This is a genomic window from Streptomyces sp. NPDC059897, assembly GCF_042730865.1.
Lineage (GTDB): Bacteria > Actinomycetota > Actinomycetes > Streptomycetales > Streptomycetaceae > Streptomyces.
This window is the reverse complement of record NZ_JBHWKQ010000047.1, coordinates 1-53,251: the sequence shown is the minus strand read 5'-3', so window position 1 is coordinate 53,251 and position 53,251 is coordinate 1. Positions and strand designations below refer to the sequence as shown.

The 53,251-nt window shown below is 72.2% G+C and carries 52 protein-coding genes and 1 pseudogene; 35 read left to right on the top strand and 18 right to left on the bottom strand.

The features are described from left to right. Positions 1-545 (bottom strand): annotated as a pseudogene (locus ACFV9W_RS33680) (hypothetical protein); the annotation flags it as partial. Positions 546-603: 58 nt separating this feature from the next. On the opposite strand from ACFV9W_RS33680, the gene ACFV9W_RS33675 reads away from it, so the two are divergent. The 6 genes from ACFV9W_RS33675 to ACFV9W_RS33650 all read left to right on the top strand — a co-directional run bounded on the left by ACFV9W_RS33675 (position 604) and on the right by ACFV9W_RS33650 (position 6,127). Continuing rightward, complete coding sequence (locus ACFV9W_RS33675) at positions 604-1,395, top strand: TraR/DksA family transcriptional regulator (RefSeq protein WP_385768840.1); 792 nt, start codon at positions 604-606, stop codon at positions 1,393-1,395. 97 nt (positions 1,396-1,492) lie between these two features. Next, positions 1,493-2,101: a signal peptidase II gene (gene lspA, locus ACFV9W_RS33670; protein ID WP_385768838.1), complete on the top strand. Its 609-nt coding sequence runs from the start codon at positions 1,493-1,495 to the stop codon at positions 2,099-2,101. Between the two features lie 85 nt (positions 2,102-2,186). Further along, positions 2,187-3,128 carry an RluA family pseudouridine synthase gene (locus ACFV9W_RS33665; protein ID WP_385768836.1) on the top strand — a complete coding sequence of 314 codons (942 nt, stop codon included), beginning with the start codon at positions 2,187-2,189 and terminating at the stop codon, positions 3,126-3,128. Beyond that, entirely contained in the window at positions 3,125-3,607 is a 483-nt protein-coding gene (locus ACFV9W_RS33660) for a GNAT family N-acetyltransferase (RefSeq protein ID WP_385768834.1), read from the top strand. Before ACFV9W_RS33665 ends, ACFV9W_RS33660 begins: the two co-directional genes overlap by 4 nt. A 130-nt stretch (positions 3,608-3,737) precedes the next feature. Then, positions 3,738-5,324, top strand: coding sequence for a Na+/H+ antiporter (locus ACFV9W_RS33655; protein ID WP_385768832.1), 1,587 nt, complete (start codon positions 3,738-3,740; stop codon positions 5,322-5,324). A 56-nt stretch (positions 5,325-5,380) separates the two neighbouring features. After that, on the top strand, positions 5,381-6,127 hold the full coding sequence (locus ACFV9W_RS33650) for an SDR family NAD(P)-dependent oxidoreductase (protein ID WP_385768830.1): 747 nt from the start codon (positions 5,381-5,383) through the stop codon (positions 6,125-6,127). Here ACFV9W_RS33650 and ACFV9W_RS33645 read toward each other — a convergent pair. Beyond that, the gene (locus tag ACFV9W_RS33645; RefSeq protein WP_385768828.1) at positions 6,124-7,230 is read right to left on the bottom strand and encodes a mechanosensitive ion channel family protein; all 1,107 of its coding nucleotides are present in this window, start codon (positions 7,228-7,230) and stop codon (positions 6,124-6,126) included. The two genes, ACFV9W_RS33650 and ACFV9W_RS33645, sit on opposite strands and share 4 nt — an antisense overlap. 62 nt (positions 7,231-7,292) lie before the next feature. Between ACFV9W_RS33645 and ACFV9W_RS33640 the strand changes: the two genes are divergently transcribed. After that, positions 7,293-7,862 carry a dienelactone hydrolase family protein gene (locus ACFV9W_RS33640; RefSeq protein ID WP_385768826.1) on the top strand — a complete coding sequence of 190 codons (570 nt, stop codon included), beginning with the start codon at positions 7,293-7,295 and terminating at the stop codon, positions 7,860-7,862. A gap of 10 nt (positions 7,863-7,872) precedes the next feature. On the opposite strand, the gene ACFV9W_RS33635 is transcribed toward ACFV9W_RS33640, so the two are convergent. The 4 genes from ACFV9W_RS33635 to ACFV9W_RS33620 all read right to left on the bottom strand — a co-directional run bounded on the left by ACFV9W_RS33635 (position 7,873) and on the right by ACFV9W_RS33620 (position 12,607). Continuing rightward, positions 7,873-9,516: an alkaline phosphatase D family protein gene (locus ACFV9W_RS33635; RefSeq protein ID WP_385768824.1), complete on the bottom strand. Its 1,644-nt coding sequence runs from the start codon at positions 9,514-9,516 to the stop codon at positions 7,873-7,875. Positions 9,517-9,615: 99 nt separating this feature from the next. Next, entirely contained in the window at positions 9,616-10,467 is an 852-nt protein-coding gene (locus ACFV9W_RS33630) for a thioredoxin domain-containing protein (RefSeq protein WP_385768823.1), read from the bottom strand. 69 nt (positions 10,468-10,536) lie between these two features. Further along, entirely contained in the window at positions 10,537-11,217 is a 681-nt protein-coding gene (locus tag ACFV9W_RS33625) for a hypothetical protein (protein WP_385768821.1), read from the bottom strand. Between the two features lie 64 nt (positions 11,218-11,281). Next, entirely contained in the window at positions 11,282-12,607 is a 1,326-nt protein-coding gene (locus tag ACFV9W_RS33620) for a DUF2252 domain-containing protein (protein ID WP_385768819.1), read from the bottom strand. A gap of 180 nt (positions 12,608-12,787) precedes the next feature. On the opposite strand from ACFV9W_RS33620, the gene dnaE reads away from it, so the two are divergent. Further along, positions 12,788-16,327 carry a DNA polymerase III subunit alpha gene (gene dnaE, locus ACFV9W_RS33615; RefSeq protein WP_385768818.1) on the top strand — a complete coding sequence of 1,180 codons (3,540 nt, stop codon included), beginning with the start codon at positions 12,788-12,790 and terminating at the stop codon, positions 16,325-16,327. A gap of 81 nt (positions 16,328-16,408) precedes the next feature. Here the strand turns inward: dnaE and ACFV9W_RS33610 are convergent, their stop codons facing one another. Continuing rightward, complete coding sequence (locus ACFV9W_RS33610) at positions 16,409-16,579, bottom strand: hypothetical protein (RefSeq protein WP_385768816.1); 171 nt, start codon at positions 16,577-16,579, stop codon at positions 16,409-16,411. A gap of 279 nt (positions 16,580-16,858) precedes the next feature. On the opposite strand from ACFV9W_RS33610, the gene ACFV9W_RS33605 reads away from it, so the two are divergent. From ACFV9W_RS33605 to ACFV9W_RS33590, 4 genes are all read left to right on the top strand, one after another. Further along, a complete protein-coding gene (locus ACFV9W_RS33605) occupies positions 16,859-18,121 on the top strand; it encodes an NYN domain-containing protein (RefSeq protein WP_385768814.1) in 1,263 nt (420 codons plus the stop codon). Positions 18,122-18,736: 615 nt separating this feature from the next. After that, complete coding sequence (locus tag ACFV9W_RS33600; RefSeq protein ID WP_385768852.1) at positions 18,737-19,762, top strand: ABC transporter ATP-binding protein; 1,026 nt, start codon at positions 18,737-18,739, stop codon at positions 19,760-19,762. Continuing rightward, on the top strand, positions 19,759-20,577 hold the full coding sequence (locus ACFV9W_RS33595; RefSeq protein ID WP_385768812.1) for an ABC transporter permease: 819 nt from the start codon (positions 19,759-19,761) through the stop codon (positions 20,575-20,577). The genes ACFV9W_RS33600 and ACFV9W_RS33595 overlap by 4 nt, the downstream gene beginning before the upstream one ends. Before the next feature lie 34 nt (positions 20,578-20,611). Beyond that, positions 20,612-21,304 (top strand): DUF2567 domain-containing protein, encoded by a 693-nt coding sequence (locus tag ACFV9W_RS33590; RefSeq protein WP_385768810.1) that lies wholly within the window; start codon positions 20,612-20,614, stop codon positions 21,302-21,304. A 10-nt stretch (positions 21,305-21,314) separates the two neighbouring features. Here ACFV9W_RS33590 and ACFV9W_RS33585 read toward each other — a convergent pair whose 3' ends face one another. After that, positions 21,315-22,784: a sialate:H+ symport family MFS transporter gene (locus ACFV9W_RS33585; protein WP_385768808.1), complete on the bottom strand. Its 1,470-nt coding sequence runs from the start codon at positions 22,782-22,784 to the stop codon at positions 21,315-21,317. Further along, positions 22,781-23,722 carry a dihydrodipicolinate synthase family protein gene (locus ACFV9W_RS33580; protein ID WP_385768806.1) on the bottom strand — a complete coding sequence of 314 codons (942 nt, stop codon included), beginning with the start codon at positions 23,720-23,722 and terminating at the stop codon, positions 22,781-22,783. Before ACFV9W_RS33580 ends, ACFV9W_RS33585 begins: the two co-directional genes overlap by 4 nt. Positions 23,723-23,884: 162 nt before the next feature. Between ACFV9W_RS33580 and ACFV9W_RS33575 the strand changes: the two genes are divergently transcribed. After that, complete coding sequence (locus ACFV9W_RS33575; protein ID WP_385768804.1) at positions 23,885-24,580, top strand: FadR/GntR family transcriptional regulator; 696 nt, start codon at positions 23,885-23,887, stop codon at positions 24,578-24,580. Between the two features lie 142 nt (positions 24,581-24,722). Here the strand turns inward: ACFV9W_RS33575 and ybaK are convergent, their stop codons facing one another. The 4 genes from ybaK to ACFV9W_RS33555 all read right to left on the bottom strand — a co-directional run bounded on the left by ybaK (position 24,723) and on the right by ACFV9W_RS33555 (position 29,473). Continuing rightward, on the bottom strand, positions 24,723-25,229 hold the full coding sequence (ybaK, locus tag ACFV9W_RS33570; protein WP_385768802.1) for a Cys-tRNA(Pro) deacylase: 507 nt from the start codon (positions 25,227-25,229) through the stop codon (positions 24,723-24,725). A 31-nt stretch (positions 25,230-25,260) separates the two neighbouring features. After that, positions 25,261-26,046, bottom strand: coding sequence for an LON peptidase substrate-binding domain-containing protein (locus ACFV9W_RS33565; RefSeq protein ID WP_385768800.1), 786 nt, complete (start codon positions 26,044-26,046; stop codon positions 25,261-25,263). 5 nt (positions 26,047-26,051) lie between these two features. After that, positions 26,052-27,029, bottom strand: coding sequence for a hypothetical protein (locus ACFV9W_RS33560; RefSeq protein ID WP_385768850.1), 978 nt, complete (start codon positions 27,027-27,029; stop codon positions 26,052-26,054). A gap of 860 nt (positions 27,030-27,889) precedes the next feature. Next, complete coding sequence (locus ACFV9W_RS33555) at positions 27,890-29,473, bottom strand: oxidoreductase (RefSeq protein ID WP_385768798.1); 1,584 nt, start codon at positions 29,471-29,473, stop codon at positions 27,890-27,892. A 153-nt stretch (positions 29,474-29,626) separates the two neighbouring features. On the opposite strand from ACFV9W_RS33555, the gene hisD reads away from it, so the two are divergent. From hisD to ACFV9W_RS33500, 11 genes are all read left to right on the top strand, one after another. After that, positions 29,627-30,961, top strand: a complete 1,335-nt coding sequence (gene hisD, locus ACFV9W_RS33550) for a histidinol dehydrogenase (RefSeq protein WP_385768796.1) — start codon at positions 29,627-29,629, stop codon at positions 30,959-30,961. After that, on the top strand, positions 30,958-32,076 hold the full coding sequence (locus tag ACFV9W_RS33545) for a histidinol-phosphate transaminase (protein WP_385768794.1): 1,119 nt from the start codon (positions 30,958-30,960) through the stop codon (positions 32,074-32,076). Before hisD ends, ACFV9W_RS33545 begins: the two co-directional genes overlap by 4 nt. Continuing rightward, positions 32,073-32,672 carry an imidazoleglycerol-phosphate dehydratase HisB gene (hisB, locus tag ACFV9W_RS33540; RefSeq protein ID WP_385768792.1) on the top strand — a complete coding sequence of 200 codons (600 nt, stop codon included), beginning with the start codon at positions 32,073-32,075 and terminating at the stop codon, positions 32,670-32,672. Before ACFV9W_RS33545 ends, hisB begins: the two co-directional genes overlap by 4 nt. Then, positions 32,669-32,833 carry a hypothetical protein gene (locus ACFV9W_RS33535; RefSeq protein WP_385768790.1) on the top strand — a complete coding sequence of 55 codons (165 nt, stop codon included), beginning with the start codon at positions 32,669-32,671 and terminating at the stop codon, positions 32,831-32,833. The genes hisB and ACFV9W_RS33535 overlap by 4 nt, the downstream gene beginning before the upstream one ends. Then, on the top strand, positions 32,833-33,480 hold the full coding sequence (gene hisH, locus ACFV9W_RS33530) for an imidazole glycerol phosphate synthase subunit HisH (protein WP_385768788.1): 648 nt from the start codon (positions 32,833-32,835) through the stop codon (positions 33,478-33,480). The genes ACFV9W_RS33535 and hisH overlap by 1 nt, the downstream gene beginning before the upstream one ends. After that, on the top strand, positions 33,477-34,226 hold the full coding sequence (gene priA, locus ACFV9W_RS33525; protein WP_385768786.1) for a bifunctional 1-(5-phosphoribosyl)-5-((5-phosphoribosylamino)methylideneamino)imidazole-4-carboxamide isomerase/phosphoribosylanthranilate isomerase PriA: 750 nt from the start codon (positions 33,477-33,479) through the stop codon (positions 34,224-34,226). Before hisH ends, priA begins: the two co-directional genes overlap by 4 nt. After that, positions 34,223-34,630, top strand: a complete 408-nt coding sequence (locus ACFV9W_RS33520; RefSeq protein WP_385768784.1) for a Rid family hydrolase — start codon at positions 34,223-34,225, stop codon at positions 34,628-34,630. The genes priA and ACFV9W_RS33520 overlap by 4 nt, the downstream gene beginning before the upstream one ends. Next, positions 34,627-35,382 carry an imidazole glycerol phosphate synthase subunit HisF gene (gene hisF, locus ACFV9W_RS33515; protein ID WP_385768782.1) on the top strand — a complete coding sequence of 252 codons (756 nt, stop codon included), beginning with the start codon at positions 34,627-34,629 and terminating at the stop codon, positions 35,380-35,382. The genes ACFV9W_RS33520 and hisF overlap by 4 nt, the downstream gene beginning before the upstream one ends. A 253-nt stretch (positions 35,383-35,635) precedes the next feature. Beyond that, on the top strand, positions 35,636-36,439 hold the full coding sequence (locus tag ACFV9W_RS33510; protein ID WP_385768848.1) for an alpha/beta hydrolase family protein: 804 nt from the start codon (positions 35,636-35,638) through the stop codon (positions 36,437-36,439). Between the two features lie 110 nt (positions 36,440-36,549). Beyond that, a complete protein-coding gene (locus ACFV9W_RS33505; protein ID WP_385768780.1) occupies positions 36,550-38,502 on the top strand; it encodes a LuxR C-terminal-related transcriptional regulator in 1,953 nt (650 codons plus the stop codon). A gap of 102 nt (positions 38,503-38,604) precedes the next feature. After that, the gene (locus ACFV9W_RS33500; RefSeq protein WP_385768778.1) at positions 38,605-39,861 is read left to right on the top strand and encodes a PucR family transcriptional regulator; all 1,257 of its coding nucleotides are present in this window, start codon (positions 38,605-38,607) and stop codon (positions 39,859-39,861) included. Here ACFV9W_RS33500 and ACFV9W_RS33495 read toward each other — a convergent pair. Beyond that, positions 39,833-40,468, bottom strand: coding sequence for a TIGR03085 family metal-binding protein (locus tag ACFV9W_RS33495; protein WP_385768776.1), 636 nt, complete (start codon positions 40,466-40,468; stop codon positions 39,833-39,835). The two genes, ACFV9W_RS33500 and ACFV9W_RS33495, sit on opposite strands and share 29 nt — an antisense overlap. A gap of 71 nt (positions 40,469-40,539) precedes the next feature. Between ACFV9W_RS33495 and hisI the strand changes: the two genes are divergently transcribed. After that, on the top strand, positions 40,540-40,917 hold the full coding sequence (gene hisI, locus ACFV9W_RS33490; RefSeq protein WP_385768774.1) for a phosphoribosyl-AMP cyclohydrolase: 378 nt from the start codon (positions 40,540-40,542) through the stop codon (positions 40,915-40,917). Here the strand turns inward: hisI and ACFV9W_RS33485 are convergent. Beyond that, positions 40,898-41,398: a hypothetical protein gene (locus ACFV9W_RS33485; protein WP_385768772.1), complete on the bottom strand. Its 501-nt coding sequence runs from the start codon at positions 41,396-41,398 to the stop codon at positions 40,898-40,900. The two genes, hisI and ACFV9W_RS33485, sit on opposite strands and share 20 nt — an antisense overlap. A 78-nt stretch (positions 41,399-41,476) precedes the next feature. Here ACFV9W_RS33485 and ACFV9W_RS33480 point away from each other — a divergent pair, with 78 nt between their 5' ends. The 10 genes from ACFV9W_RS33480 (at position 41,477) to lgt (ending at position 49,814) form a co-directional block, all read left to right on the top strand. Further along, positions 41,477-42,961, top strand: coding sequence for an anthranilate synthase component I (locus tag ACFV9W_RS33480; RefSeq protein WP_385768770.1), 1,485 nt, complete (start codon positions 41,477-41,479; stop codon positions 42,959-42,961). 71 nt (positions 42,962-43,032) lie between these two features. After that, positions 43,033-43,686 (top strand): TIGR02234 family membrane protein, encoded by a 654-nt coding sequence (locus ACFV9W_RS33475; protein WP_385768768.1) that lies wholly within the window; start codon positions 43,033-43,035, stop codon positions 43,684-43,686. 103 nt (positions 43,687-43,789) lie between these two features. Beyond that, positions 43,790-44,041: an HGxxPAAW family protein gene (locus tag ACFV9W_RS33470; RefSeq protein WP_385768766.1), complete on the top strand. Its 252-nt coding sequence runs from the start codon at positions 43,790-43,792 to the stop codon at positions 44,039-44,041. A 98-nt stretch (positions 44,042-44,139) separates the two neighbouring features. Next, on the top strand, positions 44,140-44,613 hold the full coding sequence (locus ACFV9W_RS33465) for a DUF2752 domain-containing protein (RefSeq protein ID WP_385768765.1): 474 nt from the start codon (positions 44,140-44,142) through the stop codon (positions 44,611-44,613). A gap of 125 nt (positions 44,614-44,738) precedes the next feature. Further along, positions 44,739-45,545 carry an indole-3-glycerol phosphate synthase TrpC gene (gene trpC, locus ACFV9W_RS33460; RefSeq protein WP_385768763.1) on the top strand — a complete coding sequence of 269 codons (807 nt, stop codon included), beginning with the start codon at positions 44,739-44,741 and terminating at the stop codon, positions 45,543-45,545. 10 nt (positions 45,546-45,555) lie between these two features. Beyond that, positions 45,556-45,753 (top strand): tryptophan biosynthesis modulator TrpM, encoded by a 198-nt coding sequence (trpM, locus tag ACFV9W_RS33455; RefSeq protein WP_385768761.1) that lies wholly within the window; start codon positions 45,556-45,558, stop codon positions 45,751-45,753. Between the two features lie 56 nt (positions 45,754-45,809). Continuing rightward, the gene (gene trpB, locus ACFV9W_RS33450) at positions 45,810-47,096 is read left to right on the top strand and encodes a tryptophan synthase subunit beta (RefSeq protein WP_385768759.1); all 1,287 of its coding nucleotides are present in this window, start codon (positions 45,810-45,812) and stop codon (positions 47,094-47,096) included. Further along, the gene (gene trpA, locus ACFV9W_RS33445; protein WP_385768757.1) at positions 47,093-47,908 is read left to right on the top strand and encodes a tryptophan synthase subunit alpha; all 816 of its coding nucleotides are present in this window, start codon (positions 47,093-47,095) and stop codon (positions 47,906-47,908) included. Before trpB ends, trpA begins: the two co-directional genes overlap by 4 nt. 105 nt (positions 47,909-48,013) lie before the next feature. After that, the gene (locus ACFV9W_RS33440; protein ID WP_385768755.1) at positions 48,014-48,790 is read left to right on the top strand and encodes a thioredoxin domain-containing protein; all 777 of its coding nucleotides are present in this window, start codon (positions 48,014-48,016) and stop codon (positions 48,788-48,790) included. Between the two features lie 73 nt (positions 48,791-48,863). Beyond that, positions 48,864-49,814 carry a prolipoprotein diacylglyceryl transferase gene (lgt, locus tag ACFV9W_RS33435; RefSeq protein ID WP_385768754.1) on the top strand — a complete coding sequence of 317 codons (951 nt, stop codon included), beginning with the start codon at positions 48,864-48,866 and terminating at the stop codon, positions 49,812-49,814. Positions 49,815-49,869: 55 nt separating this feature from the next. Here the strand turns inward: lgt and ACFV9W_RS33430 are convergent, their stop codons facing one another. From ACFV9W_RS33430 to ACFV9W_RS33420, 3 genes are all read right to left on the bottom strand, one after another. Continuing rightward, positions 49,870-50,691 (bottom strand): HpcH/HpaI aldolase/citrate lyase family protein, encoded by an 822-nt coding sequence (locus ACFV9W_RS33430; RefSeq protein ID WP_385768752.1) that lies wholly within the window; start codon positions 50,689-50,691, stop codon positions 49,870-49,872. Then, complete coding sequence (locus ACFV9W_RS33425) at positions 50,688-51,905, bottom strand: CaiB/BaiF CoA transferase family protein (RefSeq protein WP_385768750.1); 1,218 nt, start codon at positions 51,903-51,905, stop codon at positions 50,688-50,690. Before ACFV9W_RS33425 ends, ACFV9W_RS33430 begins: the two co-directional genes overlap by 4 nt. Beyond that, positions 51,902-53,251, bottom strand: a 1,350-nt coding sequence (locus tag ACFV9W_RS33420) for an ADP-ribosylglycohydrolase family protein (protein WP_385768748.1), incomplete at its 5' end; no start/stop codon positions are given. The genes ACFV9W_RS33420 and ACFV9W_RS33425, both read right to left, overlap by 4 nt.

Here is a 53,251-nt window from a genome sequence, read left to right as displayed (position 1 = left end):
CATGCGGAGGGCACCTCTGCGGAGGAGGCGTCTGCGAAGGGCGCCTCTACGAAGGCGGCGCATACGAAGGGCGCTTCCGCAAAGGGTGCCTCCGCGACGGCGACGGATGCGGAGGGCGTCTCCGCGAAGGAGCCGTCCGCGAAGGAGCCGTCCGCGAAGGAGCCGTCCGCGAAGGAGCCGTCCGTGAAGGAGGAGTCCGCGAAGGGCGCTTCAACGAAGACGGCCCATACGAAGGCGGCCCACACCAAGGACGCCTCCGCGAAGGCGGCGCATGCGGAGGGCACCTCTGCGGAGGAGGCGTCTGCGAAGGGCGCCTCTACGAAGGCGGCGCATACGAAGGGCGCTTCCGCAAAGGGTGCCTCCGCGAAGGCGACGGAAGCGGAGGGCGCCTCCACGGAGGAGGTGTCCGCGAAGGGCGCTTCTACGAAGGCAGCCCATACGGAAGCGGCGCACACGAAGGCGGCCCGCACGAAGGGCGCCGCCGCGAAGGCGGCGCACGCGAAGGACGTCTCCGCGGAGGGGGCGTCGGAGAAGGCCACAGGCACGGAGGGCGCCTCCGTGGAGGGGGCCTCGGGGAAGGGCGCGGGTAAGAAGGCGGCTTCGGTGAAGGGTGCGACCAAGAAGACGGCCGCGGCCAAGGCGGCGGCCGGTTCCGAGGAGGGGGCCGCCCTGGAGGCGGCCGGGAGCGCGGGTGCCAAGAAGTCCGCGGCCAGGAAGAGGACCGCGGCCGGGAAGACGGGGGACCACGCCGGGAAGACGGGGGGCCACGCCGGGAAGACGGGTGAGCACGCCGAGGAGGCCGGGGAGAAGGGGGACGGCGTCGGCCGGGCGGGCGGGCGCAAGGGCGCGAAGAAGACGGTCGCCTCCGCGACCGAGGACGCGGCCGAGGCCGCGAAGACGACGGGAGCCACGACAGTGGTTGCGAAGAAGACTCAGGGCACGGCCACGGCGGCCAAGAAGCCGGGCGCGGTTCCCAAGGCGCGCGGCACCGCCGAACCCGGTGAGCTGGCCGTCCGTCCGGGCGAGGATCCCTGGACCCCGGAGGAGGCCGAGGAGGCGCGCGCCGAGCTGCAGACCGAGGTGCTGCGGCTCGGGAGCGAGATCGCGTCCGCCGAGGAGGGCCTCGCGGGGCTGATGCGCGACTCCGGGGACGGGGCCGGCGACGACGACGCGGACACCGGCACCAAGAACATCACCCGCGAGCACGAGATGGCCCTCGCGGCCAACGCGCGGGAGATGCTGCTCCAGACCGAGCGCGCCCTGGAGCGGCTCGACGCGGGCACGTACGGGCTCTGCGAGAACTGCGGGAACCCGATCGGGAAGGCGCGCATGCAGGCGTTCCCGCGCGCGACCCTGTGCGTCGAGTGCAAGCAGAAGCAGGAGCGCAGGTACTGACCGCCGGCCGCGCCCGCAGAGGGGCACCGGCCCATGGGGGCGCGGCCCTGCGTGCCGTACTCTCGTCCTCAGTCAGGTACGAGGTTGAGGGACTCACGTGGCAGAGGCGGAGCGCATCATCGGTACGCCGGATTCCCCGGACACGGGGGCAACCGAGCCGGAGCAGGCCGAGAAGCCGGTTCCGGAGCAGGCCGAGGAGCAGGTCCAGGAGCGGCCCAGGGGCAGGCGGCGGATCGCCGTGCTGTTCGTCGTGGCCGCGCTCGCGTACGTCCTGGACCTGGGCAGCAAGCTGATCGTGGTGGCGAAGCTGGAGCACCGCGACGCCATCCCCGTCATCGGTGACTGGCTGCAGCTCGAGGTGATCAGGAACCCGGGCGCCGCCTGGGGCATCGGCGAGGCCTTCACGATCATCTTCACCGTGATCGCGGCCGCCGTGATCGTCGTGATCGCGCGGCTCGCCCGCAAGCTCTACAGCACGCCCTGGGCGATCGCCCTCGGCCTGCTGCTCGGCGGGGCCCTCGGCAACCTCACGGACCGGATCTTCCGGGCGCCGGGCGTCTTCGAGGGCGCCGTGGTGGACTTCATCGCGCCGAAGAACTACCCGGTGTTCAACCTCGCCGACTCGGCGATCGTGTGCGGCGGCATCCTGATCGTGCTGCTGTCCTTCCGCGGCATCGACCCGGACGGGACCGTCCACAAGGACTGAGGCACAAGGGCTGGGGGCGGTGACTGAGCCCCAGGTCACGGGGCTCATGTGCGGGAGTGTCGGTGGGCTCCTGCATACTCGATGGGTGAGCACGATTCCCGAGGTCCGCACCCTGCCCGTACCCGACGGCCTGGAGGGCGAGCGCGTAGACGCCGCCATCTCGCGCATGTTCGGCTTCTCCCGCACCAAGGCCGCCGAGCTCGCCGCCGCCGGAAAGGTCGCGGTGGACGGCTCGGTCGTGGGCAAGTCCGAGCGCGTGCACGGCGGCGCCTGGATGGAAGTGGAGATGCCGCAGGCGCCCGCTCCCGTGCAGATCGTCGCCGAGCCCGTCGAGGGCATGGAGATCGTGCACGACGACGACGACATCGTCGTGATCATGAAGCCGGTGGGCGTCGCCGCGCACCCCAGCCCCGGCTGGACCGGCACCACCGTGATCGGCGGGCTCGCCGCCGCCGGGTACCGGATCTCGACGTCCGGCGCCGCCGAGCGCCAGGGCATCGTGCACCGGCTCGACGTGGGCACCTCGGGCCTGATGGTCGTCGCCAAGTCGGAGCGGGCGTACACGTCGCTGAAGCGCCAGTTCAAGGAGCGCGTCCCGGACAAGCGGTACAACGCGCTGGTACAGGGCCACCCCGACCCCATGAGCGGCACCATCGACGCCCCGATCGGGCGGCATCCGAACCACGACTACAAGTGGGCCGTGACCGCCGAGGGCAAGCCGTCCGTCACGCACTACGACCTCATCGAGGCCTTCCGTGCCGCCTCGCTCCTGGACATCAAGCTGGAGACGGGGCGCACCCACCAGATCCGCGTCCACATGTCCGCGCACCGGCACCCGTGCGTGGGCGACCTGACGTACGGCGCGGACCCCACGATCGCGAAGCGCCTCGGCCTCACCCGGCAGTGGCTGCACGCGGTGCGGCTCGGCTTCGAGCACCCGGCGGACGGCCAGTGGGTCGAGTTCGAGAGCTCCTACCCGGAGGACCTCCAGACGGCTCTGGACCGGGTCAGGGCGGAGAGCGCATGAACACCACGCCCGTCACCGCGTACATAACCCGCGTCGCCGAGGGCGCGGCGGACCGGCAGGCCTGTTTCGCCGTCCGCAAGGAAGTCTTCGTCGCCGAACAGGGCGTGCCCGAGGACCTCGAGTACGACGCGTACGACGCCGGGGCCGTGCACGTCCTCGCCGTCCGGACCGACGGGGAGCCGCTCGGCACCGGCCGGCTGCTCACGGGCGAGGCCGCCGCCGTGAAGAACGGCGGGGCGGCGGACGTCGGCGCTCTCGGGCGGCTCGCCGTGACGAAGGCCGCGCGGGGCCTCGGAGTCGGCGCCGCACTGGTGCAGGCCGTCGAGGACGCCGCCCGCGGGCGCGGGCTCACCGCCGTGGACCTGCACGCGCAGACGCAGGCGCTGGGGTTCTACGAGCGCCTGGGATACGTCGCGTACGGGCCGGAGTTCCTCGACGCGGGCATCGACCACCGCGCGATGCGGAAGACGCTGAGCTAGGGCAGGCCCCAGGGCCTTCGCGGCGCCGAGGCGTCGCGGCCCCGGGTCCCAAAAGACCGGTTTGATCTGAAGCGCGTGGCACTCTTGAGGCCGGAACGCACATGATCGTCGAGTCTGGTCGGAGTCCCCGGTGGATCAATTGGCCCTGCTGTTCGTGCTGTTGCTCGGGGCCGTGCTGACCGTCCCGCTCGGTGACCGGCTCGGCCTGCCGTCCCCGGTCCTGATGACCCTGCTCGGCATCGCCCTGGCCCTCATCCAGGCGGTGCCGAATGTCGACATCAACCCGGACCTGATCCTCCCGCTCGTGCTGCCGCCGCTGCTCTACGCGGCCGTGCACCGCACGTCCTGGCGGCAGTTCGCGGCCAATAAACGGCCGATCTTCCTGCTCGCCGTCGCCCTGGTCTTCGTCACCACGGCCGCGGTCGCCTTCACCGCCGACGCGATCGTGCCGGGCCTGCCGGTCGCCGCGGCCGTCGCGCTCGGCGCCCTGGTGGCGCCGCCCGACCCGGTCGCCGCGACCGCCGTCGCGGGCCAACTCGGCCTGCCCCGGCGCATGGTGTCGATCCTGGAGGGCGAGGGCCTGTTCAACGACGTGACCGCGATCGTGCTGTACCACGTCGCGATCGCCGCCGCCGTCAGCGGCACCTTCTCGTTGCCGCGCGCCGCGCTCGACCTGGTGCTGTCCGCGGTCGTCGCCGTCGCCGTCGGCTGGGGGCTCGGCTGGGTCGCCAACAAGCTCATCGGCTATCTCGGCGACGCCACGCTCCAGATCGGCCTCACGCTCCTGATCCCCTACGCCTCGTACGTGCTCGCCGAGGAGCTCAAGGGCTCGGGCGTGCTCGCGGTCCTGACCACGGCGATGTTCCTGGCCGAGCACGCCTTCGACGCCGACGACGTGCTCACCAGGCTCACTGGGCGGGCCTTCTGGGACGTCGTGGACACCCTCGTCACGGGCGTCGCGTTCGGCCTCATCGGCCTGGAGGTGCACAACGTCGTCAGGACCGCGGAGGGCCGCTGGGGCGAGATGCTCGGCTGGGCGGCCGCGGTCGTCGCCGTCGTCATCGTCGTACGGCTGTTGTGGCTGCTGCCGATGACGTGGGTGACCCGGCGGATGCACCTGCGGCGCGACGTCGACGAGGACATCCCGGTGAGCTGGCGCGAGACGGTCGTCATGTGGTGGGCCGGAATGCGCGGCGTGGCCTCCGTGGCGCTTGCCCTCGCCATCCCGCTGACCATGGACGACGGTTCGCCGTTCCCGCAGCGGGACGAGATCGTCTTCCTCGCGTTCGGGGTGATCATGGCGACCCTGGTGCTGCAGGGGCTCAGCCTCCCGTGGCTGGTGCGGAAGTTGGGCGTGCGCAGCGACGACACCGCCGAGCGGGAGTTCGAGCGGCAGCTCGCGATGCGGGCCGCCAAGGCCGCGAAGCGGCGGTTCAGGGAGATCGAGGAGGTCGAGGAGCTGCCGGACGAGGTGACGGAGCAGATGCTGCGCCGCGCGCTCGACATCGGCCTGCGCATCAACCCGGAGATCGGCGCGGACGAGCGGCGCGAGAAGCAGACCAAGCGGGTCGAGCGGATCAAGCGGATCCGCCGGATCCAGGCGGAGATGATGTCGGCGGCCCGCCACGAGGTCCTCGCCGCCCGCAGCGAACCGGGCTCCGACCCCGAGGTGGTCGACCGGGTGCTCAGGAAACTGGACGTGCGCAGCCTGCGCTAGCTCCGGTTCCGCTGATCAACGGCTTGGAGCGCGCTCCACGGCCTAGGCTCGTGTGTATGGCACGCAACGTGATGATCACCGGAGGCGGTACGGGCATCGGTCTCGCCGCGGCCAGGGCCTTCGCCGCGGAGGGCGACCGGGTGCTGCTGGTCGGGCGGCGGATCGAGGTCCTGGAGAAGGCCGGGGTGACCGGCGCCCTGAAGTACCCGGCCGACCTCGGCACGGTCGAAGGGGCGCGCGGCGCCGCCGACTTCGCGCTCGAGGCGTTCGAGGGCACGGTCGACGTGATCGTGCACAGCGCCGGCGGGTTCGGCGGCCGCAGCGACCCGGCCCCGGAGGGCGGCGATCCGCTGGAGGCCGTCGCGCACCAGTGGAACACCGACTTCCGGATCAATACGCTCACGTCGGTGCTGCTCACCGAGGCGCTGCGCGAGCACCTGACCTCGCCCGGCGGCCGGATCGTCTTCGTGTCCTCCATCGCCGCCCTGCGCGGCTCGAACCAGGGCTCGTACGGCGCCTCCAAGGCGGCCCTGCACCCGTACACGTACGACCTCGCCAAGCAGCTCGGCCCGCGCGGCATCACCGTGAACGCCATCGCGCCCGGCTACATCGAGGACACCGAGTTCTTCGGGCCCTCGATGCCGGAGGCGGACCACCGGCGCCGGGTCGAGGCCATCCCGACCGGCCGCGCCGGGACACCCGAGGACATCGCGGCCACCGTGCTGTGGCTGGCGTCGCCGGGCGGCGGCCATGTCACCGGACAGATCGTCCAGGTCAACGGCGGGGAGCTGCTGGGGCGTTAGCCGCGCCCCGTCCGCGGTGCGCGGCCGTTGCGGCTGAGGACGTGGTCCGGCAGGGCGTCCGACTCGTCGGGGGCGACCAGCGCCGTCGCCGTGTTGATCCGCGGCAGTGCGTACGGGTGCTGCTCGGTCAGCCAGCGCACCAGCTGCTCGCGGACCGTGACCCGCACCGTCCAGATGTCGTCCGCGTCCTTGGCCGTGACCAGGGCGCGGACCTGGAGGGTGCTGGGCGTCGTGTCGGTGACGGCCAGGCCCCAGTCGCGGCCGTCCCAGGCGGCGCACTCGCGCAGGATGTCGTGCAGCTTCTCGCGCATCTCGGGCACCGGCGCGCTGTGGTCGAGGTGGAAGAAGACGGTGCCGGTCATCTGGGCGCCGCCGCGCGACCAGTTCTCGAACGGCTTCGACGTGAAGTACGAGACCGGCATCGTGATGCGGCGCTCGTCCCAGGTGCGCACGGCGAGAAACGTGAGGGTGATCTCCTCGACCGTCCCCCACTCGCCGTCCACGACCACGGTGTCCCCTATCCGCACCATGTCGCCGAAGGCGATCTGCAGACCCGCGAAGAGGTTGCCGAGCGTGGACTGGGCGGCGACACCGGCGACGATGCCCAGGATGCCGGCCGAGGCCAGCAGCGAGGCCCCGGCCGCCCTGAAGGCCGGGAACGTCAGGAGCATCGCGGCCACCGCGACCACGCCGACGACGGCGATGACGACGCGCTGGATCAAGGTGACCTGGGTGCGCACGCGGCGGACCCGGGCGGGGTCGCGCTGGGCGGTGGCGTAGCGCGCGTAGGAGGACTCGACGACGGCCGACGAGATCCGCACGGCGAGCCACGCGGTGGCGCCGATCAGGACCAGGCTGAGCGTTTCTCCAATGCCGCTGTAGTGATCCTCACCGACGCCGGCCTGGTCGTACGACCCCTTGAGCAGCGCCGCGCAGAGCACGACCTGGAGCGGCAGCCGGCAGCGGCGCAGCAGTCCCCACAGCGGCGTCTCGTGATGACGCTGGTCGGTGCGTCGCAGCAACCGGTCGACCGCCCACCCCACCAACAGTGTGAGCACGACCGAGCCACCAATGACGATCAGTGGGCGCAGTACGTTCTCCATGCCACGACGGTAACCGGGATCGGGCGCGTCCAACCTGTGGGGTCCCTGGCACCATGGAGCCCATGAACATCATGCTTTTCCATTCGGCGTTCGGATTGCGGCCCGCCGTCGAGGCCGCCGCCGACCGGCTGCGGGCCGCCGGGCACGAGGTGTGGACCCCCGATCTCTTCGAGGGCCGCACCTTCGACACCGTCGAGGAGGGCATGGCCTTCAAGGACGAGATCGGCAAGGACGAGCTGCTCAAGCGCGCCGTCCTCGCGGCCGCGCCCTACTCGGACCGGGGCCTCGTCTACGCCGGGTTCTCGTTCGGCGCCGCGACCGCGCAGACCCTCGCCCTCGGCGACGACAAGGCGAAGGGGCTGCTGCTCCTGCACGGCACGTCCGACATCGCGGAGGGCGTCGCCGTGGACGAGCTCCCGGTCCAGCTGCACGTCGCCGAGCCCGACCCGTTCGAGACGGACGACTGGCTGACCGCCTGGTACCTCCAGATGGGCCGCGCGGGAGCCGACGTGGAGGTCTACCGGTACGCCGGGGCGGGCCACCTCTACACGGACCCCGACCTCCCGGACTACGACGAGGAGGCCGCCGAGGCCACCTGGCGGGTGGCGCTCGGCTTCCTCGAAACCCTGTAGGGCACCCGCTCTACGCCACCGGGGCGTTCGCCCGTTCGACCTTCTGGGTGCCGGTGAGCGTGCGGTACGAGCGCTGCCAGGCCGACGTCGCGCTGCGGTCCGTGCGGTCGGAGATCACGTAGAAGTCCATCTGCGTCCGCGCGGCCGTGACGTCCAGGACGCCGTAGCCGTGCCGGTCCATGTCCAGCCAGCGCACGTGCCGGTTGGCCGCCTTGATGGCGCCCTCGGCGACCGTGGAGAGCGTGTCGGGGGCGACGTGCAGGATGTCGTCCAGGTTGTCCGAGGTCACGGACGTGACCACGAACTCCGTCGCGGCCGAGGGCGACAGCGGATACGTCGCCGCCTTGACCGGCACGTCGTTGGCCCATGCCATGTGGATGTCGCCGGTCAGGAAGACGGTGTCGCGGACGGCGTTCTCGCGCAGGTGGGAGATCAGCTCGGCGCGGTCGTGCGTGTAGCCGTCCCACTGGTCGACGTTGATCGCCAGGCCCTCCTTCGGGAGGCCGAGGAGTTCGGCCAGCGGACCCGCGATGTGGGCGGGCAGCGAACCGAAGGCGACCGGCGAGATCATCACCGAGGTGCCGACCAGCTTCCAGCGCGCGTCCGACGCGGTGAGCCCGGACTTCAGCCAGTCGAGCTGGGCGCGGCCGGTGATCGTACGCTCCGGGGAGTCCACCGCGCCGTTGCCGACGCTCGACTGCTCGGAGCGGAACGAGCGCAGGTCGAGCAGGTGGAGGTCGGCCAGCCTGCCGAAGCGCAGGCGGCGGAAGACCGTGCCGGCGGTGGACGGGCGGACCGGCATCCACTCGAAGTAGGCCTGCTTCGCGGCCTTCTGGCGCGCCGCCCAGTCGCCCTCGGCGTCCGGCGTGTGGTTCTCCGCGCCGCCCGACCAGGCGTCGTTGGCGATCTCGTGGTCGTCCCAGATCGCGATCAGCGGGTGCGTGGACTGCATCGCCTGGACGTCGGCGTCCGTCTTGGTCTGGCCGTGCCGGGTGCGGTAGTCGGCGAGTGAGACGATCTCGTGCGCGGGCCGGTGCTGCCGGACGGTGTAGTCGGCCGTCGGGTACTCGCCCGTCTTGTACTCGTAGAGGTAGTCGCCGAGGTGCAGGACCGCGTCCAGGTCCGCGCGGGCGGCCAGGTGCCGGTACGGGGAGAAGTAGCCGGCCTCCCAGTTGGCGCAGGAGACGATGCCGAAGCGCAGTCCTTCGGGGGAGGCGTCGGCGGCGGGGGTGGTGCGGGTGCGGCCCACGGGGGAGTGGGCGGCGTCCACGGAGAAGCGGAAGTAATGGGCGGTCGCCGGGCGCAGGCCCCTTACATCGGCCTTGACCGTGTGGTCGGATGCGGCGCTCGCGGTCACGGTTCCCCGGCCGACGACCTGCCGGAAGGCCTTGTCCTCGGCTATCTCCCAGCTCACCCGCACATCGGGGCCCTTGCCCGAGCCGGGCACCGCGTCGGCGGCCGGCGTCACGCGCGTCCACAGCAGGATCCCGTCCGGGAGCGGGTCGCCGGACGCGACGCCGTGCAGGAACGCGGGGGCCTCGGCGGCCTGGGCGGGGACCGCGGCGGCGAGCGGCGCGGCGAGCGCGGCACTCGCGGCAGCGGCCTTGACGACCGTGCGGCGGGTCGGGGTGTTCTCATGGAATCGACTGGTCACAGCCGGTCAGACTACTGACTGGTAGATACAAAGAGCGGGCGAAACCGAAAGGTTCGCCCGCTCTTCGTCTGTGCTCTTCGTCCGTGCGTGGACCCGACGTCAGCCCTTGAGCGCCTTCTCGGTCGCGGTCTTGTACTCGGCCACGGTCATCGGGGCGTTCTGGCCGTCCGAACCGGTCAGCTTCTTGCCGTCCATGACCAGGCTCGGGGTGCCGGTGACGCCGTCCTTGTTGGTGTCGAAGGACTTGGACATCTTCATGGCCCAGGCGTCGAACGTGCCGTCGGTGACGGCCTTCTGGAACGTCTTGTTGCCCTTGAGCGAGTCGACGGAGTCGGCGATCTCGATCAGGTAGTCGTCGTCCTTGAACTTGTCGTCGCTCTCCTCGGGGTGGAACTTCGCCGAGTAGAGCGCCGTCTTGTAGTCGAGGAAGGCGTCCTGGCTCACGTTGAGCGCGGCGCCGAGCGCGCTCAGCGCGTTCTTGGAGCCCTCGCCGTTGGTGCCGACGTCGCCCTTGCCCGAGCTGTCGCCGTCGAGGAACGTGCCGCCGACGAACTGGAGCTTGAACTTGCCGGCCTCGACGTCCTTGTGGAGCTGCGGGCCGACGGTCTGCTCGAAGGAGGCGCAGACCGGGCAGCGCGAGTCCTCGTAGATCTTCATGGTCTTCTTGGCGTCGGCCTTGCCGACGACGACGGTCGTGCCGTCCTTGCCCGAGGTGTTCTTGGGCGCCTTCACGGCGGAGGACTTGGCGTCCATCGCCGTCTCCCAGTGGGAGGGCTTGTTGGCCTGCATCACCGCGTAGCCGACGCCGCCGGCTATCGCCAGGACCGCGACGATGGAGACGCCGACGACGGCCTGCCGCTTCGTCTTGTCCCGCTTGGCCTGGCGCTCGCGTTCGGCGCGCAGCCGCTCGCGGGCCGCGGACTTCGCCTGCTGGGTGTTGCGCTTGCTCATGGTCGTGCTCCGTAGGTAAGTGTCGTGCGGATGGGGACTGCCGTGCCGGAGCCCGAGCCGAACGGTGGCTCAGGCGGCCGGGCACGGCGGCCCGCGCCGCCCTACGGAGTGCACCCAGAGCCGGGTGCGGGAGGCCGGTACGCGCGTGGCGGGGCGCGGCAGCCGGATGCCCGGCTCGCGCCGGACGGTGACCGCGGCGAACGCGATGAGCAGCGGCCGGAATGCGAAGGCGGCCACCGCGCGCAGCAGTTGGGCCAGGGCCTGCTCGCCGCGGCGCAGCCAGGCGGCCGCGAGCAGACCGACCGCGACGTGCGCGCCGAGCAGCATCCAGGAGGCCGCCGGGTCGGTGTGCGCGAAGAGCGCGGCGGCCCGCTCGGTGCCGCCGCCCGTCATCCGGGCCAGCGGGGTGCCCACGTTCCCGGCGCACAGCACGTCGAAGCCGAACTGGCGCAGCGGTCCCGCGACCGGGCCGCCCGCCCGGCCGTAACAGACGTGCTGGCCGGTCGTGAAGACCGTGTCGGCGGCCAGTTCCAGCGGGACGAGCAGGGCGGCGATCCGGCCGAAGGAGCGCTCGCGTCCCGCCAGCGCGTACGCGATCACGAAGACGGCCGCGGCGATGGCCGCGATCGTCGTGAGCGGCAGCGGGGCCCGGGACAGCAGCACGTGCGACGCGACGGACAGCGTCACGACGCATGCCGTGAACAGCGCCGCGCGCGTCACTCGTAGCTGGGTCCCGGATATGTCGTCCATCGCGGCAGAGTGTGCCATGGGTTCCTGTAAACGATGCCTAAAGGGGGCTCATTCACAGCATCCTTCACAGGCCCGGGATCCGGCCGTTGCGGAACAGGTCCACGAAGATCTGGTGGTCCGCACGCGCGCGTGCCCCGTAGGAGTGCGCGAAGTCGACCAGCAGGGGCGCGAAGCCCTCCTCGTCGGCCGCGATCGCCGCGTCGATGGCGCGCTCCGTGGAGAACGGCACCAGCGACTCGCCGGACTGGTCGTCCGCCGCCGCGTGCATCGTCGCCGTGGCCCTGCCGAGGTCGGCGACGACCGCCGCGATCTCCTCGTACTCGTCGATGTCGCCCCAGTCCAGGTCCACCGCGTACGGCGAGATCTCGGCGACCAGCTGCCCCGCGCCGTCGAGCTCCGTCCAGCCGAGCCACGGGTCGGCGTGCGCCTGCAGGGCGCGCTGCGAGATGACCGTGCGGTGGCCCTCGTGCTGGAAGTAGCCGCGGACCGCCGGATCGGTGATGTGCCGCGAGACGGCCGGCGTCTGGGCCTGCTTCATGTAGATCACGACATCGTTCTCGAGCGCGTCGCTGTTGCCCTCCAGGAGGATGTTGTACGAGGGCAGGCCCGCGGAGCCGATGCCGATGCCGCGGCGCCCGACCACGTCCTTCACCCGGTACGAGTCGGGGCGCGCGAGGGAGGCCTCCGGCAGCGTCTCCAGGTACCCGTCGAACGCCGCGAGCACCTTGTAGCGCGTCGCCGCGTCCAGCTCGATGGAGCCGCCGCCCTCGGCGAAGCGGCGCTCGAAGTCGCGGATCTCCGTCATGGACTCCAGCAGGCTGAAACGGGTCAGCGAGCGGGCGTCGCGCAGCGCCTCCAGGAGCGGCCCTTCGGCCGTGTCCAGCGTGAAGGGCGGCACCTCGTCGCTCTTGGCGCCGGTCGCCAGCGCGTGAATGCGCTCGCGGTAGGCCGCCGCGTACGTGCGCACGAGGTCCGTGATCTGCTCGTCGCTCAGCGCCTTGGAGTAGCCGATCAGGGCGACGGAGGCGGCGAAGCGCTTGAGGTCCCAGGTGAAGGGGCCCACGTACGCCTCGTCGAAGTCGTTCACGTTGAAGATCAGGCGGCCCGTGGAGTCCATGTACGTGCCGAAGTTCTCCGCGTGCAGGTCGCCGTGGATCCACACCCGGCTGGTCCGCTCGTCCAGGTACGGCCCGCCGTGCTGCTCGCGCTCCACGTCCCCGTAGAACAGGCAGGCCGTGCCGCGGTAGAACGCGAAGGCCGAGGCCGCCATCTTGCGGAACTTGACCCGGAAGGCCGCCGGGTCGGCGGCGAGGAGCTCGCCGAACGCGGTGTCGAAGACGGCGAGGATCTGCTCGCCGCGCTGCTCAGCGGTGGGCTGCGGTTCCGACATCGCTGGGTGCCTCCTGGTGCGGGATGGTCCGGTGCGCCGTCATGACGCGTGGGACAGATGTTCTGATCTGTCCAACGCACGACCGTACTCCGGAGTGCCCGGCCGTTGTCAGTGACCGGTCGTAGACTTCCAAGCTGTCCCTCATCCGTCGCCCGGTGTTTTCCATTGGAGGCCCCCACCGTGTCCAAGCCGCCCTTCACGCACCTGCATGTGCACACCCAGTACTCGCTGCTGGACGGTGCGGCGCGGCTCAAGGACATGTTCAAGGCCGCCGGCGACATGGGCATGACGCACATCGCGATGTCCGACCACGGCAACCTGCACGGCGCGTATGACTTCTTCCACACCGCGGAGAAGGCGGGCATCACGCCGATCATCGGCATCGAGGCCTACGTGGCCCCGGAGTCCCGGCGCAACAAGCGGAAGGTCCAGTGGGGCCAGCCGCACCAGAAGCGCGACGACGTGTCCGGTTCCGGTGGTTACACCCACAAGACGATGTGGGCGGCGAACAGCACGGGACTGCACAACCTGTTCAAGCTGTCCTCGGACGCGTACGCCGAGGGCTGGCTGCAGAAGTGGCCGCGCATGGACAAGGAGACGCTCTCCCAGTGGAGCGAGGGCATCATCGCGTCCACCGGCTGCCCCTCCGGTGAGCTGCAGACCCGGCTGCGCCTCGGCCAGTTCGACGAGGCGGTCAAGGCGGCCGCCGAGTACCAGGACATCTTCGGCAAGGACCGGTACTTCCTGGAGCTGATGGACCACGGCATCGACATCGAGCACCGGGTCCGCGAGGACCTCCTGCGGGTCGGCAAGAAGGTCGGCATCCCGCCGCTGGTGACGAACGACTCGCACTACACGTACGCGAACGAGGCGACGGCGCACGACGCGCTGCTGTGCATCCAGACCGGCAAGAACCTCTCCGACCCGGACCGCTTCCGGTTCAACGGCACGGGCTACTACCTGAAGTCCACGGACGAGATGTACGCCATCGACTCCTCGGACGCCTGGCAGGAGGGTTGCCGCAACACGCTGCTCGTGGCCGAGCAGATCGACACGACCGGCATGTTCGAGAAGCGCGACCTCATGCCGAAGTTCGACATCCCGGAAGGCTTCACGGAGGTCACCTGGTTCCAGGAGGAGGTCCGGGTCGGCATGAACCGCCGCTACCCGGGCGGCGTCCCCGAGGACCGCCAGAAGCAGGTCGAGTACGAGATGGACATCATCATCCAGATGGGGTTCCCGGGATACTTCCTGGTCGTCGCCGACTTCATCATGTGGGCCAAGAACAACGGCATCGCGGTGGGCCCGGGCCGTGGCTCCGCGGCCGGTTCGATCGTCGCGTACGCCATGGGCATCACCGACCTCGACCCGATCACGCACGGACTGATCTTCGAGCGGTTCCTCAACCCCGAGCGCGTCTCCATGCCCGATGTCGACATCGACTTCGACGAGCGCAGGCGCGTCGAAGTGATCAGGTACGTGACCGAGAAGTACGGCGCCGACAAGGTCGCCATGATCGGCACCTACGGCAAGATCAAGGCCAAGAACGCGATCAAGGACTCCGCGCGCGTGCTCGGCTACCCGTACGCGATGGGCGACCGCCTCACCAAGGCGATGCCCGCCGACGTCCTCGGCAAGGGCATCGACCTCTCCGGCATCACCGACCCCCAGCACCCGCGCTACAGCGAGGCCGGCGAGATCCGGGGGATGTACGAGAACGAGCCGGACGTCAAGAAGGTCATCGACACCGCCAAGGGCGTCGAGGGCCTGGTCCGGCAGATGGGTGTGCACGCGGCCGGCGTCATCATGTCCAGCGAGCCCATCGTCGACCACGCCCCGCTGTGGACCCGGCACACCGACGGCGTGACCATCACGCAGTGGGACTACCCGCAGTGCGAGTCGCTCGGCCTGCTGAAGATGGACTTCCTGGGCCTGCGCAACCTGACGATCATGGACGACGCCGTCAAGATGGTGCGGTCCAACAAGGGCATCGACCTGGAGATGCTCGACCTCCCGCTGGACGACCCGAAGACCTTCGAACTGCTCTGCCGCGGTGACACGCTGGGCGTCTTCCAGTTCGACGGCGGCCCGATGCGCTCGCTCCTTCGCCAGATGCAGCCCGACAACTTCGAGGACATTTCCGCCGTCTCGGCCCTGTACCGGCCGGGCCCGATGGGCATGAACTCGCACATCAACTACGCGGAGCGCAAGAACGGCCGGCAGGAGATCACGCCGATCCACAAGGAGCTCGAAGAGCCCCTGAAGGAGACGCTCGGCCTGACCTACGGCCTGATCGTGTACCAGGAGCAGGTGCAGAAGGCCGCGCAGATCGTCGCCGGGTACTCGCTCGGCGAGGCCGACGTGCTGCGCCGCGTGATGGGCAAGAAGAAGCCCGAGGAGCTGGCGAAGAACTTCGTCCTCTTCCAGGAGGGCGCGAAGAAGAAGGGCTTCTCCGACCAGGCGATCCAGGCCCTGTGGGACGTCCTGGTGCCGTTCGCCGGCTACGCGTTCAACAAGGCGCACTCCTCCGCGTACGGCCTGGTCACCTACTGGACCGCGTACCTGAAGGCGAACTACCCGGCCGAGTACATGGCCGCGCTGCTCACCTCGGTGAAGGACGACAAGGACAAGTCGGCCGTCTACCTCAACGAGTGCCGGCGCATGAAGATCAAGGTCCTCCCGCCGGACGTGAACGAGTCGGTGCACAACTTCGCCGCCCAGGGCGACGACGTGATCCTCTTCGGCCTGGAAGCGGTCCGCAACGTCGGAGGGAACGTGGTGGAGTCGATCACCCGGGCCCGCAAGGCGAAGGGGAAGTTCACCTCGTTCCCCGACTACCTCGACAAGATCGAGGCCGCGGCCTGCAACAAGCGGACGACGGAATCGCTGATCAAGGCCGGTGCCTTCGATCAGATGGGACACACCCGCAAGGGCCTCACCGCCCAGTACGAGCCGATGATCGACAACGTCGTGGCGGTGAAGCGCAAGGAGGCCGAGGGACAGTTCGATCTCTTCGGCGGCATGGGCGAGGGCGAGAGCGACGAGCCGGGCTTCGGCCTCGACGTCGAGTTCTCCACCGACGAGTGGGACAAGACGTACCTGCTCGCCCAGGAGCGCGAGATGCTCGGCCTGTACGTCTCCGACCACCCACTGTTCGGCCTGGAGCACGTGCTCTCCGACAAGGCGGACGCGGGCATCGGCCAGCTCACCGGAGGTGACTTCGGGGACGGCGCGGTCGTCACGGTCGGCGGCATCATCTCCGGCCTCCAGCGCAAGATGACCAAGCAGGGCAACGCCTGGGCGATCGCCACCGTCGAGGACCTCGCCGGTTCCATCGAGTGCATGTTCTTCCCGGCGACGTACCAGCTGGTCTCGACCCAGCTCGTCGAGGACGCCGTCGTCTTCGTCAAGGGCCGCCTCGACAAGCGCGAGGACGTGCCGCGCCTGGTCGCCATGGAGATGCAGGTCCCCGACCTCTCCAACGCGGGCACCAACGCGCCGGTGATCCTCACCATCCCCGCCCTCAAGGTGACCCCGCCGATGATCAGCCGCCTCGGCGAGATCCTCACCAACCACCGGGGCGACAGCGAGGTCCGGATCAAGCTCCAGGGGCCGCGCAAGACCACGGTGCTGCGGCTCGACCGGCACCGGGTGAAGCCCGACCCGGCGCTGTACGGCGACCTGAAGGTGCTGCTCGGCCCGTCCTGCCTGGCCGGCTGACCGCACGCACGCATGCGCGAGGGGCGCACCCGGAGTTCCGGGTGCGCCCCTCGCTGTGTGCCAACTTCCCTGCGATGCGCCTCAGTTGTGGCCGAAGCGGCGCTCGCGGTGCTTGCGGGCCACGTCGCCCGGAGTCGCCTCCACGGCCGACTTGGCCTGTGCCTCCATGGCCGAGGACCGGGCCTGCTCGTCCGGACGGGCCTGCTCGGCAGCCTTCTGCTGATGGCGGTTCTGCTTACGGTTCTTGGCCATGGTGATCTGCCTCCTGAGGGGGATCTAGGGGCCAGGGCCGGCTTCAGATTCACACAGGCGGAGGAAGAACGCATTTCGGAGTATTACCGTTCGTAACGGGTGTGGGTCGTCGAGAGTCCGTCGCGGGTTCACGGCTTCCGCCACGCCGAAGATCCAGTTCGGGCCGTTAACCCCCGCGCGGTCGGGCAGACTCGAAGGAAACCCGAAGCGAAGCCGCGGGAGCCGTCCCGTGGAGCGTGCCCGGACTCCTTGCAAGTCGGCGGAAAGAGGGTGGATCGCGTGGATCGTTGCATCGTTCTGGTGGATGCCGGATATCTGCTGGGGGCCGCGGCGAGCCTGCTCGCGGGCGAGCCCTCCCGCTCCCGGATCCATGTCGACCACGCCGCCCTCATCCAGGGTCTGCGCGAGCGCGCCGAGGCCGAGACCGGCCGGGAGCTGCTGCGCATCTACTGGTTCGACGGGGCGCCCGACAGGGTGCCGCAGCCCGAGCACCGGCGGCTGCGCGTCATGCCCCGCGTCACCGTGCGGCTCGGCGCGCTGACCCGGTCCGACGGCCGCTGGGCGCAGAAGGGCGTCGACGCGGCGATGCACGCCGAGCTGACCGAGCTGGCCCGCAATCGGGCCTGCTCGGACATCGTGCTCGTGACCGGGGACGGGGATCTGCTGCCCGGCATGATGGCCGCCAAGGAGCACGGGGTCGCCGTCCACCTGTGGGCCGTGCAGGCCGCCGACGGCGACTACAACCAGTCCGAGGACCTGGTCGCCGAGGCCGACGAGCGGCGGGTGCTCGACCGGGCCTGGATCACCAAGGCGGTACGCGCCAAGGAGCTCGGCGGGATCTGCGCCCCGCCGCCCGTGCCCCGCCCGGAGATCGCCGCGATCCTGTCCGCGCCGCTGCCGGAGTCCGCGCTCTCCTCCGCGGGGCGTCCGGTGGAGGAGCCGGGGGAGGGGGCGTCCGTGCAGCACGCGCCGGCCGCGCGCGGCGAGAACGGTGAGGTGGCCTCGGATTCGGCGGCGTCTTCGGCGGAGGACGAGCGGGCCGGGGTCGGCAAGGGCGTGCCCACGCCCAAGGACCTCGCCGCGCTGCGCGGACCGGGGGCGCAGGTCGCCCAGCATCCCGCCAACGCGACGCTGCGGTGGTCGTCCGACAAGGGGTGGGTCGAGCGGCCCGGTGGCGGCGGGGAGCCCGCTGATGTGGCGTCCTTGCCGACGCTGGCGCAGCTCACCACGGCGGAGCAGCGGTGGGCCGACCGCGAGGAGGACATCACCGCGATCGGCGGGGATCCGTACGAGGTCGGGCAGGTGTTCGCGCGGAGGTGGCGGGAGCGGTTGGGGGACCAGGCGCGGTTGCAGAAGCTGGCGACCATGTATCCGCGGGTGCCGCACCGGATCGACGGGGAGCTGTTGCGGTACGCGGCCAGGTTCGGGCTGCTCGCGCACAAGGACGACCAGATCGACGAGCATGACCGGTATGCGATCCGGGCGGGTTTCTGGCGCGAGATCGACATCCGCACGGCGGAGCATGCGGCGGCCGCGGACTAGGCGGGCGGGTTCGGGGTAGCGCGGCGCCGGGGTCTTTGGGCTGTACCGGGGTTGGCGCTGGTGGTCCCTGTTGCGCGGCACCGGGGTCTTTTCGCCGTGCCGGGGTTGGCGCCCGTCGTCTCTGTTGCGCGGCACCGGGGCTTTTTCGCCGTACCGGGGTCGGCCCCCGCACCCTTGTTGCGCGGCACCGGGCGCCGCCTTGCCCACCCTGCCGCCCAAGGCGGCAGATTGCCCAAGGCGGTGGCGGTCGACCGCGGCCGATGCGGCACCCCGTGGGGCCGACGCCCCTGGAGGGGGCGGGTGGGTGGGAGATGGGCGGGGGGAAAACAGGGGTGCGGGGGGCCGTGACGCCGGTGCCGGTATTTGAAGCCCCTGCGGCGATTGAGCAGCGGGGTCCGGGGCGGAGCCCCGAGGCCGCAACGCCGGTTCGGCAAATTCAGCCCCGCCGGCGTTTGAGGCGCGGGGTCCGGGGCGGAGCCCCGAGGGCGCAACGCCGGTGTGGCGGAAACATTCCGTGGCGCCGGTGCCGCGAAACCGACTCGTCCGGTCCGGGGAAATGTCCCGCCCCGCGTGCAATCGTGAACGCCGGACCCCGTAGGCTCGTCCCTCGTGAGTATGCGCACCGATGCCGTCGCCCAGAAGCGTAATGCGGGCTCTGTGGTGTGCGCGGTGCGGGGTCTGCGGAAGACCTATCCGGCCTCGCGCGGGCGCCGCGGCGCGCCCGGGACGCCGGAGCTGCGGGCCACGGACGACGTACGGCTCGACATCCGGCGCGGCGAGATCTTCGGGCTCCTCGGGCCGAACGGCGCGGGCAAGTCCACCCTCGTACGGCAGCTGACCGGTCTGATGCGCCCCGACGCGGGAAGCGTCGAGATCCTCGGGCACGACATCGTCCGCCACCCCGAGCGCGCCTCCCGCATCCTCGCCTACCTCGGCCAGGAGTCGACCGCCCTCGACGAACTGACCGTCGCGCTCGCCGCCGAGACCACCGGACGGCTCCGCGGGCTCCCCCTGAAGGACGCGCGGGCCGCCCGCGACGACGTCCTCGACGAACTCGGCCTCACCGCGCTCGCCTCCCGCCCGATCAAGAAGCTGTCCGGCGGCCAGCGACGGCTCGCCTGCTTCGCCGCCGCCCTCGTCGGCGAACGCCCCCTGCTCGTGCTCGACGAGCCGACCACCGGCATGGACCCGGTGGCCCGCCGCGCCGTATGGTCCGCCGTGGACCGCCGCCGGGCCGAGCGCGGCACGACCGTGCTGCTGGTCACCCACAATGTGATCGAGGCCGAGACCGTGCTCGACCGGGTGGCCGTGCTCGACCAGGGCCGCGTGATCGCCTGCGACACCCCGGCGGGCCTCAAGGAACGCGTCGCCGGCGAGGTGCGCGTGGAACTCGTGTGGCGCCAGGAGGCTCCGGTGGAGCTCGACGAGGTGGCGCGGCTGCGCGCGCACGCCGTGGAATCAGGGCGGCGCTGGTCGCTGCGGCTCGCACCGGACGCGGCCCGTTCCGCCGTCGCCGCCGTCACCGGCGGCCCGGCCTTCGACTACCTCGACGACTTCACGCTCGCGACGCCGAGCCTGGAGGACGTGTACCTGGCGCTCGGCGGCAGCCGCAGCGGCGTGAAGGGCCTGGTGAAGGCGTGAGTGTCATTCCCGTCGAGGCGGCCCCGGCGCGCCAGGCGTCCGTGCCGGAGGCGGCCGAGGAGCTGCTCGCGCCCCGTGCCCGCTTCCTGCCCTCGCTCGCCGCCGTCTACCGGGCGCAGCTCAGCCGGGCCCGGGTGGCCCGGATCCCGCTGCTGTTCGTGGCGACGTTCCAGAGCATCGGCATCATGATCCTCATGCGCGGCGTCGTCGCGCAGGGCGGCCGTGAGGCACAGGCCGTGGTGGCCGGGTCCGCGGTGCTCGTCGTCGCGTTCGTCGCGCTGAACCTGCTCGCCCAGTACTTCGGGCAGCTGCGGGCGGCCGGCGGGCTCGACCACTACGCGACGCTGCCGGTGCCGCCCGCCTCCGTGGTGCTCGGCGCCGCGGGCGCGTACGCCTCGTTCACCGTGCCGGGGACCGTGGTCACCGCGGTCGTCGGCTGCGCGCTGTTCCAGCTGCCGCTCGCCCACCTGTGGGTGCTCGCCGCGGTGATCCCGCTGGCGGGCGCCGCCCTCGCCGGCCTCGGCGCCGCGCTCGGGCTCCTCGCACCCCGGCCGGAACTGGCCACGCTGCTCGGCCAGTTGGGCATGTCCGCGGCGCTGCTGCTCGGGGTGCTGCCGGCCGACCGGATGCCGGAGTTCGTGCAGTGGGGGCGGGACCTGCTCCCGTCGACGTACGGGGTCGAGGCGTTCGCGCGGACCTTCGCCGAGCACCCCGACTGGGGCGTGGTCCTGCTCGACCTGGGCGTCTGCGCGGCGGTCGGCGTCGCCTCGCTGGCGGCGGCCACCTGGGCCTACCGCCGGGCCGCCGTCCGGTGACGCGCCGCACAGCGACGCCTGGCACGATGGCAGGGTGACCGCACCGCTGACACCGCCACCCCATCAGCCCCCGCACAACAACGGGCACAGCGACCCCTGGCAGGCCCCCGACCCCATGACCGGACATCTGCCGCCCGCGCCCGCCGCTCCGCACGGGCACGAGGAGGACGGTCCGGGGCTCCGGGCCGAACTGCGCGAGGCCGCCGTCGTGACGATCGGCGTCGCGGTGCTGGGGCTCGCGCTCGGTGCGCTGTGGATGTGGCTCGCGCCGCGGGTCCCGCTGGTCTCGGACGCCTCGGCGGTCTACCTCAAGGACACCGAGGGCGAGCAGGCCATCGGCATCGACGGAACGTTCGCCCTGCTCGGGCTCGCGTTCGGCGCCGTCACCGGGGCGGCCGTCTTCCTGTGGCGCAGGCGCGGCGGCGTACCGCTGGTCGTGGGCCTGGCCCTGGGCAGCCTGCTCGGCGGGGTCCTCGCCTGGCGCTTCGGCATCTGGCTCGGCCCGACGCAGAACGTCGCCGAGCACGCCAAGGAGGTCGGCAAGGGCGTCGTGTTCGACGCCCCCCTGGAGCTGAACGCCAAGGGGGCGCTGCTGGCGTGGCCGCTGGCGGCGCTGGTCGTGCACCTTGGCCTCACCGGCCTGTTCGGGCCGCGCGACCCGGACCCGTACTTCGCGACCCCGTACGGGCCGGGGCACGACGGCAAGGCCGCGCCCACGGCCCCGTAGCCCTGGCGCCTCAGCCGTGCCGCGCGGCGGAGCCGTCGGCAGGCGCCGGGGTGCGGCCCGTCGGTTCCTCGGCCAGATAGTCGCTCGGCCCCTCCCGGTCCACCAGGCGGTTCAGCCGGTTCGGGACGTCGAAGCCGATCAGGACGATCACCACGAGCGTGAGGGCGAACGTCAGGATCGCCAGGGACTGGCCGAGCGACATCCCCGAGGCGAGCCGCGCGCCGAGCACCGGGGCGACCGCGCCGCCGAGGGCCCCCACGTTGTACGTGAAGCCGAGCGACGCCGCGCGCGTCTCGGTCGGGAAGTGGCCCGCGATGTACTTGGGGAGCAGGCCCGAGATGCCCTGCATGCACGCGAGCATGCAGAACAGCAGGATGCCGAGCCCCACCGGGCTGTCGTGGACCGCGAACACCGGGAAGACGAAGGCGATGCCGACGAGCAGCGTCACCGCGTACGCCCGCCGCGTGCCGAACCGGTCGCCGATGAAGCCCGCCACGACGCAGCCGACGGCCGTGCCGAAGCCCGCCCAGAACAGGGCGTCGGTGACCTCGGAGGGGGAGTAGCCCAGCTCGGTCTTCAGGTATGTCGGCAGCAGCGCCTGCACCGGCCAGCTGTACAGGAACGCGCAGAACACGGTCACCGTCAGCGCCACGTACAGCAGCCACCGCTTGCGGCCGCCCAGCTGGACCGTGAAGGCCAGCAGACAGGCCGCCGCCACCACGGACAGGGCCGGTACCGCACCCACGCCGAGCGGCGTGAACACCGCGAACAGGGCGCCCGTCGCCACCACCGCGAGGACCGTGTTGACCGTCGCGAGGCGGCGCGTGGCGAACAGCGGGCGGAACGGGTTGGGCCGCCGCCCCGTGTCCGCCACCTGCTCCTGCCACTCCTCCGCCTCCGGCAGCGCCCGCCGCACCCACAGCGCGACCACCACGGGGAACAGGCCGATGTAGAACAGCCAGCGCCAGCCGTGGTTCGGGACCACCAGCCCGTACACCTCGGCCGCGAGGACGCCGCCGAGCGAGAAGCCGGAGATCAGGAAGCCGGACGCGCGGTTGCGCAGCTTCGCCGGCCAGCTCTCCAGGACGTACGTGGCGCTCGCGCTGTACTCGCCGGCCATGCCCATGCCGATCAGCAGGCGCGCGGTGAACAGGCTCGTGTAGTCCCAGGCGAAACCGCAGGCGAAGGTGCCGAAGGAGTAGAGCACGATCGAGACGACCATCGCCGCCTTGCGGCCGAACCGGTCGCCGAGCGCGCCGAGGACCGCGCCGCCCAGCCAGCGCGTGATGAACGCGCCGGAGACCAGGCTCGCCTGCTCGACCCCGGAGAGCCCGAAGTCGTCACCGATCTCGGTCAGTACGAGGGTGATCAGGACGAAGTCGAAGCCGTCGAGGAAGTAGCCGATCCAGGCGGCGAAGAAGGACTTCCAGCGGGCGGGGCCGATGTCCCGGTACCAGGGCTCCCGCACGGCCGTCGTCACAGCAGACCCGCTTCGACCAGGTGGCGGCGGACGTACGCGAACCCGTCCTCGCCGAGCGGGATCTGCGGCGCGGCCGTCGCGGGGCAGTCGATGACCCCCCGGAGGTGGACGGCCGCCTTGAAGGCGCCGAGCGCCGAGGAGGAGCCGCCCATGACGGCCGGGTCGCCGGCGTCCGTGATCGCGAAGAGCGCGGCGAGGCGGTCCTGCTCGGCGCGGGCCGCGTCCCAGTCGCCGGCGCGCGCGGCCTCGTAGAGCCGGACGTAGCCGTGCGCGTCGACGTTGCCGAGGCCGGGGACGACGCCGTCGACGCCCGCGAGGAGTGCCCCGTCCACGGTCAGCTCGGCGCCCGTGAACACCGAGAACGCGGGGGCCGCGGCGCGCAGCGGGGCGAGCAGCCGGCGCAGGGAGCCCTCGTCGCCGCTGGAGTCCTTGAGGCCCGCGAGGGTGCCGTCGGCGGCCAGTTCGAGGATCGTGCCGCGGCCGAGCTTGCTGTGCACCGCGACCGGGATGTCGTACGCGAACAGGGGCAGGTCCGCGCCGGCGCGGATCCGGCGGAAGTGGTCCGCGATCTCGGCCGGGTGGGTGCGGGTGTAGAACGGCGCGGTCGCCACGAGCGCGTCGGCGCCCGCCTTCACCGCGTCGTGCGCCCGCTCCAGGACCCGGGCCGTGGTCGTCTCGATGACGCCGGCGAGGACTGGGACCCGGCCCGCCGCCGCGTCGACGGCGGCCTCCAGGGCGGTGCGGCGCTGGGCGTCCGTGAGGTAGGCGGTCTCGCCGCTGGAGCCCAGCAGGAAGAGGCCGTGCACCCCGGCGCCGATGAGGTGCTCGGCGAGCCGGCTCACGGAGGCGACATCCACCTCCCCCTCGGCGGTGAGCGGGGTGACCAGCGGCGGTACGACGCCCCGGAACGGGGCGGGGAGCGGGGCTCGGAGAGTCATGGCGGTGGTCTCCAGGGTTAACTGACGGTGTACGGAGATGGGACGTAGGATGTCCTACGTCCTGGAGGTGACAGTGCTCCACCGTCGAGCAGACTGTCAAGGGTTCGAAGAATCCGGCGGATCATGGGAACGAGCACGGTCAAGACCACAGGAGGGGCCTGAATGCGAGCGCTGGTCGCGGACGACGCGCAGCAGAAGATCAAGGAATTCATCGTCGAGGGCGGCCTCGGACCCGGCGACCCGCTGCCGACCGAGACCGAGCTGATGGAGCGGTTCGCGGTCAGCCGCAACTCGCTGCGCGAGGCTCTGAAGTCGCTGCAGGCCAAGCACATCGTCGAGATCCGGCGCGGATTCGGGACGTACGTCGGGTCGATGTCGCTCGAACCGCTGATCGACGGGCTCGCGTTCCGCACCGTCGTCGGGCACCGCAGGGGCGAGGACAGCCTGCTCGAACTGCTGCAGATGCGGGAGGCGCTGGAGGCGGGCCTGATGAGCAGCCTCGTCGGGCGGCTCGGCGAGCCGGAGCTCGGCGTGCTCGACGGGCTCGTACGGCGGATGCACGAGGAGGTCGCCGAGGGCGGGGCGATCGACGCCGCGACCGACCGGGAGTTCCATCTCGCGCTGTACGGGCCGCTGGCGAACCGGCTGCTCAGCGAGTTGCTGGACGCGTTCTGGAGCGCCTTTCACCAGTCGCGGGCGCAGGACATCGGGCGGGCTCCCGAGAACGCGGACGGCGCGGAGCTGGCCCGGATGCACGGCCGGATCGTCGACGCGGTGCGGGCCGGGGACGCGGAGGCCGCGGAGGCCGCGGTGCATTCGCACTTCGACGACATCCGCGGCCGGCTGAGCGCGCGCTGATCCTCAAGAGGGCGTTCAGGCGTGCCTTACGCGGGCCGTCGCCCGTGGTTGGCCTTGCCCTTCTTGATCCGCCACTTGCGCTTGCGTGTCTTCTTCGACATGTCCTCGGTACTTAGCCGAAGCGGCGGGGCACGTCGAGGGGTCACGCACGCCCGACGGGCGCGAGGACCGCGTCCGTGAGCGCCGCGAGGTCCCCGGGCGCCAGTTCGACCTCGAGGCCGCGGCGCCCCGCCGAGACACAGATCGTGTCGTGCTTCCCGGCGGAGGAGTCGATGACCGTACGCAGCTTCTTGCGCTGCCCGAGCGGCGAGATGCCGCCCCGCACGTACCCGGTCGTGCGCTCCGCGAGCGCCGGGTCGGCCATGGTGGCGCGCTTGCCGCCGACCGCCGCCGCGAGCGCCTTCAGGTCGAGCTGGCCCGCCACCGGCACGACGCCGACGACGAGCGCGCCGTCCACGTCCGCGACGAGCGTCTTGAACACCCGGTCAGGGGACACGCCCATCGCCTCCGCGGCCTCCTCGCCGTACGAGGCGTGCGCGGGGTCGTGCTCGTAGGAGTGGACCGTGAAGACGGTGCCCGCGGTGGTGAGGGCGACGGTGGCGGGGGTGCCGCCGGACTGGCTCTGCTGCTTCTTGGCCTTCTTCGCCAACGTGCCGCTTCCCTAAGTGAGTTGAGTGACGTCAGTTGAGGCTGGTCGACTGGCGGGTGAGTTCCGTCGCGGGCAGCGAGGGCAGATGGCGGATGATCGCCGTCTCCGCGCGCAGCAGCGTCAGCTCCTCGCGCAGCCGCGACGCCACGTCCTCGGCCTGCAACAGCTGCTGCTTCGTCGGTACGTCGAGGACCGCGGCCGCCGCGACCAGGTACGACACCACCGACGGCTCGTCCGGCAGCTCCGCGCCCGTCGTCAGCGAGCGCTCACGGGCGCCCGCGAGCCGCTTCTGGTACGAGCGGAACGCGCGCAGCACGCCCTCCGCGAGGGCGCCCGCCTCCTCGCCGTCCTCCTCGTCCAGCTCCTCCACCTCGGCCGTCAGATACGGGCCCGAGGCGTCGACCGAGTGCAGCTTCACCCGGCGCGTGCCCGTGGCGAGCACCTCGAAGCTGCCGTCCGCGCGCTCCCTGATCGTCGCGGCGTCCGCGATGCAGCCGACGGCGTGGAAGGAGGCGATCGGGGCGTCGCCGAAGCCCGCGGCCGGTCCCGCGCCCGCCTCCTTGGTCGTCACCTCGTCGGGCATTCCGGGCGCACTGGGCGCGACCTCGTGGCCGTCGCGGATCGCGACGACCACGAACTGGCGGGGCTCCTCCGAGGTGGACGGTTCGGTGTCGGGCTCCGACGGATCGTCGGGCGACGCCTTCAACAGATCGCGCATCATGGCGCGATAGCGCTCCTCGAACACGTTCAGCGGGAGCACGAGTCCCGGGAACAGCACCGAGTTGAGCGGGAACAGCGGAAGTCGGACGGTGGTCACGTCGGTCAAGCGTAATGGTCGTCGGACCGGGCCGGTCCGCCGCGCAGCGGCATCGTCGCCGCGACCTCCAGACGGACCTGTCCGCGCAGCTCCATGAAATGGCCCAGCGGGTCGTCCGTGAGCCGGTCCCAGGGGAACGTCGTCGCGTACGGGCCGATGAGCCGCAGCTGCTCCAGGGCGTCGTCCCAGCGTTCGAGTTCGACCAGTACGCAGGTCAGCAGGTTGCGCACCTCGGCGGGCCACGGGTCCGCCGGCTCGTAACTGCGGGACAGCTCCACGGCGAGGTCGGCCGCGGCGTCCAGGCGGGTGCGCGGGATGCCGGTCTTCGGGGCGCCGGACGTCAGGTACGCGAGGGCCGCGCGGGCCGGGAGCGCCTGCAGCAGCGAGCCGGGCAGGGCGTCCTGCGCGGCGCGTTCGGCGAAGTCGAAGCACTCGCGGTGCGAGCCGTACCAGGCGGCCGACAGATAGCGCAGGGCCGCGACGTGGCAGCCGTAGTGGTGCGGGGAGCGGCGCACCGCGCGGGCCCACAGCTGCTCGAACTCGGTGTGCGGGGCGTTGGTGCCGCGGGCGTGGTCGAGGGCGATGCGCCAGGGGACCGGGTCGCGGGGGTCGGACTCGGCGGCGGCCAGGATCAGCGGGGTGACCTCGCGCAGGAGCTCGGCGTGGGCGGGCGCGGCGAGGGCGCGGGTGACGGCGAGTTCGGCCTTGACGAGGAGCAGGTCGGGGTCGTGCGGCGAGGCCTTCTGCCAGGCCTCGAACCATTCGGGGCGGGCGGCGGCGAACGAGGCGAGGCGCTGCACGCCGCGGTCCCGGTTCTCCCACTCGGCGGCGTCGCGGGTCTGGGCGAGGGCCTTCGCGGCGGGGATGTGGTCGCCGCGGCCCGCGGCCACGAGGGCGGGGGCGAGGCGGTCGTCCGGGGCGTCGAGCAGCAGTTCCTCGTCCGGCGGGAGGCCGATGCCGAGGCCGGCGGTGTGCCGGAGCATGCGGGTCGTGCGGACGAGGGCGCGCAGAAATGGCACGGGGCGGCCTCCTTCTGCGCGCGGGGACGTGGTTGCGCTGGGATGACGGCTGGGGTGGGCGGATGGTTGCCCCCGCCGACGGATTTTTGCCGGGGGGCTGGGGCGGGGATACGGCGGCGCGGGCGCGGGCGCGGGCGCGGGCGCGGGACGGGTGGGGCCGGGGCGACGTTCGCGGTGGGGGAGAGGGGGGCCGGGGGTGGCGGTTGCGGGGCGGGCCTGCTGGGCTGGGGTCGGCGCCTGCGGTACTGGGTGTGCGGGGCCGGGGTTGGGGTTTGCGGCGCAGGCGTGCGGGGTCGTGTGTGGCGTCTGCGGTGCTGGGTGTGCGGGGTCGGGGTGACCCTGCGGCGCCGGTTCCTCGGTACGGGGCCCGGTCGCGCCGTTGCCCGGCCACCTCCCACCCACCCGCCCCCTCCGGGGGCTTCGGCCCCCGTGACCGGACCTTGACCACGTCGGCCACGTGCAACGACGACGGCACCCGGGGCGGGGCGACTGCCGGGCCCCGGCGGTCCGATGCGGTGAAGCGCGGCGCGTCGGCCCTCGGCGCCCTGGGCCGTACTGGTCCCCGGGCGGGAGGACTGCCGGGACGGGCCCCGTCGGCGCGAGCCGACTCCCCGTGGGGCCGAAGCCCCCGGAGGGGGCGGGCGGGTGGGGGGATGACCTGGCCCCGGCAGGGAGCGATGGGTGAGAGGGGCCGTCGGCCCGGTCGCGTGCCCGTAGGGGGCGATGGCCGGGCCCCGTTGGTCCCGGCCCTGGTGAGGGGCAACGGGCGGGATTCCGCCGGACCGGACCCCGCGAGGCCTCCGCGGCGCCGCCCGGTCACCCCCCTAGCTCCTGCGGAGCAGCCTCGTTGCGCCCGCCGCCACCGTCGTCGCCAGGATCCAGCCCAGGAGGATCAGGATCGCCGAGGCCCACAGCCAGGGGCCGCTGAGTTGCCAGCTGGCGGCCTGGCCGAGGTCGATGACGGGGAGGAGGAGGTCGAGGGTGAAGAGGGCCGGGTCCCAGACCGGGCCCTCGCCGGGCTTGATGCGGGGGTGCGGGGCCTGGGAGAAGGAGGCCGCGCTGAGCGCCCAGAGGATCACCATCCACAGCGCGGCCCGCCCGGGCCGGTACCCGTACGCCACCGTCCAGTCCTGGATGTAGCCCCAGACCTTCGCCGCGATCGGCAGCGTCTCGCGGCGCCTGCGCTGCTTGGCGAGGAGGACCTCGCGCGCGTCGGAGTCCTCGCCGCTGTTGCGCAGCACCGTGGCCAGCTGCTCGTACGGCTCCGGGCTGTACTCGGGGGTCGCGGCGGCGAGCCAGTCGAGGCGGCGGGCGAGCGGGAAGGAGCCGGTGGGGATGAGGTTCTCGTACTGGAAGCCGCCGAGGCGGAGCTGCCCCGGGCCCGGCCAGCTCGTCGACCGGTCGACGAGGTTGGTGGCCCGCGCGCCGGAGAGCACGATCCGCCCGCGCTCCGGCTTCTCGCACAGGAAGCGCAGCTCCGGGGTCTGGATGCGGCGCATCGAGACCTCCTGCTCGTTCTCCATCGTGAAGCGCGCCGAGTCCAGGTCGACCGCGTCCCCGAACCGGCCGTCGTCGAGCCGCATCCCGCCCACGCACTCGAAGTGCTGCACGCGGGTGCCGCGCGCGGGCGTCCCGCCGCCGTTCTGGAACGGGCCGCCGAGCGCGGCGGGGCCGAGGTACAGCGTCCGCTCGACCGACATCTGCGGCGCGTTCAGGGCCCGCCGCCCCTGCGTGTTCCGCAGCCGGCTGCCCCGCAGCGACAGGGAGACGCCGACCGTCGCGCCGCGCAGGCTCAGCTCGCCGTGCGTCTCCAGTTGCTCGGCCTGGAGGTCCTGGCCGATCGTGAGCCCGTCCGCCATGATCGACTTTCCGCGCCGGTCACGGAACACGACGGCCTGGTTGAGCAGCAGGTCCGTGCCGATGTGCGCGTCCGTGAGCCGGACCCCGTTGTGGAAGCGGCAGCGGGCGAGGTGCAGATCGCCCTCCGTGTGGACCCGGGCGCCCTCGAGGCGGGGCACCGAGCAGTCGATGAGCCGCACCGTCGTGAAGTGCGCCTCGGGGAGGAGCACCTCCTTCTCGAAGCGGCAGCCCTTCATCTCCAGGTACGGGACGACGTTGCCGCCCGCGAGGTCGAACACGTCGGTGATCTGCACGCCCTGGAGCTTGAGCGAGGAGACCCGGCCGTCGAGGGCGGGCGGCCCGTCGAGCAGCAGCCACGCCGCGATGCGCGCCCGCACGCTGCGCGCCGGGCCCCAGGGGTGGCCGCCGTGCGGATCGTCCCGCTCGGCGTCCCCGGTCCGCAGGTCGTAGACGCTTCCGTTGCGGAACGCCTGCCACATTCCCACCTCGGTGGCGGTCAGCCCGTCCGGCACGTCCCCGTTGCCGTTGCCGGTCGTCCCCTCGACCACGACTGTTCTGCCTCCCCCGTGCGACCCCTGGTTCGTACAACCGTTCATGCCCGCTGTGTGACCGTCTGAACGCCGGTGGTCAGCTCGCCTGCCGCGATATCAGCCACTGATACGGGGCGCCGAGCGTAAACCCGCATCTGAGAGAATTGTTCTGTGATCTCTCGAATCGATCTGCGCGGCGCCGCCCTCCCCGAGGGCCAGGCCCTGCGCTCGCTGCTGCCCCGAGCCGACTTCGACGTCTCGGCCGCCCTGGAGAAGGTGCGTCCGATCTGCGAGGACGTGCATCATCGTGGCGACGCGGCGCTGATCGAGTACGGGGAGAAATTCGACGGAGTGACGCTGGAATCCGTCCGGGTTCCGGCCGAGGCCATCGCCAAGGCGCTCGCCGATCTCGACCCCGCCGTGCGCGCCGCCCTGGAGGAGTCGATCCGCCGGGCCCGCATCGTCCACCGCGAGCAGCGCCGCGGCAGCCACACGACGCAGGTCGTACCCGGCGGCTCCGTCACCGAGAAGTGGGTGCCGGTCGAGCGCGTCGGCCTGTACGCGCCGGGCGGCCGGTCCGTCTACCCGTCGTCCGTGATCATGAACGCCGTGCCGGCGCAGGAGGCGGGCGTCGAGTCCGTCGCGCTCGCGTCCCCGCCGCAGAAGGAGTTCGGCGGCCTGCCGCACCCGACGATCCTGGCCGCGTGCGCGCTGCTCGGCGTCGACGAGGTGTACGCGGTCGGCGGCGCCCAGGCCGTCGCCATGTACGCGTACGGCACCGAGTCCTGCGCCCCGGCGAACATGGTGACCGGCCCCGGCAACATCTGGGTGGCCGCCGCCAAGCGCTACTTCACGGGCCGTATCGGCATCGACGCCGAGGCGGGCCCGACCGAGATCGCGGTCCTCGCCGACGCCACCGCCGACCCGGTGCACGTCGCGTCCGACCTGATCAGCCAGGCCGAGCACGACCCGCTGGCCGCGGCCGTCCTCGTCACGGACTCTCCCGAACTCGCCGAGGCCGTCGAGAAGGAACTCGAACCCCAGGTCGCCGCCACCAAGCACATCGAGGACCGGATCGTGCCCGCCCTCAAGGGGCAGCAGTCCGCGGTCGTCCTCGTCGACTCGCTCGACGACGGCCTCAAGGTCGTCGACGCGTACGGGGCCGAGCACCTGGAGATCCAGACCGCCGACGCCTCCGCGGTGGCCCAGCGGGTGCGGAACGCGGGCGCGATCTTCGTCGGCCCGTGGGCGCCGGTCTCCCTCGGCGACTACGCCGCGGGGTCCAACCACGTGCTGCCGACGGGCGGCTGCGCCTGCCACTCGTCCGGTCTGTCCGTCCAGTCCTTCCTGCGCGGCATCCACATCGTCGACTACACGAAGGACGCCCTCGCCGAGGTCGCGGCCACCGTGGTGACGCTGGCCGACGCAGAGGACCTGCCCGCGCACGGCGCGGCGATCAAGGCCCGTTTCGGGTGGAAGGTTCCGAAGGAGTCCGAGAGCAAGTGACCAGGATCGACGACCTTCCCGTACGCGAGGAACTGCGCGGCAAGTCCCCTTACGGCGCACCGCAGTTGGACGTCGCCGTCCGGCTGAACACGAACGAGAACCCGTACCCGCTGCCCGAGCCGCTGGTCCAGCGGATCGCCGAGCGCGTCGCCGACGCCGCCCGCGAGCTCAACCGCTACCCCGACCGGGACGCGATCGAGCTGCGCACCGAGCTGGCCACGTACCTCACCCGCACGACCGGCCACGCGGTCACGTACGAGCAGGTGTGGGCGGCCAACGGGTCGAACGAGGTGCTCCAGCAGCTCCTCCAGGCCTTCGGCGGCCCCGGCCGTCTGGCGCTCGGCTTCGAGCCCTCGTACTCGATGCACCCGCTGCTCGCCCGCGGCACCAACACCGGCTGGGTGAGCGCCCCGCGCCGCGAGGACTTCTCGCTCGACGTGCCGGCCGCCGTCGAGGCGATCCGGACGCACCGGCCGCACGTCGTCTTCATCACCAGCCCCAACAACCCCACCGGCAACGCGGTCGCGGCCGAGGACGTCCTCGCGCTGTACGAGGCCGCGGGGCGGGACGCGATGGTGATCGTCGACGAGGCGTACACCGAGTTCAGCCACGGCTCGTCGCTGCTCTCGCTGATCGAGGGCCGCCCGAACCTCGTCATCTCGCGGACGATGTCCAAGGCCTTCGGCGCGGCCGGGCTGCGGCTCGGCTACCTCGCCGCCGACCCGGCCGTGGTCGACGCCGTCCAACTGGTGCGGCTTCCCTACCACTTGTCGGCCGTGAACCAGGCGACGGCGCTCGCCGCCCTGGAGTACACCGACACGCTGCTCCAGTACGTGGAGCAGCTGAAGGCCGAACGCGACCGTGTGGTCGGGGAGTTGGAGGGGTTCGGCTTCGAGGTCACCGTCGCCGACGCCAACTTCATCCAGTTCGGCGTCTTCGAAGACCCGCATGCCGTCTGGCAGTTCATCCTCGACCGCGGCGTCCTGATCCGCGACAACGGAGTCCCCGGACGCCTGCGCGTCACCGTAGGAACCCCCGAAGAGAACGACGCGTTCCTGGACGCGGCCCGGGAAGTCAAGAAGGCCCAAATGAACAATCAAGAGGGTGGCGCATGAGCCGCACAGGACGTGTTGAACGTACGACCAAGGAGACCTCGGTCCTCGTCGAGATCGACCTCGACGGCACCGGAAAGGTCGATGTCGCGACCGGGGTCGGCTTCTACGACCACATGCTCGACCAGCTCGGCAAGCACGGCCTGTTCGACCTCACGGTGAAGACCGAGGGCGACCTGCACATCGACTCGCACCACACCATCGAGGACACCGCCCTTGCCCTCGGCGCCGCCTTCAAGCAGGCGCTCGGCGACAAGGTCGGCATCTACCGCTTCGGCAACTGCACTGTGCCGCTGGACGAGTCGCTCGCCCAGGTGACCGTCGACCTGTCGGGACGCCCGTACCTCGTGCACACCGAGCCCGAGAAGATGGCGCCGATGATCGGCGAGTACGACACGACGATGACCCGGCACATCCTGGAGTCCTTCGTCGCGCAGGCCCAGATCGCGCTGCACGTCCACGTCCCGTACGGGCGCAACGCGCACCACATCGTGGAGTGCCAGTTCAAGGCCCTCGCCCGGGCCCTGCGCTACGCGAGCGAGATCGACCCGCGCGCGGCCGCCGCCGGCATCCTCCCGTCCACGAAGGGCGCGCTGTGAGTGGCCTGTCGGCAGTTCTGATCTTCGTCGGCCTCTTCCTCGCCGGCGGCGCCTGGTCCTTCTACAAGCAGCAACTGCCCAAGAGCGTCGTGGTGCTGATGGGAATCGGTTCCGCGATGTGCCTCGTCGCCGGAATCCTGCGGTTGGAGTGGCTCTACTGATGTCGGCCGACAAGACCAAGAGCGTCGTCGTCTTCGACTACGGCTTCGGCAACGTGCGCTCCGCCGAGCGCGCCCTCGCCCGCGCGGGCGCCGACGTCGAGATCACCCGCGACTTCGACCGGGCCATGAACGCGGACGGGCTGCTCGTGCCCGGCGTCGGCGCGTTCGCCGCCTGCATGAACGGTCTGAAGGAGGCGCGCGGCGACTGGATCGTCGGCCGCCGGCTGTCCGGCGGTCGCCCCGTGATGGGCATCTGCGTCGGCATGCAGATCCTGTTCGCGCGCGGCATCGAGCACGGCGTGGAGGCCGAGGGCCTCGACGAGTGGCCCGGCGTCGTCGAGCCGCTGAAGGCCGACGTCGTCCCGCACATGGGCTGGAACACCGTGGACGCCCCGCAGGACTCCCAGCTGTTCGCGGGCGTGAACACCGACGAGCGCTACTACTTCGTGCACTCCTACGCCGTGCAGAACTGGGAGCTCGAAGTCCGCAACCCGACCATGCGTGCGCCCAAGGTCACCTGGTCCACGCACGGCGGCCCGTTCGTCGCCGCCGTCGAGAACGGCGCGCTGTGGGCGACGCAGTTCCACCCCGAGAAGTCCGGCGACGCCGGAGCGCAGCTGCTGAAGAACTGGATCTCCGTACTGTGACTGTTTCCCCGAGCTCCTCGACCAACAAGCTCGAACTGCTCCCCGCCGTCGACGTCCGCGACGGACAGGCCGTCCGCCTCGTGCACGGCGAGTCCGGCAGCGAGACCTCCTACGGCTCCCCGCTGGAGGCCGCCCTCGCCTGGCAGCGCTCCGGCGCCGAGTGGCTGCACCTGGTCGACCTGGACGCCGCGTTCGGCACCGGCGACAACCGCGACCTGATCTCCGAGGTCGCGAAGGCCATGGACATCAAGGTGGAGCTGTCCGGCGGCATCCGCGACGACGACTCGCTCGCCGCCGCGCTCGCCACCGGCGCCACCCGCGTCAACATCGGCACCGCCGCCCTGGAGGACCCCGAGTGGGTCGCCAAGATCATCGCCGAGCACGGCGACAAGATCGCGGTCGGCCTGGACGTCCGCGGCACGACGCTGCGCGGCCGCGGCTGGACCCGCGACGGCGGCGACCTCTACGAGACGCTCGAGCGCCTCAACTCCGAGGGCTGCTCCCGCTACGTCGTCACGGACATCGCCAAGGACGGCACGCTGCAGGGCCCGAACCTGGAGCTGCTGCGCAACGTCTGCTCGGCCACCGACCGCCCGGTCGTCGCCTCCGGCGGCGTCTCCTCCCTCGACGACCTGCGCGCCATCGCCGAGCTCGTACCGCTCGGCGTCGAGGGCTCCATCGTCGGCAAGGCGCTGTACGCCAAGGCGTTCACGCTGGAGGAGGCCCTGGCGGCCGTCTCCCGATGACCTCCTCCGACGACGGCGTGCGGCGCGTGCGATCCGGGACTCCCTGGGAGGAGTCCTTCGGGTCCGCGCGCGCCGTCGCGGCCGGCGACCGGGTCGTCGTGGGCGGGACGGCCTCGTTCCGCCAGGACGTCCTGTACGGGGAGGGCGACCCGTACGAGCAGGCGACCGTCGCCTTCGCGGGCGCCCTGGAGGCGATCGCGGAGTTCGGGCTCGGCCCCGAGTCCGTGATCCGCACCCGGATGTATCTGACCCACGCGCGGGACGCCGACGAGGTCGGCCGCGCCCACAACGACGTATTCGCCACGGTGCGCCCCGCGACGACCCTCGTGGTCGTCTCGGGCTTCGTCGACCCGCGCATCCTGGTCGAAGTAGAACTCGAAGCCTTCCGAGGAGCCACCCAGTGACGCTCGCCGTCCGAGTCATCCCCTGCCTCGACGTGGACAACGGCCGCGTCGTCAAGGGCGTCAACTTCCAGAACCTGCGCGACGCGGGCGACCCCGTCGAGATGGCGAAGGTCTACGACGCCGAGGGCGCCGACGAGCTGACCTTCCTGGACATCACCGCGTCCTCCGGCAACCGCGAGACCACGTACGACGTGGTGCGCCGCACCGCCGAGCAGGTCTTCATCCCGCTCACCGTCGGCGGCGGCGTGCGCACCGCCGACGACGTGGACAAGCTGCTGCGCGCCGGCGCGGACAAGGTCGGCGTCAACACGGCCGCCATCGCCCGCCCGGACCTCATCCGGGAGATCGCCGAGCGCTTCGGCCGCCAGGTGCTGGTCCTGTCCGTGGACGCGCGCCGTACTCCTGAGGGCTCCTTCGAGGTGACGACGCACGGCGGCCGCAAGTCCGCCGGCATCGACGCCGTCGAATGGGCGCACCAGGCCGCCGAGCTGGGCGCGGGCGAGATCCTGCTCAACTCGATGGACGCCGACGGCACCAAGGACGGCTACGACATCGAGATGATCGAGGCCGTCCGCAAGCACGTGTCCGTGCCGGTGATCGCGTCGGGCGGCGCGGGCAGGCTGGAGCACTTCGCGCCGGCCGTCGCCGCGGGCGCCGACGCCGTGCTCGCCGCCTCCGTCTTCCACTTCGGTGATCTGCGGATCGGCGAGGTCAAGGGCACGCTGCGCGACGCGGGGCACCCCGTCCGCTGACTTTCCCGCGAGACCGGTGATTTCGCCGATGCGGGCGAGGCGGAACCGGCGCCACCGTGGTCGCTGTCAGTGACCACGGCGGCGCCCTCGGGACGGGCTCCGCCCTCCCGAGAGGAACGTCATCGTGCAGCAGCACAGAAGTGCGGCGCCCCCCGTGCACGCAGGGCGAGCCGCGAGCAGGTTCCGAACCCGCCTGATCCGTACGGGACTTGCCACCCTCCTGGCCCTCGGCGGCCTCGCCACCCAGCAGGCCATGACCGCCGAGGCGGCCGAGAACCCCTACGAGCGCGGCCCTGCCCCCACCGTCTCCAGCATCGAGGCCTCGCGCGGCTCCTACGCCGTCTCGCAGACCAACGTCTCCTCGCTGAGCGTGAGCGGCTTCGGCGGCGGCACCATCTACTACCCGACGTCGACATCGGACGGCACGTTCGGCGCCGTCGCGATCTCGCCGGGCTACACGGCGTACCAGTCGTCCATCTCCTGGCTCGGCCCGCGCCTCGCCTCGCAGGGCTTCGTCGTCTTCACCATCGACACCAACACCACGCTCGACCAGCCGGACAGCCGGGGCCGCCAACTCCTGTCCGCGCTGGACTACTTGACGCAAGCGAGCTCGGTGCGCGGCCGCATCGACACGAGCCGGCTCGGCGTCATGGGCCACTCCATGGGCGGCGGCGGCACCCTGGAAGCCGCGAAGAGCCGGCCCTCGCTCCAGGCAGCCATCCCCCTGACCGGCTGGAACCTCGACAAGACCTGGCCCGAGATCAAGACCCCGACGCTCGTCGTGGGCGCCGACGGCGACACCGTCGCGTCGGTCGCCTCGCACTCCGAGCCCTTCTACCAGAGCCTTCCGAGTTCGCTGGACAAGGCGTATCTGGAGCTGCGCGGCGCCTCGCACTTCACGCCGAACACGTCCAACACCACGATCGCGAAGTACAGCATCTCCTGGCTCAAGCGCTTCATCGACAACGACACCCGGTACGAGCAGTTCCTCTGCCCGCTGCCGAGTGCGAGCCTGACGATCGCGGAGTACCGGGGCAACTGCCCGCACACCTCGTGACGTTGTGAGACTTCGGCGTCCTGTGCGCCGGAACAGCGTACGGAAGCGCCGGTTGGGTTCCTGCCCAACCGGCGCTGCGTATGCGGCGGTTCGCCACTACCGTGCGCCAAGTGAGCGGAAGAACCGTCCTGTTGCTTGCCGCCGCCGCGTACGAGGCCGACCCCGAGGGGGCGGGCGTCGACGCGGGGCTCGTGCTGCGGGCCGCCGCGGCGGCCGGGCTCGGCGCGGACGCGCTCGACGCCGCCGAGCGGGCGGGCCTGAGCCGCGGCCCCGACGGCCGGCTGCGGCTGCCGGGGCGGCGCAGGCTGTACGAGGCCGTGGCCCCGGATCAGCGCAGGGCCGCGCACCGGCTGCTCGCCGCCGCGGCGACGGGGGAGCGGCAGCGCTCGGCGGGCCTCCTCCACCGCTCGCTCAGTGCCGCCTACCCGGACCCGGCCCTCGGCGCGGAACTGGCCGCGGCACAGGACGCGCCCCACGGAGAACGCTGCACGGCCCTCGCCCATGCGGCAGGCCTCGCCGACGACCCGGCGGTCCGTGCCGAGCGCCTGGTCGCGGCGGCGGACCACGCGCGCCTGGCGGGCCGCCCGCACCGGGCGCGCGAGCTCCTCGGCCAGGTCGGCGACGTGGCCGGCTCCGACCTCGTACGCGGCCGTGCCGCGCTGGTCCGCGGCCTGCTGGCGCTGCGGGACGGGCCGGTGGCGGACGCCCGTGAGTCGCTCCTGCTGGCGGCCCGCCTGTGCGCCGAACCGGCCGCCCTGGAAGCGCGCCTCGGCGCGGCGGAGGCGGCCTGGGCGCTGGGGGACACGCAGGGGTACCGGGCGGCGGTCGAGCACGGCGGGCGGGGGCGTCCGGCGGACTCCGCGCTCACCGCTTTCGACTACAGGGTCGGCATGGCCGCGTCCCTCGGGGCGCGCGCCGGGGTGGGGCGGGTCGCGCTGCGGCGGGTCGTGGCGCGGTCCGCCGGGGAGCGGGAGCCGTCGGTGCTGCTGCGGGCCGGGGCCGCAGCGCTCGTGGCCGGAGACGTGGAGGCGGCCTGCCGCCTCGGCAGCCGGGCCCTCGCCGCCGCGCGGGACCGGGACGCGGACGCCGAACTCCCGCGCGCCCTGGAACTGCTCGCCTACGGTGAGCTGCGCTCCGGTCGGCACGTCCGCGCCCGCGCCCACGCCGAGGAAGGGGTCCGGGCCGCGCTCGCGGCGGGGCAGCGCAATGTGCTCGCGCACCAGCACGCCGTCCTCGCCCTCGTCGCCTCGCTCGACCGCGACGTCGACACCGTCGCCCGGCACGCCGCCGCCGCGCAGCACGTCGCCGACCGGCACGGGCTCGTACAGGCCGCGACGCTCGCCCAATGGGCCCTGGCCCGCGCCGACCTGGCACGCGGCGACGTGGCGCGGGCCGCCGCCCGGCTCGGTCCGCTCGTCGGCCCGGGACCCCGCCGGGGGCACTTCGGCATCCGGATGCTGGCCGTGCCCTGCCTGGTGGAGGCGGCGGTGCTCGCGGGCGAACCGGGCGGGGCCGAGGCCGCGGTCGCCGCGTTCACGGTCTGGGTGGAGCGCGGCCACGACCCGCTCGCCCCCGCCCAACTCGCGCGCTGCCGAGCCCTGTTGGCGACCGGCGACCCGGCTACGGCCGAGTCCCGCTTCGAGGAGTCCCTGGCCCGGCACGAGCGGGCGGGCGGCGACTTCGAGCGGGCCCGCACCCTCGCCCTCTACGGCAAGTGGCTGCGCCGCACCCGGCGCCCGGCGCGGGCCCGCACGGTGCTGCGGGACGCCCTGGTGGCCTTCGAACGGTGCGGCGCGACGGTCTGGGCGGCGCAGGCGGGCGCCGAACTGCGCGCCACGGGCGAGTCGGCGGCAGGTGAACCGCCGGGCAGGCTGGCCGAGCTGACGCCCCAGCAGTTGCGCATCGCCCGCCGCGTCGCGAAGGGCGACACCAACCGCGAGGTCGCCCGCCGCCTCTCGGTGAGCCCCCGCACGGTGGACCACCACCTGCGCAACGTCTTCGACCGGCTCGGCATCCGCTCCCGCGTCGAACTGGCCCGCCTGGTGGACCGCACCGAGCCCTGAGCCGTCATCACACGGTGACCTGCTCGTTTCCTCCGAGGGCTGGAGACCGACCAGACGGTATGTCATTCTGCGGACTCGTGAGCCGAGCCGTGGAGGACCGCCATGCCCGCGCATCTCGTACATCCCCGACCGCACGCACGGGCCGGCGCCGCTTCGGACGCGGTCGCCGTACTGAGGCGTGCCGCGCGGCCGCTCCTCGGTCAACTCCCCGCGCTCACCGACCGGTTGACGGACGAGCTGTACGAGCAGGAGCCGGCCTACCGCGCCGCCATCGAGGCCGACCCCGGCGACGTACGCGCGGAGATCCAGCGCTCACTCCGGCACAGCGTCGCCTCACTGCTCGACCCGCCGCGCAACCGGGACGCCGCCCGCGCCTGCTCCGCCCGGATCGGCGCCGACCGCGCGGCCCGCGGCTTCCCGCTCGACGCCGTGTCGCACGCCTTCCGGCTCGGCGGCGCCCTGGTCTGGCAGGCCCTCGTCGACGAGGTCACCCTGCGACACCCCGAGGACGCACACCTGCTGGTGCACCTCGCCGTCGACGTGTGGAACTTCGTCGACGAGCACTGCACGCACGTCGCCGAGTCCTACCGGCGCGCCGAGCGCGAGCTCACCTGGCGGCGCGAGAACCGGCGCCGCCTCATGGCCGCCGCCCTCCTCGACGGCGCGCTCCGCATCGCCGACCTGCCGGACGCCGCCACCGCGCTCGACCTGCCGGAGAGCGGCCGGTACGCGGTGCTGGTCGCCGTCGGCGGCGGCCGGGGCGCCGCGCGGCCCGCCCTGCCGCACGGCGCGCGAGTCGTGTGGCACACCGCCGCCGATGCCGAGCGCGCCATCGTCGGCATCGAGGGGCTGGATGTGGATCAACTCGCCGCGGCCGTAAGGGAGTTCTGCGCGCGCAAGCCCGGACTGCGGGTCGGCGTCAGCCCCGCCGTCGAAGGGCTCGCCGCGGTGGGCGGCGCCCGGCGGTTCGCCGAGACCGCGCTGCGCATCTGCCCGCAGGACGGCGGCACCGTCCTCCTGGACGAGCAGCTGCCCGCCGCGCTCGTCGCCGCCGCGCCCGCGCTCGGCCGGCTCCTCACCGACCGCGTGCTCGGCCCGCTGCTCGCCCTGCCGCCGGCCGACCGGACCCTGCTGCTCGACACCCTGACGGCCTGGCTGGACTGCGACGGCTCCGCGCAGCGCGCCGCCGCCCGCCTCTACTGCCACCGCAACACGGTCCTGAACCGGCTGCGCCGCTGCGAGCAACTCACGGGGCGCAGCCTCGCCCGCCCCACCGACCTCGTCGAGCTGGGGCTGGCCCTCAGCGCGTACCGGACGGCGCCTCAGGCGGTCAGAGCCCCAGCGCCTTCGTCTCCGTGAGCCGCTCGACCGCCGACTTCTCGCCGTCCATCTCCACGTCCGCCGCCTCCTGCCGGCCGAACGCGAACATCACCAGCTCCGAGGGCGCGCCCGTGACCGTGACCACGGGGGTACCGCGGTGCGCCACCGCCGTCTGGCCGTCCGGGCGGCGCAGCACCAGGCCGACGGGCGCCTTGCGGCCCATCACCCGCGCCATCCGCTCCAGGCGCGACCACAGGACGTCGGCGAAGACCGGGTCGAGCTCGCGCGGCGTCCAGTCGGGCTGCGCGCGGCGGACGTCCTCGGTGTGGACATAGAACTCGATCGCGTTCGACGCCTCGTCGATCTGCTTGAGGGAGAACGGCGAGAACCGCGGCGGCCCCGTCCGGATCAGCTGGATCAGCTCCTCGTACGGCTTCTCCGCGAACTCGGCCTGCACCCGCTCGAGGCGCGACGCGAGCTGTTTGACGAGGAGGCCGCCCGCGGCGTCCGGGCGGCGCTCGCGCACCACCACGTGCGCCGCGAGGTCCCGGGTGTTCCAGCCCTCACACAGCGTGGGGGCGTCCGGGCCCGACGCCTCCAACAGATCGGCGAGCAGAAGTCGTTCACGCTTGGCATGGGTCGACATGCCGCCAGCCTACGACCGGCCGCGCCGCACCGGACAGTGGACGTGCGACTCGGCGCGGCACAATGGTCCGTATGACCAGTGCGCCAGTACCCAGCAGCAGCCTCGACCCGGCCGTCGCCGCCCGCCTCAAGCGGAGCGCCGACGGCTTGGTGCCCGCCATCGCCCAGCAGTACGACACCGGCGAGGTGCTCATGCTCGGCTGGATGGACGACGAGGCGCTGCACCGCACCCTGACCACGGGCCGCTGCACGTACTGGTCGCGCAGCCGCCAGGAGTACTGGGTCAAGGGCGACACCTCGGGCCACTTCCAGCACGTGAAGTCGGTCGCCCTCGACTGCGACGCCGACACCGTGCTCGTGAAGGTCGACCAGGTGGGCGCCGCCTGCCACACCGGCGCCCGGACCTGCTTCGACCGCGACGAGCTGCCGGTCAGCGACAGCGCAGCGTGATCTCCTGACGGTCCTGGAAGACGATCCGGGCCGGGTCCCCGGCCACCGGCGCCCCGTCGACCTCCGCCCGGCACTCGGGGCGCACGCCCCACTCCGTGAGGAACTGCCCGAGCGTGAAGTCCTTCCACTGGGCCGACTCCACGTGCACGGTGCCGCTGGTGTCGTGCGTGTGCAGCGGGCTGAAGCGGGGCTTCCCGCCCGAGCGGTCGATGCCGATGTCCGCGGGGACGGTCACCTGGCGGCCGCCCGCGTACACGGTGAGGTGGGGGTGGATGTGCATGGTCAGCTTCTCGGAGTCGAGCATCTTCAGGCCCGCGGCCTCGACCCGCGCCTCGACGTCGCGCGGGGCGGGCGCGGCCCAGTCGTCGGAGGCGGGGGCGGGCGCGGCGCCGGTCAGCACGGTCACGGCGACGGCGGCGAGGGCGACCCCGGACAGGGCGCTCGTCGTACGGGGGGTGCGGTGGCTCTTGGTCTTCGTCACCGCTCCCTTCTAGCGGGGCGCCGTCCACCCCTCGACCAGGCGCGCGGGGCGTCCCCCTTACGGAAGTAGGCTCCTGCCATGGACCTCGAGACCTTCCGCAAGCTCGCGACCGACCGCCGAGTGATCCCCGTCAGCCGCAAGCTCCTCGCGGACGGCGACACGCCCGTCGGCCTGTACCGCAAGCTCGCCGCCGAGCGACCCGGCACGTTCCTCCTGGAGTCCGCGGAGAACGGCCGCTCCTGGTCCCGCTATTCGTTCGTCGGCGTCCGCTCGGCCGGCACCCTGACCGAGCGCGACGGGCAGGCCCACTGGCTCGGCACGCCGCCCGTCGGCGTCCCGGTCGACGGCGACCCGCTCGCCGCCCTGCGCGCCACCGTGCAGACCCTGCACACCCCGCGCTACGAGGGCCTGCCCCCGTTCACCGGCGGCATGGTCGGCTATCTCGGCTACGACATCGTGCGCCGCCTGGAGAAGGTCGGCCCGGGGGAGCGCGACGACCTCAAGCTGCCCGAGCTGACGATGCTGCTCACCAGCGACCTGGCCGTGCTCGACCACTGGGACGGCTCGGTGCTGCTGATCGCCAACGCGATCAACCACAACGACCTGGAGACCGGCGTCGACGAGGCGTACGCCGACGCCGTCGCCCGTCTCGACGCCATGGAGTCCGACCTCGCGAAGCCGGTCGAGACGGCCCCGACCGCGCTTCCGCCGTCCGAGCCGCCGTTTGAAAATGGCACAGTCACGGCGCTGTGGGGCGGCAAGCAGTACCAGGATGCCGTCGAGGACATCAAGGAGCGGATCCGGGCGGGCGAGGCCTTCCAGGTCGTCCCCTCGCAGCGCTTCGAAACCCCTTGCACCGCAAGCGCGTTGGACGTCTACCGGGTGCTGCGGGCCACGAACCCGTCCCCGTACATGTACCTGTTCCGCTTCGACGGGTTCGACGTCGTCGGCTCCTCGCCCGAGGCACTCGTCAAGGTCGAGGACGGGCGCGCCATGGTGCACCCCATCGCCGGGACCCGGCCGCGCGGCGCGACGCCGCAGGAGGACCACGACCTCGCCGAGGAGCTGCTCGGCGACCCCAAGGAGCGGGCCGAGCACCTGATGCTCGTCGACCTCGGGCGCAACGACCTGGGGCGGGTCTGCGAGCCCGGCTCCGTCGAGGTCGTCGACTTCATGAACATCGAGAAGTACTCGCACGTCATGCACATCGTGTCGACGGTGACCGGGCAGGTCGCCGAGGGCCACACCGCCTTCGACGTGCTGACCTCCTGCTTCCCCGCGGGCACCCTCTCCGGCGCCCCGAAGCCGCGCGCCCTGCAGATCATCGACGAGCTGGAGCCCTCGCGCCGCGGCGTCTACGGCGGCTGCGTCGGCTACCTCGACTTCGCCGGGGACTCGGACACCGCCATCGCGATCCGCACCGCGCTGCTCCGCGAGGGCACCGCGTACGTGCAGGCGGGCGCGGGCGTCGTCGCCGACTCCGACCCGGTCGCCGAGGACACCGAGTGCCGCAACAAGGCGGCGGCCGTACTGCGCGCCGTGCACACCGCGAACCGGATGTGAGGCAAAGCGCCCTGTGACGTGACGCACGACTCCGGGCCCCGGCTCACGCAAACCCGCGCACAGGGGCGATAGTGGAGTACGTGACTGCTGTACCGCACCCCCGTACCGATGCCGCCGAGTCGGCCGAGCCGGCCGCTTCCTCGCCGAACGGCCGGCGCAGCCTCGCCGTCGCCCTGCTCTGCGGGGCCGCGGGAGCCGCGATCGCCCTGCTCGCCTCCCGGCAGGAGTGGTGCTCCGGTATCGCCGCGGTCGCCGGCGGCAAGCTGCCGCTGACCGCCAAGGGCAGCGACGTCACGGGCGTCCCCGCGGCCCTCGCCATAGTGGGGCTCGCCGCGCTCGTCGCCGTGTTCGCGGTCCGCAAGGTCGGCCGCGTCCTGGTCGCCCTCCTGCTCACGCTCAGCGGGGCGGGCGCGGTCGCCGCCGCCGTGCTCGGCGCGGGCGACAGCGCCGCGCTCGACGAGAAGGCGGCGCAGGCCGCCGGAGACGCCTCCGCCACCATCCACGCGCTCAGCAGCACCGCATGGCCCTGGGTCTCCGCGGCAGGCGGCGCGCTCATCCTGATCGCCGGCATCCTCGCCGTGGTCTACGGCGCCGCCTGGCCTTCGATGGGCGGCCGCTACGAGCGCTCGGGCGCCCCGCGGCCCCGCCGCAAGGCCGTGGACCCGGACCGCCCCGAGGAGCTGTGGAAGGCCCTCGACCGCGGCGAGGACCCGACCGGCGCATAGCCTCCGGACCCCGCGTCCCGGGCTCGTACGCGAGTACGGGACAATAGACAGGAACGTCGTACGTCATGCGTACGCATAGGCCATAAGCAACGAGGAGCAAGCCATGGCGGACAGCAGCCACGGACACACCCCGGCCGCCTGGACCGGTGTCATCATCGCCTTCATCGGTTTCTGTGTCGCGGGCGCCTTCATGGTGATGGGCAACGTCGCCGGTTTCTGGGCCGGCATGGCCCTCCTGGCGATCGCCGCGGTCGTCGGCGGCCTGATGAGCGCCATGGGCATGGGCAAGCCCAAGCGTGCCGAGCTGCAGCTCAAGTCCACCGGCGCGGCCCGGCCCGCGGGCTCGGAGGCCTGAGTCCTCGTACAGTAGGACCCGCGAGAGGGGCGAAGCGGCCGACCGACCGGCTGCACCGCCCCTTTCGTGTTTCCCGGGGAGCGGTCCGGGCCCCGCGGATGCAGAATTCACGGGTGACCGTGGAGACGACCGACACCGACGCCGACCCCGGCGTGGACACCGCCCCCGCCCGCTCCGGCGCCCTGCGCCGCCTCGCGGTCCCGCTCGGCGTGCTGGGCGGGGTCGCCCTCGCCTTCACCTATGTGGGCGCCGTCGACCCGAACGAACCGGGCCACTACCCGGCCTGCCCCTTCCTCCAGCTCACCGGCGCCTTCTGCCCCGGCTGCGGCGGCCTGCGCAGCGCCCACGCGGTCGCGCACGGGGACCTCACGGGCGCGCTCGGCGCCAACGCCCTCGCCGTCGTCGGCTACGCCCTGTTCGCCGTGGTGTGGACCGTGTGGGCGGTGCGGGCGGCCCGCGGCAGGCCGGTCAGCCTCGCGCTCGGCCGCGTACAGCTGTGGGTGCTCGGCGGGGTCGTGCTCGCCTTCACCGTTGTCCGGAACCTGCCGTTCGGTGGCTTCCTAAGCCCTTGATCAACTGCATCTGTCCAGGTAGTGGGACCGACGTCAACCGGATGCGGGACCTTCGCCCTTCGACGGATACCATTCACAAGGACCAGATGAACACCCAGGGGATGCCCGGAAAGGAGTCCGCTCGCGTGAGTGTGCTCGACGAGATCATCGACGGAGTCCGTGCCGACCTTGCGGAGCGGCAGGCGCGCGTCAGCCTCGACGAGCTCAAGGAGCGCGCGGAGCAGGCTCGCCCGGCCAAGGACGGGGTCGCCGCGCTCAAGGGCGACGGCGTCAAGGTGATCTGCGAGGTCAAGCGGTCCAGCCCCTCCAAGGGCGCGCTCGCCGCGATCGCCGACCCGGCCGCCCTCGCCGCCGACTACGAGGCGGGCGGCGCGTCCGTCATCTCCGTCCTCACCGAGCAGCGCCGCTTCGGCGGCTCGCTCGCCGACCTGGAGGCCGTCCGCGCCAAGGTCGACATCCCGGTCCTGCGCAAGGACTTCATCGTCACGTCGTACCAGCTGTGGGAGGCCCGCGCGTACGGCGCCGACCTCGCGCTGCTGATCGTCGCGGCCCTGGAGCAGCCCGCCCTGGAGTCCCTCATCGAGCGCGCCGTGTCCATCGGCCTCACGCCGCTCGTCGAGGCGCACGACGAGGACGAGGTGGAGCGCGCGGTCGACGCCGGGGCCAAGGTCATCGGCATCAACACCCGCAACCTCAAGGACCTTTCGGTCGACCGCGGCGTCTTCGAGCGCGTCGCCCCGGACATCCCGGACCACATCGTCAAGGTCGCCGAGTCCGGCGTGCGCGGCCCGCACGACCTGATCGCGTACGCCAACGCGGGCGCGGACGCCGTCCTCGTCGGCGAGTCCCTGGTCACCGGCCGCGACCCGAAGTCCGCGGTCGCCGACCTCGTCGCGGCGGGCGCCCACCCGGCCCTGCGTCACGGACGGTAAACTCACCGCCATGCCCATCGCCGCCCGCCTCGCCCCCGGCTGCCGCCCCCGCGGCTGCCGCGCGCCGGCGAGGCGTGTCCGCGGCCGCCGGGTCCGCTACCACATCGGCGCGGAACCGGGCCAGATCAACGGAATGCGATGGCAGAGCGCCCCTGACAAGGGGCGCGAGGAACTGCGCACAAACCACGGGCAACCGTCACCCGCGTAACTCCCCACGCCCCACGGCCTTTAGTGATCACACACCTAAACCCGTGAGGTACACCCATGCCCAGCGACTACTTCATCCCTGACCCGGAGGGTCACATCCCCAGCGCCGAGGGCTACTTCGGCGCGTTCGGCGGCAAGTTCATCCCGGAGGCGCTCGTCGCCGCCGTGGACGAGGTCGCCGTCGAGTACGACAAGGCCAAGAACGACCCGGCCTTCGCCGCGGAGCTCGACGACCTGCTCGTCCACTACACGGGCCGCCCGTCGGCCCTCACCGAGGTGCCCCGGTTCGCCGAGCACGCCGGTGGCGCCCGCGTCTTCCTCAAGCGTGAGGACCTGAACCACACCGGCTCGCACAAGATCAACAACGTGCTCGGCCAGGCCCTGCTCACGAAGCGGATGGGCAAGACCCGCGTCATCGCGGAGACCGGCGCGGGCCAGCACGGCGTCGCGACGGCCACCGCCTGCGCGCTGCTCGGCCTCGAGTGCAAGATCTACATGGGCGAGATCGACACCGAGCGCCAGGCCCTGAACGTGGCCCGGATGCGGATGCTCGGCGCCGAGGTCGAGGCCGTGAAGTCCGGCTCCCGCACCCTCAAGGACGCCATCAACGAGGCGTTCCGCGACTGGGTCGCCAACGTCGACAACACCCACTACCTGTTCGGCACGGTCGCGGGCCCGCACCCGTTCCCGGCCATGGTCCGCGACTTCCACCGGGTCATCGGCGTCGAGGCGCGCCGCCAGATCCTGGAGCGCGTCGGACGGCTCCCGGACGCCGCGATCGCCTGCGTCGGCGGCGGCTCCAACGCCATCGGCCTGTTCCACGCGTTCATCCCGGACGCCGACGTCCGCCTGATCGGCTGCGAGCCGGCCGGGCACGGCATCGAGACCGGCGAGCACGCGGCGACGCTCAGCGCGGGCGAGCCCGGCATCCTGCACGGCTCCCGCTCCTACGTCCTCCAGGACGAGGAGGGCCAGATCACCGAGCCGTACTCGATCTCGGCGGGCCTCGACTACCCGGGCATCGGCCCGGAGCACGCCTACCTCAAGGACTCGGGCCGCGGCGAGTACCGCGCGGTCACGGACGACGCCGCGATGCAGGCCCTGCGCCTGCTGTCGCAGACCGAGGGCATCATCCCGGCCATCGAGTCGGCACACGCCCTCGCGGGCGCGCTCGACGTCGGCAAGGAGCTGGGCAAGGACGGGCTGATCATCATCAACCTGTCCGGGCGCGGCGACAAGGACATGGACACCGCCGCGCGCTACTTCGGCCTGTACGGCACCGACGGCGCCGTGGCCGCGAACGCCGACGCCGAGGTGGCCGAGATCGAGGGAGACGCCAAGTGAGCGGGAACATTCAGCTGCTGAACGACACCCTCGCCGGTGCCAAGGCCGAGGGCCGCTCCGCCCTCATCGCCTATCTGCCTGCGGGCTTCCCGACCGTCGACGGCGGCATCGAGGCGGTCAAGGCCGCCTTCGACGGCGGCGCCGACGTGGTCGAGGTGGGCCTGCCGCACTCCGACCCGGTGCTCGACGGCCCGGTCATCCAGACCGCGGACGACATCGCGCTGCGCGGCGGCCTGAAGATCAAGGACGTCATGCGGACGGTCCGCGAGGCCCACGAGGCCACCGGCAAGCCGGTCCTCGTCATGACGTACTGGAACCCCATCGACCGCTACGGCATCGAGCGGTTCACCGCCGAGCTCGCCGAGGCGGGCGGCGCGGGCTGCATCCTGCCCGACCTGCCGGTGCAGGAGTCCGCCGTGTGGCGGGAGCACGCCGACAAGCACGGTCTCGCGACCGTCTTCGTCGTCGCGCCCAGCAGCAAGGACGCGCGCCTCGCCACCATCACGGCGGCCGGTTCCGGCTTTGTGTACGCGGCGTCCCTGATGGGCGTCACCGGCACCCGCGAGTCCGTCGGCAACCAGGCCAAGGAACTCGTCGAGCGCACCAAGGCCACCACCGACCTGCCGGTCTGCGTGGGCCTCGGCGTCTCCAACGCGACGCAGGCCAGGGAGGTCGCGGGCTTCGCGGACGGGGTCATCGTCGGCTCGGCGTTCGTGAAGCGGATGCTGGACGCCCCGGACGAGAAGGCCGGCCTCGAAGCGGTGCGCGCCCTCGCCGGTGAACTCGCCGCGGGCGTACGGGACAAGGGCTAGAAGCGGCTGGAACCCACCCGTAGTAACAGGGAGTTACGTCACCCATACGGATGGAAACCGGACCGGGGAGGCACGCTCGTGCCTTCCCGGTTCGTTGGCGCATGTGTGAGCGAGAAGAACCGAGAGGGAAAGCGCGCGGCCCGCGAACGCCTTGCCGCCGAGCGCCAGAAGCAGAAGACCGCTGAGAAGCGGCGCAGGACGTTGATCGTGGGCGCGGCCGTGGTGTGTGTGCTCGGCCTGGCCGCGGTGATCGGGGTGGTCGCCGCGAATTCGGGTGACGACAGTTCGGGGGACGCGGCCTCTGGGCCCGTGGTCGCACCGAAGGGCGCCGCCGGGAAGGACGAACTGGCGATCCCCGTCGGCAAGGCGGGCGCGAAGTCGACACTCGAGATCTGGGAGGACTTCCGCTGCCCCGCCTGCAAGACCTTCGAGGACACCTACCGCTCGACGATCCACGAACTGGCCGACGCGGGTGAGCTCAAGGTCAACTACCACCTCGTCACGCTGATCGACGCGAACATGCAGGGCAGTGGCTCGCTCCGCGCGGCCAACGCCGCGGGCTGCGCGCAGGACGCCGGGAAGTTCCGCGACTACCACGACGTGCTGTTCGAGAACCAGCCCGCGGAGACCGACGACGCCTTCGCGAAGAACGACAAGCTGATCGAGCTGGCAGGAGAGGTCGGCGGCCTCGACACGGGCACGTTCAAGTCCTGTGTGAACAAGGGCACGCACGACAGCTGGGTGAACAAGTCGTACAAGGCGTTCCAGGACGCGAAGTACAACGGCACGCCGACGGTCCGGCTCAACGGCAAGGACATCCTCGGCGACCAGAGCATGACCCCGGCCAAGTTCAAGAAGATGGTCGAGGACGCGAACAAGTAGTCGGAGCTGTTACGCAGCCGTTGCCGGGCTGCCCGCCGTGCCCGCGGCCCGGCACGGTAGCGTCGGACCTGCCATGGAACTTGCCTTCATCCCCAGCCCGTCCAGCGGCGTCGTCTATCTCGGCCCGATCCCGCTGCGCGGCTACGCGTTCTGCATCATCATCGGCGTCTTCGTGGCCGTCTGGCTCGGCAACCGGCGCTGGGTCGCCCGCGGCGGGCGGCCCGGCACGGTCGCCGACATCGCCGTCTGGGCGGTGCCCTTCGGCCTGGTCGGCGGTCGCCTCTACCACGTGATCACGGACTACCAGCTGTACTTCAGCGAGGGCCGTGACTGGGTGGACGCCTTCAAGGTCTGGGAGGGCGGCCTCGGTATCTGGGGCGCCATCGCGCTCGGCGCGGTCGGCGCCTGGATCGGGGCCCGCCGCCGCGGCGTCCCGCTGCCGGCCTACGCCGACGCCATCGCCCCCGGCATCGCCCTCGCCCAGGCCATCGGCCGCTGGGGCAACTGGTTCAACCAGGAGCTGTACGGCCGGGCCACCGACGTGCCGTGGGCCCTCAAGATCACCTCGGACACGGACGGGCGGGTGCCGGGCACGTACCACCCGACGTTCCTGTACGAGTCGCTGTGGTGCATCGGTGTCGCGCTGCTCGTCATCTGGGCGGACAAGAAGTGGCGGCTCGGCCACGGGCGGGCGTTCGCGCTGTACGTCGCGGCGTACTGCGTGGGCCGGTTCTGGATCGAGTACATGCGCGTGGACGACGCGCACCACGTCCTCGGCCTGCGGCTCAACTGCTGGACGGCATTGATCGTCTTCCTGCTCGCCGTGATCTACATGGTGGTGTCGGCGAAGAAGCGGCCGGGACGCGAAGAGGTCGTCGAGCCGGGGGCCTCCGACGGTCCGGCGGCCGAGGGCGGCGGCGACGCCAAGGACGACGTCGACCTCTCGAAGGACGAGAGCAAGGACGAGAGCAAGGGCGAGACCAAGGACGTGGCCAAGGACGGGGCCGAGGCCAAGAAGACCTGACGGTCTTCCGCTGTACGTCACAGAGGGCGCCGAACCGATTGGTTCGGCGCCCTCTTCATTGCGCCAGCTTCAGCGTTCTGCGCGCGGCCGCCACCACCGCCGTGTCGACGAAGCGGCCGTCCGGTAGGGCCAGGGCGCCCGCCTCCGTGGCCGCCGCGCACACGATCTCCCGGGCCGCCGCCACCTCCGCCTCCGTGGGGCGGAAGGCCTCCTCGATCACCGGGAGCTGGCGGGGATGGATCGCCGTACGGCCGAGGAAGCCGAGCGCACGCCCCTCGGCGCAGGAGCGGGCCAGGCCCGCCGTGTCCCGGACGTCCGGGTAGACGGACTGCGGCGGTGGCGGCAGCTGGGCCGCGCGCGCCGCCACGACCGCCCGGCCGCGCACCCACGCGAGGCCCGCACCGTCCGTGACACCGAGGTCGGCGCGCAGGTCCGCCTCGCCGAGCGCGATGCCGTGCACACCGTGGTGCGCGGCGATGTCGTAGGCGTGCTCGACGCCCGCCGCCGACTCCAACAGGGCGTACAGCGGCGGCACTTCCACCGCCCACTCCTGTACGCGGGTCAGGTCGGCGGGGCCGGTGACCTTCGGCAGGCGCAGCGCGTCGAGGCCGGGGAGCGGGGTGAGGCGGCGCACCTCCCGTTCGGCGAGCGGACCGTCCAGTGCGTTGACGCGGACGTGCACCGGTGTCTTGTGCTTGTCGGCGAGGAGTTCGACGGTGGCGTCGAGCGCGTACGCCTTGCGGTCGGGGGCGACCGCGTCTTCCAGGTCGACCAGTACCACATGGGCGCCGGAGCCGAGCGCCTTGGCGACGACGTCGGGGCGGTCCCCGGGCACGTACAGCCAGGTCAGGTACGTCTTGTCCAGCGATGCGCTCATACCGCACCAGCCTCCCGCAGGGATGCGACGGCCGCCTCCGACAGGCCGAGACCGCTGAGGATCTCGTCGGTGTCCGAGCCGTGCGGGCGGCCCGTCCAGCGGATGGCGCCGGGGGTCTCGGAGAGGCGGAAGAGGACGTTCTGCATCTTGACCGTGCCGAGGTCCGGGTCGGGGAGCTCGGTGATGGAGTCCAGCGCCCGGTACTGCTCGTCGGCCAGCACGTCGCGGACGTCGTAGATCGGGGCGATCGCGGCCTCCGCCTTCTCGAAGGCCGCGACCACCTCGTCGCGGGTGTGCCGCGCGATCCAGCCGCCGACCGCCGCGTCCAGCTCGTCGGCGTGCCGCGCGCGGCCGGAGCCCGTCGCGAACCACTCCTCGTCGATGAACTCGGGCCGTCCGACCAGGTGCATCACGCGCTCCGCGATCGACTGCGCGGACGTCGACACCGCGACCCACTTGTCGTCGCTGGTGCGGTAGGTGTTGCGCGGGGCGTTGTTCGTCGAGCGGTTGCCGGTGCGCGGCTGCACGTAGCCGAGCTGGTCGTACCAGGTGGCCTGCGGGCCGAGGATCGACAGCATCGGCTCGATGATCGCCATGTCGACGACCTGGCCGTGGCCCGTCGTGCCCCGTGCGTGGAGCGCCGTCATGATCGCGTACGAGGTGGCGAGCGCGGCGATGGAGTCGGCGAGGCCGAACGGGGGGAGTGTGGGCGGTCCTTCGGGCTGCCCGGTGATCGCGGCGAAGCCGGACATGGCCTCCGCGAGCGTGCCGAATCCGGGGCGGCGGGCGTAGGGGCCGAACTGGCCGAAGCCGGTGACGCGGGCGAGGACCAGGCGCGGGTTGGCGGCGCTGAGTTCGTCCCAGCCGAGGTGCCACTTCTCCAGGGTGCCGGGGCGGAAGTTCTCGACGACGACGTCCGCGTCCGCCACCAGTTTGAGGAGGATCTCGCGGCCGCCGGGGGAGGACAGGTCGAGGGTGAGGTTCTTCTTGTTGCGGCCGAGCGTCTTCCACCACAGGCCGACGCCGTCCTTCGACGGGCCGTGGCCGCGGGACGGGTCGGGCCTGCGCGGGTGTTCCACCTTGATGACCTCGGCGCCGAAGTCGCCGAGCATCGTGGCGCAGATCGGCCCGGCGAAGAGGGTGGCGAGATCGAGTACGCGCAGGCCGGCGAGGGGGCCTTGGGGCGCTGCGGGGGGAGGAGCTGTGGGCGTCATGTGCGGGCCTCCAGAGTGAGCCGGGCCAGTTCGTCGAAGCCGATGCCGTCGAAGCCGGCGACCGAGGTGGCGAGCCGGTTCTTCAGCGGGGCGGTCCAGCGCTCGCCGAGGGCGTCGGGGTGCCCGGCGAGCAGACCGGCGACCGAACCGGCGGTCGCTCCGTTGGAATCGGTGTCCCAGCCCCCGGACACCGCGCGGCAGATGGAGCCCTCGAAGTCGCCGTCCGCGTGGGTGAGGGCGGCGGCGAGGAGGGCGGCGTTGGGCAGGACGTGGACCCAGTGGTGGTCGGCGTAGGCGGCGTGCAGCTCGTCGACGACGGTGTCGAAGTCCTCGTGGGCTTGGGCGAGTTCGATGCCGAGGCGGACGGCGTGGGCGTAGCGGGAGAACGGGGGAACGACGGCCAGGCCGGATTCGAGTGCCGTGTGTACGTCGGCGGTGCCCGAGGCGGCGGTGGCGATGGCGGCGGCCGTGAACATGGCGCCGTAGACGCCGTTCGCGGTGTGGGTGAGAACTGCGTCCCGGTGGGCGAGACGGGCCGCGTGCCGGGGGTCGCCGGGGGTGATCCAGCCGAAGACGTCGGCGCGGATCTGGGCGCCGATCCACTCGCGGAACGGGTTTCTGTACGTCGCCGTGTGCGGGGGTTCGAGGCCGGTGAGGAGGTTGCGGTAGGCGATGCGTTCGGCGGTGAAGGTGCGGCCCGCGGGGAGTTCGTCGAGCCAGAGCTTGGCGACGTCGTCCGTGGTGAAGTCCGGGCCGTGACGCTGGATCAGGAGGAGAGCCAGGAGCGGGTAGTTGAGGTCGTCGTCCTCCGGCATGCCGTCGATGTTCTCGGCGAGGGAGGTGGGGGCGCTGCGGCGGTTCCAGGGGTGACGCCGGGCGATCTCCGGGTCCAGGCCGGCCTCGGTGAACCAGTCGTTCAGCGGCCAGTTCCCGGTGGAACGGGCGATGGCGCGGATCCCTTCGAGGGGGAGCTTCTCGACCGGTTTCCCGAGCAGGCACCCGACGGCGCGCCCGAGCCATGCGGCGTGCAGCCGGTCGACCGGGGAGGCCTCTTCCCCCACCCCGCCCCTTCCCGAAACCGGGGGCTCCGACCCCGGACCCCGCCTGTCTCCCGCCCCCGGGGCTCCGCCCCGGACCCCGCTCCTCAATCGCCGGAGGGGCTGGATCATCAGCGCCTCCGCCTTCGGATCCTCGCTGCCTCTCGTCCCGGAGTGGGACTGGGCTGCCGACCCCTCCGGCCGGGGGGGGGGGGGGGGGCGCCGCCCACCCCCACCCCCCGCCGGGTGGCCGAGGGGACCCCGGGGCGGGGGGGCGTCTCGGCGACATGGGGGGGGGGGCGGGCGCGG

What these genes read in the sequence shown, in the direction of transcription:
- ACFV9W_RS33430 (WP_385768752.1), bottom strand. Translation starts at nt 50,691, where the DNA reads ATGAGCGCATCGCTGGACAAGACGTACCTGACCTGGCTGTACGTGCCC.
- ACFV9W_RS33630 (WP_385768823.1), bottom strand. Translation starts at nt 10,467, where the DNA reads ATGAGCAAGCGCAACACCCAGCAGGCGAAGTCCGCGGCCCGCGAGCGG.
- ACFV9W_RS33520 (WP_385768784.1), top strand. Translation starts at nt 34,223, where the DNA reads ATGACCTCCTCCGACGACGGCGTGCGGCGCGTGCGATCCGGGACTCCC.
- ACFV9W_RS33645 (WP_385768828.1), bottom strand. Translation starts at nt 7,230, where the DNA reads ATGGAGAACGTACTGCGCCCACTGATCGTCATTGGTGGCTCGGTCGTG.
- ACFV9W_RS33625 (WP_385768821.1), bottom strand. Translation starts at nt 11,217, where the DNA reads ATGGACGACATATCCGGGACCCAGCTACGAGTGACGCGCGCGGCGCTG.
- trpM (WP_385768761.1), top strand. Translation starts at nt 45,556, where the DNA reads ATGCCCATCGCCGCCCGCCTCGCCCCCGGCTGCCGCCCCCGCGGCTGC.
- ACFV9W_RS33650 (WP_385768830.1), top strand. Translation starts at nt 5,381, where the DNA reads ATGGCACGCAACGTGATGATCACCGGAGGCGGTACGGGCATCGGTCTC.
- ACFV9W_RS33560 (WP_385768850.1), bottom strand. Translation starts at nt 27,029, where the DNA reads ATGCTCCGGCACACCGCCGGCCTCGGCATCGGCCTCCCGCCGGACGAG.
- ACFV9W_RS33600 (WP_385768852.1), top strand. Translation starts at nt 18,737, where the DNA reads ATGCGCACCGATGCCGTCGCCCAGAAGCGTAATGCGGGCTCTGTGGTG.
- ACFV9W_RS33510 (WP_385768848.1), top strand. Translation starts at nt 35,636, where the DNA reads ATGACCGCCGAGGCGGCCGAGAACCCCTACGAGCGCGGCCCTGCCCCC.
- ACFV9W_RS33660 (WP_385768834.1), top strand. Translation starts at nt 3,125, where the DNA reads ATGAACACCACGCCCGTCACCGCGTACATAACCCGCGTCGCCGAGGGC.
- lgt (WP_385768754.1), top strand. Translation starts at nt 48,864, where the DNA reads ATGGAACTTGCCTTCATCCCCAGCCCGTCCAGCGGCGTCGTCTATCTC.
- hisB (WP_385768792.1), top strand. Translation starts at nt 32,073, where the DNA reads ATGAGCCGCACAGGACGTGTTGAACGTACGACCAAGGAGACCTCGGTC.
- ACFV9W_RS33500 (WP_385768778.1), top strand. Translation starts at nt 38,605, where the DNA reads ATGCCCGCGCATCTCGTACATCCCCGACCGCACGCACGGGCCGGCGCC.
- ACFV9W_RS33425 (WP_385768750.1), bottom strand. Translation starts at nt 51,905, where the DNA reads ATGACGCCCACAGCTCCTCCCCCCGCAGCGCCCCAAGGCCCCCTCGCC.
- ACFV9W_RS33580 (WP_385768806.1), bottom strand. Translation starts at nt 23,722, where the DNA reads ATGACTCTCCGAGCCCCGCTCCCCGCCCCGTTCCGGGGCGTCGTACCG.
- ACFV9W_RS33575 (WP_385768804.1), top strand. Translation starts at nt 23,885, where the DNA reads ATGCGAGCGCTGGTCGCGGACGACGCGCAGCAGAAGATCAAGGAATTC.
- ACFV9W_RS33465 (WP_385768765.1), top strand. Translation starts at nt 44,140, where the DNA reads ATGCAGAATTCACGGGTGACCGTGGAGACGACCGACACCGACGCCGAC.
- ACFV9W_RS33480 (WP_385768770.1), top strand. Translation starts at nt 41,477, where the DNA reads ATGGACCTCGAGACCTTCCGCAAGCTCGCGACCGACCGCCGAGTGATC.
- hisH (WP_385768788.1), top strand. Translation starts at nt 32,833, where the DNA reads ATGTCGGCCGACAAGACCAAGAGCGTCGTCGTCTTCGACTACGGCTTC.
- ACFV9W_RS33495 (WP_385768776.1), bottom strand. Translation starts at nt 40,468, where the DNA reads ATGTCGACCCATGCCAAGCGTGAACGACTTCTGCTCGCCGATCTGTTG.
- hisI (WP_385768774.1), top strand. Translation starts at nt 40,540, where the DNA reads ATGACCAGTGCGCCAGTACCCAGCAGCAGCCTCGACCCGGCCGTCGCC.
- ACFV9W_RS33620 (WP_385768819.1), bottom strand. Translation starts at nt 12,607, where the DNA reads ATGTCGGAACCGCAGCCCACCGCTGAGCAGCGCGGCGAGCAGATCCTC.
- ACFV9W_RS33470 (WP_385768766.1), top strand. Translation starts at nt 43,790, where the DNA reads ATGGCGGACAGCAGCCACGGACACACCCCGGCCGCCTGGACCGGTGTC.
- ACFV9W_RS33610 (WP_385768816.1), bottom strand. Translation starts at nt 16,579, where the DNA reads ATGGCCAAGAACCGTAAGCAGAACCGCCATCAGCAGAAGGCTGCCGAG.
- ACFV9W_RS33640 (WP_385768826.1), top strand. Translation starts at nt 7,293, where the DNA reads ATGAACATCATGCTTTTCCATTCGGCGTTCGGATTGCGGCCCGCCGTC.
- trpB (WP_385768759.1), top strand. Translation starts at nt 45,810, where the DNA reads ATGCCCAGCGACTACTTCATCCCTGACCCGGAGGGTCACATCCCCAGC.